The sequence below is a fragment of the Noviherbaspirillum galbum genome, assembly GCF_010974945.1.
GTDB lineage: Bacteria > Pseudomonadota > Gammaproteobacteria > Burkholderiales > Burkholderiaceae_D > Noviherbaspirillum > Noviherbaspirillum galbum.
On record NZ_JAAIVB010000080.1, the window covers coordinates 57672 to 99317 of the forward strand.

Here is a 41646-nt window from a genome sequence, read left to right on the forward strand (position 1 = left end):
CGCTTTTCGAGCAACTTCTGCTGCGCTTCGAGCATGCTCATCTCGTCGGGAAAGCTCAGGTCGCCGCCTCCCATCCTGATCGCCGGCTTGTCGGCGGCGGCGGCATCGAATGCGGCCAGCGCGCCAAGTAGCATGGGGAGCATGGTGAGCGTGGCCGCCATCACCTGGAATTTCATGGATCACCCTCCGCCTGCCAGCGGCATGCCCTGCATGCGGCCGATCTTCAGGCAGTGCAAACGTTCATCAATGCTGCAAAGAGTGACAGCAGCCTTGAGGGCGGAGGATAAATGTTAATCAGGCCTAATCTTTATGCTTGGACATCGTTGATCGAGGGCGGCAGCTTGACTGGCCGCGGCATCGACCGCGCCCTTTCGTCATCGCTATGCCAGCGGCAGGCGAACCGTGAAGGTGCTGCCGCGGTTCTCTCCCTCGCTGAACGCTTCCACCGTACCTCCATGCAGGCCGACGAGTTTCTGCACCAGCGACAGGCCGATTCCCAGTCCCCCTTGCGCATTAGCGGCATGGTCGCTGACCTGCTCGAACATTTCGAAGACGGTGGCCAGGGCAGAAGCCGGGATGCCTATGCCATCGTCGAGCACTTCCACGACGGCTTCCCCTTCCTCCTTGTACGCCCTGACATGAATATGCCCGCCCGGCGGCGTGTACTTGGCCGCGTTGCCAAGCAGGTTGGTGAACACCTGGAACATGCGCCCGGTATCGATTTCGACGTCCAGGGGCTCGGATGACAGGCTCAGCTTCAGTTCGTGTCCGGCCGGTTCCATGAACGCCTGCGCCGATTCGACCACGTTTTCCAGCACGTCCCTGAGATCGACCCGCTCGCGTTCCATGCGGACCTTCCCGCTGCTGACGCGGGAGACGTCGAGCAAATCCTCGATCAGCCTTTTCATTTGAAGAAGCTGCCGCTGCACGATTGCATGAACCCGCGCATTGGGCTGGCCGCTGGAAGCGGTCTGCGCGAGAAGCTCGAAGCCGGTCTGCAGGGGCATCAAGACATTCCTGAGTTCATGGGAGAGCGTCGCAAGGAATTCGCTTCTCTTTTTGTCGACCTCGGAAAGCTGGGTAGCGAAGGCGCGCAGGGCTTCTTCCTTTTGTTTCTGGTCGGTGATGTCCACCCCGACTGCCGCGATGGCGAACACGGCGCCGTCGACGTCCAGAATGGGAGACAGCACCAGTTCGATCAGCTTTTGCGTACCGTCGGCCAGAAAATACGCGACTTCGGCGCTGAAGCTGGCGCCATCGCGCGCCTTGGCAAATCCGTTTTGCAGGGTCGCGGCGGTGTCGGGCGACCGGGACCACCAGGCGCAATCCCAGAATGCCTGCCCGATGATTTGATCGTGAGAGTAGCCGCACAAGTCAATGCCTGCGGAATTCGATTCCAGGACAATCCCATCCTGCGACAGAACGCAGGAGAGATAGAAACCCTGCTCAAAAAACGCGCGGAACTTCGCATTCGCTTCCGCCAGGGCCAAGGCCTCGGCTTCGGCTAATTGAAGCGCGATCGCACGTTGCCGTTGCTGTTGCTTCTGGATGTAGAAAAGCACGCCGGCCGCCGTGAGCAGCAGGAAAGCGACGGCAATGACCAGCGCCCAGTTCACGGCGCGTTTCCATGTCGCGAGGATGAGATCCTCGCTCCTGCTGAAGACAACGACCAGCGGTTGGGCTTCAAGTACCCGGTAGCTCATGACACTGGGATAGTTCAAGGGCGGGCCGCTGATCCTGTGGACGCCCGTTGGCTTCATTGGTATGCGCGTCGAAAACAGCGGCAGGAATGCGAAGCTGCGGCCGATGTTCACATCGTCCGCCGGGTGACGCGCAATGAGACGGCCGTCCTTGTGGTACAAGGACATGACCTCCCCGGGCCGCAGGTTCAGCTTCTCGTAGAGCCGGGACAGAGAGTCCAGTTGCACTGCAGCCACCAGAACGCCCTTGAACTCGCCGCCCGAGGACGTGATCCTGCGGCTGGATGCCAGGAACCAGCCGGTGCCGGACCGGCTTTGCATCGCAGAGGACAGACCTTGTACCAGCTTCGGGTTCCGTATGTACTGGCTAAAGTACTCCCGGTCGGCCAGGGACACGTCAGGTGTCTTCGGATAATCGGTGTCATGCTGGATGATCCCGTTGGGACCGATAACGAAAAGCGCCCTGACGGCAGGGAGGTAGCGCAGATATCCGCGCATTAACTCCCGGACTTGCGGGTCATGCCGCGCGAAGTCGCCGTCGGCCAGATGGGCGGCAATGCCCTGCAAGGCAACATCGACGGTGCCAAAGGTGCGCGACATGTTTTCATCGAACACGGTGGCCAGCGTTGCCACCTCGTCCTGTGCCTGGTACAGGTCTTGGCGCCGTTCCCTGATCAAGGCGAAGCCGATGGCGAGAATGATCGTCAGCCAAAGCAGGCTGGCTGTAATAACCGCGGTTCTAGCTTGTGACGGTAGCACCGCTATCCAGCTTCTGAAGCCCACAGCGCCCTCGCCAAAGCGTGAAAGAAGAAAGCTGGTTATGTTACACGTCTTTCAGGCATGAATTTTCCATCGTTGTCAGTTTCGCGTTCCTGATCCCGCGCAGTAAATCTTCAAGGAATTTCTAGAAGGCAAGCCGCCGGCATTTCCCACGAAACGCTAGGGCGGACTTGTCCTGGCCGGCTTGCGCCATGCCGCGAGGTCGTCCCGGATGCGGCGGACCACGGCATGCCAGTCTTCCGATGGCGGCTGGCGATAGAGGCGCATCACGCCGGGATACCAGGGAGAGTCGTCGCGCCCGTGCAGCCAGCGCCAGTCGGTATTTCGCCAGGGCAGCATGACCCAGCAAGGCTTGCCGAGCGCGCCGGCGAGGTGGGCGATGGACGTGTCTACGCAGATGACCAGGTCGAGCTGCGACACGATGGCCGCGGTGTCGCCGAAATCGTCGATCAGCGGTCCCAGGTCGAGCAAGGGAAGCCTGGCGTCGAGTTCCACGCGTTCTTCCTTTTCCATGCCGCGCTGCAGGCTCACGTAGCTGACCCCCGGCACCGTCCAGAGCGGCGCGAGGACATCCAGGCCGGAGAGGGAACGGAAGGCGTCGTTGCCATGGCCGGCGTTGCCCTTCCAGACCAGGCCGACCCGGCATCCCTGCGGCAGGCGGTGGCGCCAGCGCTCCATCCGGGCCGACGTGGCGTGGAGGTAGGGGAGCGCGGCAGGGATCGCGCCGGCTCGCACCTGCAGGTGCAGCGCCAGGCTGGCGATGAAGCTCCAGCAGTCATGCCGCGCCAGATGTGCCATGGCTTCTTCGACGGTCTGCACGTGGTCGATGCCTGCCATCGACTGGAAAAGGGGAGCGAGCGGCGCCTTGCAGACCAGCGTGACGCGCCGGGCGCCGGCGGCCTTGAGCATCGGCACGAAGCGGGCGAACTGGATCTCGTCGCCGGCGCCCTGTTCCGGCCACACGAGGATGTCCTTGCCGGCGAGGCTCTCGCCGTTCCAGCGCGGGAAGGGAAAGGAAGGGGCGTCGGCGATCACCGTTTCCAGCGTCTTGTCGTACCGCGTCTCGGCCAATGCCCAGCCTTCCTCGAACCGGCCCAGTTTCAGCAGCAGCAGACCGAGGTTCCAGCGTGCTTCGGGCAGGTCGGGATGCGCCTCGATGACGGCGCGATACCGTTGTTCCGCCTCCGCGTGGCGATGCGTGTTGTGCAGGAAGGTGGCGTAGGCATTGGCGATCAGGGCATGGTCCGGGGCAAGTTCCAGCGCCTTCTGAAAGGCTGCCTCGGCTTCCTGCAGGCGCGGCCCATGCTGCAGCGCGAGGGCGAGCATGCGCTGCGCTTCGGCGGAACCGGGATCGCGCGCCGCCAGCGCGCGCAATCTGGTTGCCGCCTCGCCATGTCGCCTCGCGTTGTGGAGCAGCGAGCCGAGGTTGTAGAGCGCGGCGGTATCGTCCGGGTTGATGGCGAGCGCCCGTTCGAGGGCGGCTTCGGCCTCCGGAAGCTGCTGCCGAAGCCTGAGGATCGCGCCGAGGTTAGCGTGCAGTTCCGCGCTGCCGGGATCGCGCGCGAGCGCGCGTTCCAGCACGGACTGCGCTTCCTGCAGGCGCTTGCGGCGCGCATGCAGGCTGGCGAGATTGACCGCCGCTTCCGTCAGCGCCGGCTGGACGTCCAGCGCCTGTTGCAACGCCGCCAGCGCATCCTCTTCCCTGCCCTGGACGTCCCTCAGCATGCCGAGGGTGACCAGCGCCATGGCATGCCGCGGATTCAGCGCCAAGCTTTGCATGATGCTGCGATCGGCCGCGTCGAGTTCCTTCAGATGCAACAGGACCAGCGCGAGGTTCTGGTGCGCATCGGCGAAATCGGGCGCGATCCTGGTGGCTTCCTCGAACCGGTCCCGCGCCTCCTGCCAGCGCTGGCGCATGCGCAGGACCACGCCCAGGTTGTTGTGCGCCTGCGCGTACGCCGGCCTGATCGCCACCGCGTTGCGGTACCAGTGCTCGGCCTCGTCGAGGTTCTTCAGATCCTGCCACAGGGCGCCGAAGTTGAAGCTGGCTTCGGAATAGTCCGGCCGCCGGGCGAGGGCGTGGCGGAAGGCGGTTTCCGCCTGCGCCGGGCGGCCGGTCTTCTGGTAAAGGATGCCGAGGTTGTTGTGGATGAGCGCATGATCGGGGTCGACCTGCAAGGCCCGCGTCCAGTGGGCTTCCGCTTCGTCCAGCCGCCCGAGGGCGTGGGCGCAGGCGGCGGCCAGGTTGAGCGCCGCGACCGTGTCGCGCTGCGCCGGGGGCAATGCCGACAGGCGCCGCAGCGCGTCGGCATGGGCTCCTTGCTGGAACAGGGCGAACGCGGCATCGAGTGCGGGGCTTCCAGAGGCGGGCGTCGGCATGTCGGTTCCTGGGGGAAAGTCTCGTTTCCCATCCTAACACCGGCCTACCGGGGAAAAACGGCGCCCGCCGGAATATGGGCGCCGGGCGCCGCGGAGTGTTGGAAAACGAGCGCCGGACGGGGCGATGGCCTCAGGGCGCTACCACCACCTTCACCTGCGCTTCGCGGAGCACGGCCTGCAAGGCTTCCGGCGGCTTGGCGTCGGTAAACAGCAGGTCGACCTGCGAGAGATGCGCCATGCGCACCAGCGCCGGGCGGCCGAACTTGGCATGGTCCGCCACCAGCCACACCTGGCGCGACTGCTCGATGATGGCCTGCGCCACCTTCACCTCGCGCGCGTCGAAGTCGCGCAGCGTGCCGTCCTCCTCGATGCTCGAGATGCCGATGATGCCGATGTCCACCTTGAACTGGCGGATGAAGTCGATGGTCTGCTCGCCGACGATGCCCTTGTCGCGCCCGCGCACCACGCCGCCGGCAATGATCACCTCCGAGGCGGGATTGTCGGCCAGCGTGGCAGCAACGTTGAGGTTGTTGGTGACGACGCGCAGGCCCTGGTGGCGCACCAGGGCGCGCGCCACTTCCTCGGTGGTGGTGCCGATGTTGATGAGCAGCGAGCAGCCCGCGGGAACCTGCGCCGCCACCGCCTGGGCGATGCGCCGTTTGGCGTCGCTGTTCATCACCTGGCGCTGGCGGTAGTCGATGTTCTCGACCGACGACGGCAGGCCGACACCGCCGTGGTAACGCGCCAGCAGGCGCGCCTCTTCCATCATCTTGACGTCGCGCCGCACGGTCTGCGGCGTCACGTCGAGCTCCTGCGCCAGTTCCTCGACCGACATGGTGACCCGCTTGCGGACCACCTCGAGAAGCTGTCTTTGACGTGGATTAAGAGTCATGCAAGTTTCCCCAGAAGATCAGCCCAAACACTCTACACTTTCACCGAAACGAAAACAAACGAAAACATAAGCAGCATGTTACTGTTGGAATTTGTTCGTTTTTTGCGATATCCCATGAAATTGCGCATCTTACCCGGTTTTCTTAGGAGCAACGAAACCTTGTCCAGCGGTCATGCAGGCGGCGGCGAACGCCAACTCGAATGCGACCTCCTCATCGTGGGCGGCGGCATCAATGGCGCCGGCATCGCGCGGGACGCCGCCGGCCGGGGCCTGTCGGTCGTGCTCTGCGAGAAGGACGACCTTGCCTCGCATACCTCGTCGGCGTCCACCAAGCTGATCCATGGCGGCCTGCGCTACCTGGAATACTATGAATTCAACCTGGTGCGCAAGGCGCTGGTCGAGCGCGAGGTGCTGCTGCAGTCGGCGCCGCACATCATGTGGCCGCTGCGCTTCGTCATGCCGCATGACAAGGGCTTGCGCCCGTCCTGGATGATCCGCATCGGCCTGTTCCTGTACGACATCCTCGGCAAGCGCGAAATCCTGCCGGGGTCGCGCAGCGTCGACCTGCGCCAGCATCCCGCCGGCGAGCCGCTCAAGCCGGCCTATGCCGGACGGGGCTACATCTATTCCGACGGCTGGGTGGACGACGCCCGGCTGGTGGTGCTCAACGCCGTCGACGCGGCGGAGAAGGGCGCCCGCATCCTCACGCGCACCGCCTGCGAATCCCTGGAACGCCAGGGCGGCGGCTGGCTGGCGCGCCTGCGTTCGCCGTCCGGCCCGGTCACCGTGCGTGCCCGCGGCGTGGTCAATGCCGCCGGCCCGTGGACCGCGCATTTCCTGCAGCAGGCCGCGCAGCAGCCATCCACCAAGTCGCTGCGCCTCATCAAGGGCAGCCACATCGTCGTCAGGAAGCTGTTCGACCATCCTTACGCCTACATCTTCCAGCATCCCGACGGCCGCATCGTGTTCGCGATCCCGTACGAGCAGGACTTCACCCTGATCGGCACGACCGACATCGATTACCAGGGCGACGTCGACAAGGTGGCGATCGAGCAAAGCGAAATCGACTATCTCTGCACCCTCAGCAGCCGCTACTTCAAGAAAGACATTACCCCGGGCGACGTGGTCTGGACCTATTCCGGCGTGCGGCCGCTGGTCGAGGACGAAGCCGCCAGCGCCTCGGCGGTCACGCGCGACTACCGGCTGGAACTGGAAGGAAAGGACGAGAGCGAGGGCGCGCCCCTGCTGTCGGTCTTCGGCGGCAAGATCACGACCTTCCGCAAGCTGGCCGAGGAAGCGGTCGACATGATCGCGCCGCGGCTGGGCGTGTCGCAGGGCGCATGGACGGCCAAGGCCTGCCTGCCGGGCGGCGACCTGTACGGCGACCAGCCGAACGCCCGCGGCGTGACCGAATTCGACGCCTTCGCCGCCGGCCTGCGCGATCGTTATCCCTGGCTGTCCGCGCCGCTGGCGACACGCTACGCGCGCGCCTACGGCACCCGCGTGCACCGCCTGCTGGAAGGCAGGCAAGGCCTGGCCGGCATGGGAGAAGAGGTGGCGCCCGGATTGTTCGAAGCCGAGATCGATTACCTCGTGCGCGAGGAATGGGCCATGACCGCGCGCGACATCCTGTGGCGCCGGTCGAAACTCGGCCTGCACCTGCCGCCCGGCACCGAAGCAAGGCTCGACGCCTGGCTGCAGGAAAGAAGGAAAACGGAAGCCCTGGCACGCTGAACACACCCGAAAAAAAACGATGGAGGAAGACAAGTGCAGCTCGTTCTGGAGGACGTCAGCAGGAAGGCAGGGTCGGAAGATCACATCTATCCGCTCTCGCTGTCGCTCGCGCCTGGCGCCATCAATGTGCTGCTCGGCGCCACGCGCGCCGGCAAGACGTCGCTGATGCGCCTGATGGCGGGGCTCGACCGGCCGAGCGCCGGGCGCGTGCTGGTCGATGGCAAGGACGTCACCGGCGTGCCGGTGCGCGAACGCGACCTTGCGATGGTGTACCAGCAATTCATCAACTACCCGTCCTTCACCGTCTACGACAACATTGCGTCGCCGCTGCGCATCCAGCGGGTGCCCGAGGCCGACATCAAGAAGCGCGTGTACGACCTCGCCGAGCGCCTGCACATTACGCCTTACCTGCAGCGCCATCCGGCGGAACTGTCCGGCGGGCAGCAGCAGCGGACCGCCATGGCGCGCGCGCTGATCAAGGATGCCGGCCTGCTTCTGCTGGACGAGCCGCTGGTCAACCTCGACTACAAGCTGCGCGAGGAATTGCGCAACGAACTGACCGAACTGTTCGCCGAGGGCCGTACGACGGTGGTGTATGCCACCACCGAACCGCTTGAAGCCCTGCAGCTTGGCGGCAAGGTGGCGATCCTGCACGAGGGACGGCTGCTTCAGGACGGTCCCACGGTCGACGTGTTCCATGCGCCGGTGTCCATCGAGGCGGCGCGCACCTTCAGCGATCCGCCGATCAACCTGCTGCCGGCAACGATCGTCGGGGAAGGCGTCGCCGAACTCGCGGGCGGCCTGCGCGTGCGCCTGAGCGCCAGCCAGGCGCAGGCCATCGCCGGGGCGCGGCAGGTGGTGCTCGGGCTGCGCGCGCACGGCCTGCGCCTCGCGCCGCGCGACGCCAGCGACATGGTCATTGCCACGCAGCTCGATCTCGCGGAAATCAGCGGCTCGGAAACCTACCTGCATGCGCACCACGGCCAGATCGGCCTCGTGGCGCAGGTGCCCGGCGTGCACGACGTGGCGCTCGGCAGCGCCCTCGACTTCTACTGCGGCACGCGGGACATGCTGGTGTTCGCGCCGGATGGCAGGCTGATCCATGCGCCCGGACGTTCCGCCGCCCATGGCGGGGAGGGACACTGAACATGGCACGCATCGAATTCGTCGACCTGGCCCATGCCTACCGTCCCGATCCTTCCTCACCGGCCGACTATGCGCTGCGGCCCATGAGCATGCAATGGGACGACGGCGGCGCCTATGCCTTGCTCGGACCCTCGGGCTGCGGCAAGACCACCTTGCTGAACATCATTTCCGGCCTGGTGCGGCCCTCGCGCGGCAGCGTGCTCTTCGATGGCAAGGACGTCACCGGCCTCCCGCCCGAGCAGCGCAACATCGCGCAGGTGTTTCAGTTCCCGGTCATCTACGACACCATGACGGTGTTCGACAACCTCGCCTTCCCCCTGCGCAACCGGAACTGGAAGACCGCCGACATCAACAAACGGGTGCAGCAGGTGGCCGCCATGCTCGAACTCAGCGCCGACCTGAAGCACCGCGCCAGCGGACTGTCCGCCGATGCCAAGCAAAAGATCTCGCTCGGCCGCGGACTGGTGCGCCCCGACGTGGCCGCGGTGCTGTTCGACGAGCCGCTGACGGTGATCGATCCCCACCTCAAGTGGCTGCTGCGACGCAAGCTCAAGGAAATCCACCACGAACTCAAGCTGTCGCTGATCTATGTCACGCACGACCAGATCGAGGCGCTCACCTTCGCCGACAGGGTGGTGGTGATGACGCAGGGCGAAGTCGTGCAGTCCGGGTCGGCGCAGGAACTGTTCGAGGAGCCGGCGCATACCTTCGTCGGCTACTTCATCGGCAATCCCGGCATGAATCTCCTGCCGTGCAGGATCGGCGACGGCATGGCGATGATCGATGGCGGCGCCATTCCGCTCGACCCGCGGGCCGCCGCCGCGCTGGCGGGCGCCCAGGGCAGGGTGACGCTGGGCATCCGTCCCGAATTCGTCGAATGCAACGCCGCGCCCGGCGCCGGCGCCATCGCGGCGTCGGTGGTGGCGGTACGCGACCTCGGCACGCATTGCCTCGCGACATTCCAGGTCGGCGCGCAGACCGTCGCCGCCAAGCTGCGGCACATCGACGCCCGCACCGGCGACCAGGCATGGCTGCGGCTGCCGGCGGAGCGGACCCTGTATTACGTGGACGACAAGCGGGTGGCATGAGGACGCCGCGAACGCAAGCGGCAAGGCCGCAACCGAGGAAAGACAAGACATGAAGACGCAAAACAACAAGGCGTGGTTCCTGATCCTGCCGGTCATCCTGTGCGTGGCGTTTTCCGCCATCCTGCCGCTCATGACCATCGTGAACTACTCGGTCCAGGACATCCTCAGCCCGACGCAGAAGGTGTTCGTCGGCACCGAATGGTTCAGGCAGATCATGCGCGACACCGAGCTGCACGAGGCCCTCAGCCGGCAGATGGTGTTCTCGCTCTCGGTGCTGGCGATCGAAATTCCGCTCGGCATCCTGGTCGCCCTGTGCATGCCCGCGCAGGGATGGCGTGCCTCGCTGTCGCTCGTGCTGATCGCGTTGCCGCTGCTCATTCCCTGGAACGTGGTCGGGACCATCTGGCAGATCTTCGGCCGCGGCGACATCGGCCTGCTGGGCTATGCCATCAACAGCCTCGGCGTGCCGTACAACTACACCGGCAATTCAGTCGATGCCTGGCTCACGGTGCTGGTGATGGACGTCTGGCACTGGACGCCGCTGGTGGTGCTGCTTTGCTACGCCGGCCTGCGCGCGATCCCGGACGCGTACTACCAGGCGGCGCGCATCGACGGCGCCTCCCGCTGGGCGGTGTTCCGCTTCATCCAGTTGCCCAAGCTGCGCAACGTGCTGATGATCGCCGTGCTGCTGCGCTTCATGGACAGCTTCATGATCTACACCGAACCCTTCGTGCTGACGGGAGGCGGTCCGGGCAATGCCACCACCTTCCTCTCGCAATATCTCACCCAGAAGGCGGTCGGCCAGTTCGACCTCGGGCCGGCGGCGGCATTTTCCTTGATTTATTTCCTGATCATCCTGCTGTTCTGCTTCATCCTTTACAACTGGATGCAGCGGGTCGGCACGGGAGAAGCCAAATGATGAGCAAGCGACTGACCGTGCCGGTGCTGGTGCTTTACCTGGTGCTGGCGATGCTGCCGATCTACTGGATGCTGAACATGGCATTCAAGACCAACCAGGAGATCACCGGCGCGCTGACCCTGGTGCCCGCCAACCTCACCTTCGACAACTTCAAGACGATCTTCACCGATGAATCGTGGTACGGCGGCTACATCAACTCGCTGATCTACGTCGGCATCAACATGACGCTCTCGGTGCTGGTGGCGCTGCCGGCGGCATATGCCTTCTCGCGCTATTCCTTCGTCGGCGACAAGCACCTGTTCTTCTGGCTGCTGACCAACCGCATGACGCCGCCCGCCGTGTTCCTGCTGCCGTTCTTCCAGCTGTACTCCACCGTCGGCCTGATGGATACCCACATCGCGGTGGCCCTGGCGCACATGGTGTTCAACGTGCCGCTCGCGGTATGGATCCTGGAAGGCTTCATGTCCGGCATTCCGAAGGAGATCGACGAGACGGCCTACATCGACGGCTACAGCTTCCCGGCCTTCTTCATCAAGATCTTCCTGCCCATGATCAAGGCCGGCGTGGGCGTGACGGCTTTTTTCTGCTTCATGTTCAGCTGGGTGGAACTGCTGCTGGCGCGCACCCTGACCTCGGTGAACGCCAAGCCGATCGCGGCAACGATGACCCGCACGGTGTCGGCTGCCGGCATGGACTGGGGCGTGCTTGCCGCCGCCGGCGCCCTGACCATCGTGCCGGGCGCGCTGGTGATCTGGTTCGTGCGGCATTACATCGCCAAGGGTTTCGCCATGGGGAGGGTGTGAAATGGAAGGCAACCTGTTTTCGTGGATGGCGTGGACGCCGCCGGTCGCCATCTTCTTCACCGCCGTGGTGCTGATGCTGGTCGGCATGACGGTCTGGGAACTCCGTTCCCCGGCGGTCGAGCGCCGCGGCTTCCTGCCGATCCCCACGACGCGCGGCGACCGCCTGTTCATCGGCCTGCTGGCCGCGGCCTACGTCAACCTGATCTGGGCCGGCGTCACCGACCTCGATCAAACGATCGGCGCCGCGGTGGGATTCGTGGTGCTGCTCGTCGTGATGCGCTGGGGCTGAGGGCGGCAACGACGGGATGCAGGGCTCAAGGATTGACAACAACGCCTGGCGGGATTCTTCCCCACCGTCATGCGCCGATCAACGAGGGAAGGTGACAACAAAGGTGGAGATATGAAACTCAGATTGACAGTGTTTGCCGCCGCGGCCCTTCTGGCCTCCGGCGCTTCCCATGCCGACATGAAGGCCGCCGAAAAATGGGTGGGGTCGGAATTCACGCCTTCCAGCCTGTCGAAGCAACAGCAGCTCGATGAAATGAAATGGTTCATCGAGGCCGCCGACAAGCTCAAGAAGAAAGGCATCAACGAAATCAACGTGGTTTCCGAAACCATCGACACCCACGTCTACGAATCCAAGACGCTGGCCAAGGCGTTCGAAGAGATCACCGGCATCAAGGTCAAGCATGACATCATCCAGGAAGGCGACCTGGTGGAGAAGCTGCAGACCTCGATGCAGGCCGGCAAGAGCATCTATGACGGCTGGATCTCGGACTCCGACCTGATCGGCACCCATTACCGCTATGGCGTGATCCTGCCGCTGTCCGACTACATGAGCGGCGAGGGCAAGGAATACACCAACCCCGGGCTCGACCTGAAGGACTTCATCGGCACCAGCTTCACGACCGCGCCGGACGGCAAGCTGTACCAGCTTCCCGACCAGCAGTTCGCCAACCTCTACTGGTTCCGCGCCGACTGGTTCGCGCGCAAGGACCTGCAGGACAAGTTCAAGGCCAAGTACGGCTACGACCTCGGCGTGCCGCAGAACTGGTCGGCCTATGAAGACATCGCCGAATTCTTCACCAACGACGTCAAGGAAGTCGACGGCAAGAAAGTCTTCGGCCACATGGACTACGGCAAGAAGGACCCCTCCCTCGGATGGCGCTTCACCGATGCCTGGCTGTCGATGGCGGGCAGCGCCGACAAGGGCATTCCCAACGGCCTGCCGGTGGACGAGTGGGGCATCCGCGTCGCCAACGACAAGTGCACGCCGGTCGGCGCCTCGGTGTCGCGCGGCGGCGCGACCAACTCCCCTGCCGCCGTTTACGCGCTCACCAAGTATGTCGACTGGATGAAGAAGTACGCGCCGCCCGAAGCCACCGGCATGACCTTCTCCGAGGCCGGACCCGTTCCTGCCCAGGGCCAGGTCGCGCAGCAGGTGTTCTGGTACACCGCCTTCACCGCCGCCATGACCAAGAAGGGCCTGCCGGTGGTCAATGCCGACGGCACGCCGAAGTGGCGCATGGCGCCGTCGCCGCACGGCCCGTACTGGAAGGACGGTATGCAGAACGGCTACCAGGACGTGGGTTCCTGGACCTTCTTCAAGTCCACCCCGGCCGAGCGCCGCGCCGCCGCCTGGCTGTATGCGCAGTTCGTGACCTCCAAGACGGTGTCGCTGAAGAAGTCCATTACCGGGCTGACCTTCATCCGTGACTCCGACATCAAGCATGACTACTTCACCCAGCATGCCAACGAGTACGGCGGACTGATCGAGTTCTACCGCAGCCCGGCGCGCGTCGCCTGGACGCCTACCGGCAACAACGTGCCGGATTATCCGAAGCTCGCCCAGCTCTGGTGGAAGAACGTTGCCACCGCTGTCACCGGCGAAAAGACGCCGCAAGCCGCGATGGACAGCCTGGCCGACGAGATGGATCAGGTGATGGGCCGCCTGCAGCGCGCCGGCATGAAGAACTGCGCGCCCAAGCTCAATGAAAAGGGCGATCCGAACAAGTGGCTGTCGGACAAAGGCGCGCCCTGGAAGAAGCTGGCGAACGAGAAGCCGAAGGGCGAGACGATTGCGTATGAGAAGCTGCTGCAGGCGTGGAAGGAGGGCAGGGTGAAATAACCCGCGCAGCGCATTTCACGCCCTCCCTTTCAAGGGGAGGGCGGGGGTGGGGATGGGTTTCGGTCGCAAGCAAAGAACAGCATTAACATCGCCAGCAAACCAAGAAAAGCGTTCGAATCGTCAGCGAAGCCAAGACTGCCCTTTGCTCGCACCGGAAACCCATCCCCACCCTGACCCTCCCCTTGAAGGGGAGGGGAGGAATTGGCGCCCTTGACGGGGAGGGAGTTAGACGGAGCTTCGCTTGCAGTAAATCGCATTAGAATCACCACAACCATAACAACGCCCGGGAGACTCCAGTGACCGCCAAATACATCCTCGCCTTCGACCAGGGCACCACCAGTTCGCGCGCCATCCTGTTCGACCGCGCGGGACGCATCCATGGCATCTCCCAGCGCGAGTTCCGGCAGATATTCCCCGCGCCCGGCTGGGTGGCCCACGATGCGACCGAAATCTGGCAGAGCCAGCTCGCGGTGGCGCAGCAGGTGCTGAAGGAACACGGCGTGTCCGCCGGAGACATCGCCGCGATCGGCATTACCAACCAGCGCGAGACCACGGTGGTGTGGGACAAGGCCACCGGCGAACCGATCGCCGATGCCATCGTCTGGCAGGATCACCGCACCGCCGATCTCTGCGACGCCTTGCGCGCGGCGGGCAAGTCCGACTTGTTCCGCGAGCGCACCGGGCTGGTGATCGATTCCTATTTTTCCGGGACCAAGATCCGCTGGCTGCTCGACAACGTGCCGGGTGCGCGGGCGCGCGCCGAGCGCGGCGAGCTCGCCTTCGGCACCGTCGATTCCTGGCTCATCTACAAGCTGTGCGGCGCGCATGTCACCGACGTCAGCAACGCCTCGCGCACCATGGTGTTCAACATCCATACCCTGCAATGGGACGACGAACTCCTGCGGACGCTCGACATCCCGGCCAGCATGCTGCCCGAGGTGGTGCCGAGCAGCGGCGTCGTCGGCCAGGCGCGCGCCGAATTCTTCGGCCAGCCCATCCCGATCGCCGGGATCGCCGGCGACCAGCAGGCCGCCACCTTCGGCCAGGCCTGCCACCAGAGCGGCATGGCGAAGAACACCTATGGCACCGGCTGCTTCATGCTGATGCATACCGGCCAGCAGGCGATGACGTCGCAGAACAACCTGCTCACCACCATCGGCTGGAACCTCGCGCCGGGCGCCACGCCGGACTACATGCTGGAAGGCAGCGTCTTCAATGCGGGCGCGGCGGTGCAGTGGCTGCGCGACGGGCTCGGCCTGATCCAGAGTTCGGCGGAGGTTGAGGCGCTGGCCTCGCTGGTGCCGGATACCGGCGGCGTATTCTTCGTGCCCGCCTTCGCCGGACTCGGCGCGCCCTATTGGGACGCTTACGCGCGCGGCACGATCGTCGGCATCAGCCGTGGCACGACCAAGGCCCACATCGCCCGCGCCACGCTGGAGGGCATCGCCTACCAGAATGCGGACGTGCTCGACGCCATGCAGCGCGACGCCGGCATCGGCCTGCGCGAACTGCGCGTCGATGGCGGGGCCGCGCGCAACGACCTGCTGATGCAATTCCAGTCGGACGTGCTGGGCGTGCCGGTGGTCCGGCCGGTGGTGACGGAAACGACTGCCTTGGGGGCGGCTTATCTCGCCGGCCTCGCGGTCGGCTTCTGGGCTTCGCGCGAAGAAATCGCCGCGCAGTGGCAGGTGGAAAAGCGCTTCGAGCCGACGATGCCGGAGGCAAGGCGTCAGGAACGTCTGGCTGTCTGGCGCAAGGCGGTGGAGCGGTCGCAGCGCTGGGCGGAGTGATGATGGAATGCGATGCCGCGCCGGTGCGATGCGCCGGCGCGGCAGGGTTGCGTCTCCGCCTTAGCGCGTGGCGCGCTTGCGGCGGCTGAGGCTCAGGCCGGCAAGGCCGATGCCGAGCAGGGCCACGCCAGCCGGTTCAGGCACCGTGCCGCCACGGCGCAGATCCCAGTTCGCGATCAAGGCCAGGTCGTTGGCATTGAGGCCGGTGAGCACCGAGTTGCCGGATCCCAGGGTATCGTAGCGGGTCACCGCGGCGAGCGCGTCGGCGGCGGTCGGCGCGAGGTCATTGAAGAACATCAGCGCAATGGACTGGCCGGCCGCCAGGGTCACGCGGAAATCGGCGCGCACGCCCTCGTTGCCAGCGCTGCTGTAAGTGGTCGTGCCGTACACCGAGGTCGGCGCCAGCACTGCCCCCTTGCCAAACAAAACCCAGATGTTCGCGGGATCGCTCGATGCGTCGTCGGTGACCAGCCAGCGGTCGTTCGTGCCGAACGTCGTGTCGCCGCTGCTCGAGCCGGCCACGTATGTCGCGCCGTCCGATCCCGCGTTGCCCTGCCAGGTGATGGTGTTCGTGAGCGTGGCGTTGCCATTGTTGGTGAACTTGGCAAAGTTGCGGATCGCGCGCGAGGCCGGGTCGATGAAATATTCCAGGGTGGTGCTGAAGCCGCTCAGCGTCACCGCGTTGCCGGTGTAGGTGCGGCCGTTGAGGCTGGCGCCGGCCGGGTTGTAGGCACTGCCATTGACTTGAAGGATGCCCGCGATGTCGAAGGCGTCGCCCTGGCCGGTGCTGCCGATGCCCGCGTCGGCGTATCCTAGGCCGACGCCCGTTTGCCCGATGCAGGCATATGACGAATCCTGTCCGTTGATGTTGGTGCAGGAGGCAGTGGAGATATTGGCTGCCTGCGCCGCGCATGCCATTGTGCCGATCGTTGCCGTGGCGAGCAGCGTGCGAACCAGGCCCGGTATTGCAATCTTCATAGAGTGATCTCGTTGTTATCGTTGAATGGGGTTAGTCCGTGGCGGCGGAAGCGTCCCGGATCAAGCGCGCAATGCGGAAGGCATTTCCCGCCAGGGCCACGATTGTTACTAAGCAATTGCTATGCCTCCCGGAAATTTCTTTTAGAGAACAAAGGGTTGTCTCTCCGCACGGCAAAATTTCTCACTGGAATGTCAAGATTTCCGACATGACATTCCTCAGCGGAAATTGCATGGCTGCCATAGAGCAAGTCGTTGCCGTCGCCGTCGCAAGGCTCCAACAGGCTTACATCTCTTCACAAGTGACCAACGGGTTAGTTGTTATACTTTGGGAATGCTCAAACAACGTACAGTCAAACAAGTCGTGAATACCATCGGTGTCGGCCTGCATTCCGGCACCAAGGTCGAGATGACGCTCCGTCCCGCCGCACCGGATACCGGCATCGTGTTCCGCCGCGTGGACGTGACGCCCCCGGTGGACCTGCCCGCATCGGCGATGGGCGTCGGCGACACCCGGCTGGCCTCCACCCTGCAGAAGGACGGCGTCAAGGTATCGACGGTGGAGCACCTCATGTCCGCATGCGCCGGCCTGGGCATCGACAACCTGTACGTCGACTTGACCGCGGAAGAGATCCCCATCATGGATGGCTCGGCCGCCACCTTCGTCTTCCTGCTGCAGCAAGCCGGCCTGCAGGAGCAGAACGCCCCCAAGAAGTTCATCCGCGTGATCAAGCCGGTCGAGGTCCGCGAAGGCGAGGGCGCCCAGGAGAAATGGGCGAGGCTCGAGCCTTACAACGGCTTCAAGCTCAAGTTCTTCATCGAATTCAATCATCCCGCGGTCGATGCGACCGGGCAGATCGCCGAAGTCGACTTCGAGCAGGAGTCCTACATCAAAGAGATCGCACGCGCCCGCACATTCGGCTTCATGCATGAAGTGGAAACCCTGCGCGGCATCGGCCTGATCCGCGGCGGCTCGCTCGAGAACGCGATCGTGATGGACGAGTACCGCATCCTCAACCCCGACGGCCTGCGCTACGACAACGAGTTCGTGCGGCACAAGATCCTCGATGCCGTGGGCGACCTCTACCTCGCCGGGCATTCCCTGCTTGCCAGCTATAGCGCCCACAAGTCGGGCCACGGCCTCAACAACAAGCTGCTGCGCGCCCTGTTCGCGCGCGAGGATGCCTACGAGATCGTCACATTCGAGTCGGCCGAGGTCGCGCCGCGCGCCTACGGCTCCCTGGAGTGGGCTTACAACTGATCAGCGCCGGCGGTGCCGCTGGAGCAAGGCCTCGAGCGCCGACTTCAACTGCTTGTTCTGGGCGCTGTCCTCGAGGGAATTCCGCAGTTCCGCGAGGGCGGAAATGGCCTGCGGCGGCAGGGCAAGCCGCTTCTCCGGCCGCGGTTTCTCGGTCAGTTTGCGAACTTGCACTTTGATCTTGATTGCGTTAACCTGCCAGCCCCGTTGCAACAATGACTCCTGCAGCTTCGGCAACTGCTGCTTGGCTTTCGCGGCCATGGCGGCGTTCGGCGCGGACAGCGTGAGCTGGCCGGCATCGAACTGCATGACGGAACACAAATCAAACAGCGCGGGGAGAGTGGCGGCGCAGTCCTTTTGCAGGGCGGCAAGCCGGGCGGCGGCCGGCAGGAGGGCAGCCATCTTGTCATGGTTCCGCAGGAAATCGGCGACGCCGCGCGTAGCCTGAGCGGAACCCGAGGATCGGCCGACGGGAGACTTGAAAAGAAATGAGGACGGGCGCTTCATGCCCGAACCTTATCACAGCAGCCCCGCCGGACGCATGGGAGGAGTCGAGATGCAAATCATCGTGTTGCACCCGCGATTCAAGGCCAGGTCGCTGACGCTGACGCACTGGCACCTGGCCGCGGCGGCGGTCTGCTTCATCGTGGCGGTGCTCGCCGTCGCAGCCCTGCTGTACTACCTTACCTTCCGCCATGCCGCGGACAAGCTACCCATCGTGCGCGACATGGTCGCTTCCGCCTCCGCTTCCGAGGCTGCCAGCCAGGAAGACGTTACCCGCAAGGACCGCTACGTCAAGGAAAACCTCGCCGCCATGGCAACCAAGCTCGGCGAGATGCAGGCGCAGCTCATGCGGCTCGACGCGCTCGGCGAGCGGGTCCAGGGACTGGCGGGCGTCAAGCCGCAGGAATTCAACTTCCGCGAGCTGCCGGGGCGCGGCGGCGCGCTGCCCTCCGGCACCGCGCAGCAGTCCCCTGTCTCCATGAGCGAATTCCAGGAACTGATCGACGCCATGGCAAGGGACGTGGAGCACCGCGCCGACTACATGAGCATGGTCGAGTCCAACCTGATGGGCCTGAAGGTGAGGTCGCGGATGCTGCCGACCATCGCCCCGGTCAACGTCGGCTACAACGCCTCGGGCTTCGGCTGGCGCTTCGACCCGTTCACCGGCCGCAACACCTTCCACGAGGGCATCGACTTCGCCGCCGGCGCCGGCACGCACATCGTTGCCGCGGCCGGCGGCGTGGTCATCGCCGCGGAATACCATCACCAGTATGGCAACATGCTCGAGATCGACCATGGCAACGACATCGTGACCCGCTACGCGCATGCCTCGCGGCTGCATGCCAAGGTCGGCGACATCGTCCGGCGCGGCCAGCACGTGGCCGACATCGGGTCCACCGGACGCTCCACCGGCGCCCACCTGCACTTCGAGGTGCTGGTCAAGCGGGTGCCGCAGAATCCGCACAAGTTCCTGACCGCCGGCGCCGATCCCGCCCTAGCCAGCCGGCTGGCGGCGAATTGACGCCTTGCATTTCCGGCATGCATCCCAAACTAGGCCGGGGAGCCCGCGCTGGACGCGGCGGGACTCTGTTCCCGATCAAACAATTTCCGCAAGGGACGCCAGGGTCAAGCAGCTCGCGATGGGCTGCGTGATAAAATCGGGAGTTTAGTTCGTTTCATCCGAATTCCGGCCTGCGCGACGTCGCGACGCCATTACCAGAACCGCTCATGTCATTACTGACCAAGATTTTCGGCAGCCGCAACCAGCGGCTGATCAAGGAATACCAGAAGACCGTCCGGGCCATCAACGCGCTCGAACCGGCCATGGAAAAGCTCTCCGACGCCGAGCTCCAGGCGAAGACGCCGGAATTCAAGGACCGCGTGGCCAAGGGCGCGTCGCTCGACGACATCCTGGTCGAAGCCTTCGCGGTCTGCCGCGAAGCTTCCCGGCGCGTGCTCAAGATGCGGCACTTCGACGTCCAGCTCATCGGCGGCATGGTCCTCCACTACGGCAAGATCGCCGAGATGGGCACCGGCGAGGGCAAGACGCTGATGGCGACCCTGGCGGCCTACCTCAATGCCTTGTCCGGCAAGGGCGTGCACGTGGTGACGGTCAACGACTACCTGGCCCAGCGTGACGCCGAATGGATGGGCCGCCTCTACGGCTGGCTCGGCCTGACCACCGGCATCAACCTGTCCCAGATGGACCACGGCCTCAAGCAGCAGGCCTATGCCGCCGACATCACCTACGGCACCAACAACGAATTCGGCTTCGACTACCTGCGCGACAACATGGTCTACGAGCTGGGCGACCGGGTGCAGCGCAGCCTCAACTTCGCCGTGGTCGACGAGGTGGACTCCATCCTCATCGACGAAGCCCGCACCCCGCTGATCATTTCCGGGCAGGCCGAAGACCACACCGACATGTACGTCAAGATCAACCAGTTGCCGCCCATGCTGACCCTGCAGGTCGGCGAGGAAACGCCGGACGGCAAGGGCAAGATCGAAGTCCCCGGCGACTACACCAAGGACGAGAAGTCCCACCAGGTGCTGCTGACCGAGGCCGGCCACGAGAAGGCCGAGCAGATCCTCACCAGCATGGGCCTGCTGCCGGAAGGCGCGTCGCTCTACGATCCGGCCAACATCACCCTCATCCACCACCTTTATGCTGCCTTGCGCGCCCACGCGCTGTATTACAGGGACCAGCACTACGTGGTGCAGAACAATGAAGTCATCATCGTCGACGAGTTCACCGGCCGCCTCATGACGGGCCGCCGCTGGTCCGACGGCCTGCACCAGGCGGTGGAAGCCAAGGAAGGCGTCAAGATCCAGAACGAGAACCAGACCCTGGCCTCGATCACCTTCCAGAACTATTTCCGCATGTACGGCAAGCTCGCCGGCATGACCGGCACCGCCGATACCGAAGCCTACGAATTCCAGGAAATCTACGGCCTTGAAACCGTGGTCATCCCGCCGAACCGTCCGAGCCAGCGCAAGGACATGCAGGACCAGGTGTACAAGAGCGCGGAAGAGAAGTACAACGCCATGCTCAACGACATCAAGGCCTGCTACGAGCGCGGCCAGCCGGTGCTCGTGGGTACGACCTCGATCGAGAATTCCGAGCTGCTGTCGCGCATCCTGACCGGCAACGACCTGCCGCACAACGTGCTCAACGCGAAGCAGCACGCCCGCGAAGCGGAAATCGTGGCCCAGGCCGGACGCCCGAAGATGATCACCATCGCCACCAACATGGCGGGCCGCGGCACCGACATCGTCCTCGGCGGCAACGTCGAGAAGCAGATCCAGTTCATCGAAGCCGACCCCGAGCTGTCGCCGGAAGACAAGGCCGCCCAGGCAAAGACGCTGCGGGACGAATGGCAGTCGCTGCACGACCACGTGGTCACCGCCGGCGGACTGCACATCGTCGGCACCGAGCGCCACGAATCGCGCCGCATCGACAACCAGCTGCGCGGCCGTTCCGGACGCCAGGGCGACCCGGGCTCCTCGCGCTTCTACCTCTCGCTCGACGATCCGCTGCTGCGCATCTTCGCCGGCGACCGCGTGCGCGCCATCATGGACCGCCTGAAGATGCCCGAGGGCGAGCCCATCGAGGCCGGCATCGTGTCGCGCTCCATCGAATCCGCGCAGCGCAAGGTCGAGGCCCGCAACTTCGACATCCGCAAGCAGTTGCTCGAATACGACGACGTCGCCAACGACCAGCGCAAGGTGATCTACCAGCAGCGCAACGAGCTTCTCGAATCGGGCGACATCGCCGGCATGGTGGCCAACCTGCGCAGCGGCCTGTTCACCGACGTCTTCCGCACCTTCGTGCCCGAGGAATCGGTCGAGGAGCAGTGGGACATCAAGGCGCTCGAAGCCACGCTGTCCGGCGAATGGCAGCTCGATGTGCCGCTGTCCGCGATGCTCGAGGCCGAGCCCAACCTCACCGACGAAGAATTGCTGGAACGCGTGCTCAAGGCCGCCGACGATTCCTACAACGCCAAGGTGGACGTCATCGGCCGCGACGGCTTCGCCGGCTTCGAGCGCAGCGTCATGCTGCAGAGCATCGACACCCACTGGCGCGAGCACCTCGCCGCGCTGGATCACCTGCGCCAGGGCATCCACCTGCGCGGCTATGCGCAGAAGAATCCGAAGCAGGAGTACAAGCGCGAAGCCTTCGAGCTGTTCGGCCAGATGCTGGACCTGATCAAGAACGAAGTGGTGCGCGTCATCATGACGGTGCGCATCCAGTCGCGCGAGGAAATCGACGCCGCCGAGGAGCGCCTGGCGCAGGCCCCGCTCGAAAACCTGCACTTCCAGCATGCCGACTTCGATCCGAACGCCGCGCCGGAAGAATTGCTGGCGCCGGTCGACACCGGCGACGGCGAGGCGGGCGCGATGGTCGCCGAGGTGCCGAAGGTCGGCCGCAACGACCCCTGCCCCTGCGGCAGCGGCAAGAAGTACAAGCAGTGCCACGGCAGGCTGGCGTAAGCCCGTCCCGCCGGTCCTGATCACATCCTCCCGCCGCGGTGTTCCCGCGACGGGAGGATGTGTCATTCAGGCGTATCGAAGTTTTCATCTTCTTTCATTCATCTTCCGTTTTCCGCCATGGCCGTCAATCTTCCGCTCCCCGTCGCTGCAAACCTGAAACCCGTCGCCGGCATCGAACTCGGCCATGCCGAGGCGGGCGTGCGCAAGGCCAACCGCAAGGACCTGCTGGTCATGAAGCTGGCGCCGACCGCGTCGGTGGCCGGCGTGTTCACCACCAACCGCTTCTGCGCCGCGCCGGTCCAGGTCTGCAAGGCGCACCTGGAAGGCCTGAGCCTGTCCGACCGGACGGACGGCGGCATCCGCGCGCTGGTCATCAATACCGGCAACGCCAATGCCGGCACGGGCGAAGCCGGCCTCGCCGCCGCCAATGCCACCTGCGCCGCGCTGGCCGCCTTGCTCCGGTGCGAGCCGTCGCAGATCCTGCCGTTCTCGACCGGCGTGATCCTCGAGCCGCTGCCGGTGGAACGCATCAAGGCGGGCATGCCCCAGGCCATCGGCAACCTTAAGGCCGACAACTGGTACAACGCTGCCGAAGCCATCATGACCACCGACACGCAGCCCAAGGCCGAGTCGCGCACCGTCGCCATCAACGGCGTCACGATCACGCTCACCGGCATCAGCAAGGGCGCCGGCATGATCAAGCCCAACATGGCCACCATGCTCGGCTTCCTCGCCATGGATGCGAAGGTTGCCCAGCCGGTCCTCGAGCACATGGTGAAGCAGGCGGCCGACAAGTCCTTCAACTGCATCACCATCGACGGCGACACCTCCACCAACGATTCCTTCATGCTGATCGCCACCGGCGCCTCGGCGCTGGAAGTCAATGACATCGATTCGCCGGAATACGCCGCCCTGGCCGATGCCGTCATCGGCCTCTCGCAGGAACTCGCGCAGATGATCATCCGGGACGGCGAGGGCGCGACCAAGTTCATGACCATCACCGTCGAGGAAGGTCGCAACGCCGACGAGTGCCGCCAGATCGCCTATGCCATCGGCCATTCGCCCCTGGTCAAGACCGCCTTCTACGCCTCCGACCCCAACCTCGGCCGCATCCTTGCCGCCATCGGCTACGCCGGCGTGGACGACCTCGACGTCAGCAAACTCAACCTCTATCTCGACGACGTCTGGGTGGCGAAGAACGGCGGCCGCAATCCCGACTACAAGGAAGAGGACGGCCAGCGAGTGATGAAGCAGAGCGAAATCACCATCCGCGTCAGGCTCGCGCGCGGCGATGCCGCCGCCACCATCTGGACCTGCGACCTGTCGCATGAGTACGTCAGCATCAACGCCGATTACCGTTCGTAAAACCACCGTTCGCAAAGCCAAGCCGCACCATGACCCAGCTTGACCAATTCCTCACGCGCGCCGAGGCGCTGCTCAACCGCCTCGACCGGCTGCTTCCGCCCGGCGGCGAGATTCCCGACTTCGGCGCCAGCCATGCCTTCCGCTGGCGCAAGCACCGCGGCAACCTGCAGGCCGGCGGCACGCTGCAGGCGGTGCGCCACGTGGCGAAGATTTCCCTTTCCGACCTGCACAACATCGCTCGCCAGAAAGAACAGATCGAGCAGAACACCCGCCAGTTCGTCGATGGCCGTCCCGCGAACAACGTGCTGCTGACCGGCGCGCGCGGCACCGGCAAGTCCTCGCTCATCAAGGCCTGCCTGAACGAATTCGCGGACCGGGGCCTGCGCCTGATCGAGGTGGACAAGGATGACCTCGGCGACCTGCCCGACATCGTCGACCTCGTCGCCGGCCGCCCGGAACGCTTCGTGATCTTCTGCGACGACCTGTCCTTCGAGGAAGGCGAGAGCGGCTACAAGGCGCTCAAGGTCGCGCTCGACGGCAGCGTCTCGGCCCAGTCGGACAACGTACTCATCTATGCCACGTCCAACCGCCGCCACCTGATGCCGGAGCGCATGTCGGACAACGCCACCTACGTGCACACCGAGGACGGCGACCTGCATCCCGGCGAGACCGTGGAAGAAAAGATTTCCCTGTCCGAACGCTTCGGCCTCTGGGTATCGTTCTATCCTTTCAAGCAGGACGACTACCTCGACATCGTGGCCCACTGGCTGCGTCATTTCGGCTGCGGCGATTCCCATATCGAAGAGGCCCGCGGCGATGCCCTGCGCTGGGCGCTGCAGCGCGGCTCCCGCTCCGGCCGGGTGGCCTGGCAATTCGCGCGCGACTACGCCGGCAAGGTCGGCAACCGGTGAGCGAATCGGCCAAGCCGGTCGACGTCGCGGTCGGCATCCTCATGAAGTCCAATGGCGACGTGCTGCTCGGCCAGCGGCCGGACGGCAAGCCCTATGCCGGCTATTGGGAATTCCCAGGCGGCAAGGTCGAGCCCGGCGAATCCATCCTGGATGCGCTCAAGCGCGAATTCCTCGAAGAACTCGGGATCGTCGTGCTGGGCGCCGAACCGTGGTGCTGCGTCGAGCATGTCTATCCGCACGCCCACGTCAGGCTCTACTTCTACATCAGCCGTGCCTGGGAGGGCGAACCGCAATCCCTGGAAGGCCAGGCCTTCGCCTGGCAGGGCAGTCTCGGCGTGGGGCCGCTGCTGCCGGCGACCATCCCCCTCATCGAATGGCTCGACAGGCTGCGCTACGCCGATTGACGGCAGTCGTTTGTATTGATTTCATTACGGCGTATTGAAATCAATACAAATCGCAAACCTTTGATTACGCTGGAAAAACGCCAAAATATCAGATCTTTCTGTTCTTTCGTATCGTTTTCAATACAGTCGTCGTAAGGGCAGGCCTACGCTAAGTCCCTGATTTTTCTGAAGATCGCCGGGTGGCACGCGAGTTGCTGAACTCGCCATGTCGCCGCCGGGCAAGCTGTTCCCATCGGCATCAGCAAACCTTACAGAAAAAGAGGACCACCGTGAAAATCATCGTCCTGGGAAGCGGCGTCATCGGTACTGCATCCGCGTATTACCTGGCGCAGGCCGGACACGAAGTGACCGTGATCGACCGCCAGCCCGCCGCCGCTATGGAAACCAGCTTCGCCAACGCCGGCGAAGTGTCTCCCGGCTACTCCGCTCCCTGGGCGGCGCCAGGCATCCCGCTCAAGGCCCTGAAATGGCTGATGATGCGCCACAGTCCGCTCGTCATCCGCCCGAGCGCCGATCCCGCGATGTGGCGCTGGGTCTTCCAGATGCTGATGAACTGCACCTCCGCACGCTACGAAACCAACAAAGGACGCATGGTCCGCCTCGCCGAATACAGCCGCGATTGCCTCGCCGCGCTGCGCGACGACACCGGCATCCGCTACGACGAACGTACCCAGGGCACCCTGCAGCTGTTCCGCACCCAGCAGCAGCTCGACGCCGCCGCCGCCGACATCGCGGTGCTCCAGCAGTACGGCGTGCCCTACGAGGTGCTCGATCCGCAGGGCTGCATCGGCGTGGAACCCGCACTGGCCGCGGTCCGCAGCAAGTTCGTCGGCGCCCTGCGCCTGCCCGGCGACGAAACCGGCGACTGCTTCAAGTTCACCCAGCGGCTCGCGGCGCTGGCCGAGCAGGCCGGCGTGCACTTCCGCTACGGCGTGCCGATCCAGCGCCTGCTGGCCGACGGCAAGCGCATCACCGGCGTGCAGACCGCCGAGGGCGAGCTCCGGGCGGACGGCTACGTGCTGGCGCTGGGCAGCTATTCGCCGCTGATGCTGCGCGATCTCGGCATCCGCATCCCGGTCTATCCGATCAAGGGCTACTCCATCACGGTTCCCATCGAGGATGCCCGCTTCGCGCCCGAATCCACCATCATGGATGAAACCTACAAGGTGGCCATCACCCGCCTCGGCGACCGCATCCGGGTCGGCGGCACGGCGGAAATCGCCGGCTACGACCTCGCGCTGCATCGTTCCCGGCGCGAAACCCTGGAACACTCCGTGGTCGACCTCTTCCCGCGCGGCGGCGACGTCGGCAAGGCGGAATTCTGGTGCGGCCTGCGACCGATGACGCCGGACGGGACCCCGGTCGTCGGCCCCACGCCCTACCGCAACCTGTTCCTCAACACCGGCCACGGCACGCTCGGCTGGACCATGGCCTGCGGCTCCGGCCGCCTGCTGGCCGACCTCGTGACGGGAAAGCGTCCCGAGATCGACACCGAAGGCTTGTTCATGGACCGCTACGGCCGCGCCAATCCGCCGATCTTCCAGCCCCGCGAAGTGCGTGCATGAACGGCGCCGCCATGGCGGAGGCGCCGGCGCGGGACAGTATCGCGGAATTCCTGTTCGGCGACCCGGTCCTGCACCGGCGCTTTGCCATGGCCATCGACATCCTGGCCAGACTGATGTCACTGTCGCCGCCCGGCGCGACCGCCGGCGAGCTTGCCGCCGCTCTCGGCCAGCCGACGCGCGCCGTGCAGGCTTTGCTCGGCGGACTCGCCCGCGCCGGCCTCGTGGCCAGGAGCCCGCAGTGCGCCGACCGTTGGCTCTGTCCCGGCACGATCGGGGTGGCGACGCTGGCCGACGTGTTCCGCTGCGTGGCGGAATCTCCGCCGCCCCGCCAGCGCCGCGCCGCCTCCAAGCCTGACGTTCCCAAGCCTGACGCCGGCAGGCCGCCACCCGACCGGGCCGATGCCCGGCACGGCGTGGACATCCTGCTAATGCAGGCCACCATGGCCGTGAACCAGGTCGTGCTGCAGCACTTGCAAGCCTTCGATCTCGGACGATTGCGCGCGGTCGGCGGCTCGTCGGCGCGGCAAACCTTCCAGGCCCGCAGCCTGCATTCCCGCGCGCACCGGTAAGCCTGCGCGCGGCGCTTGTCCGCGCCCGCGCCGCGCGGTAAAGTCGGCGGACTCCCGCCCATTCTCGCCCCATTCCCATGCGGATCGATGTCCAGTTCGCCGACCGAGTCGGCATCGCCCACGAAATCCTCGCCGTCCTGGCGCGCCGCCACTTCAACGTGATCAATGTGGAGGTCGACTCGTCGGACGTCTTCATCGACGTGCCCGATCTCGACGCCGCCCTGCTGCCCGCCTTGCGCGAGGACTTTCTGCAGGTCGCCGGCGTCAAGGACGTGGTGCCGGTCGACGTCCTGCCCGGCGCGCGCCGCCGCCTCCACCTCGACACCCTGATGACCGTGATGGCCGACCCCGTCATGGCGGTGGACGCCGGCGGCACCATCGTGGTCGCCAATTCCGCCGCCGCCGCGGTCGCCCACTTGCGGGAGCAGGAACTCAACGGCATGTCGCTGGCCGCGCTGTTCGGCGAAGAGAGCCTGCAGCGCGAACTGCTCGAGCACGGCTTCCGCGTGCCGGCGCGCGAAGTCCGCCTGCACGGCCAGCCCTTCCTGCTGGACGTGACGCCCGTGTCCGAACCCGTCGAATCCAGCCTCGGCCATACCGTCGGCGGCGTCATCACGTTGCACGCGCCGCGCCGCCTCGGCGGCCAGATCCACGCCCTGCAGAACGTCGGCGGGCTCGACCTGCTCATCGGCGATTCCGAACCGATGCGCGCCCTCAAGGCACGCGCCGCCCGGGTCGCGACGGTGGATGCGCCGCTGCTCATCGTCGGCGAGACCGGCACCGGCAAGGAACTCGTGGCGCAAGCCTGCCACGCCGCCAGCCCGCGCGGCAACTCGCCTTTCCTTGCCCTCAACTGCGCCGCGCTTCCCGAGAGCCTCGCCGAAAGCGAACTCTTCGGCTACATGTCCGGCGCGTTCACCGGCGCGCAGCGCGGCGGCAAGCCGGGACTCATCGAAATGGCGGAAGGCGGCACCGTCTTCCTCGACGAAATCGGCGAGATGTCGCTCTACCTGCAAGCCAAGCTGCTGCGCTTCCTCAACGACGGCAAGTTCCGCCGCATCGGCAGCGACCGCGAGGTCAAGGTCAACGTGCGCATCATCAGCGCCACCCATCGCAATCTCGGCAAGATGGTCAGCGAAGGCAGCTTCCGCGAAGACCTGTTCTATCGCCTCAACGTCCTTCACCTCGACGTACCGGCCCTGCGCGAACGCCCCGACGACATCCTGCCCCTGGCGCGCCATTTCATCGAGCGCGCCTGCACCCAGGCGCAGAAGCCGGTGTGCCGCCTCAGCGCCGACGCCTGCGCGGCGCTGGTCAGCCATCACTGGCCGGGCAACGTGCGGCAACTGCAGAACGTGATCTTCCGCGCGACCACGATGACCGACAAGCGGGTGCTGGACGCGGCAGATCTCGACCTGGCCGAGGACCGGCGGCTCGGCCTCGCCGGCGACAGCGTCGGCGAGGCGCATGACCTCGACGGCGCGGTGGCGGCGTTCGAAAAGGCGCTGCTGGAGCGCTTGTACGCGAGTTATCCGTCGAGCCGGAAGCTGGCGGCAAGGCTGGGGGCGTCGCATTCGAAGATTGCGGGGAAGCTGAAACGGTATGGGATTTCGGGGGGGAAGTAGGGGAGGGGACATGATGGCGGCAGTCACGAATGCCAATTCCGGTCCCTCACACTTCCTCCACCCCAATCTCCCGCAACGCCTGAGCAACCGCCTCCCTGTTCCGTCCAAGCTCCTCCGCAAGCTCTACTTGCGAACCGGCGCCGTCCCGCCCAGCCATCATGTCGTCTTCCAGCGCGGCCGCAGCCTGCGCCAGCGCGAGCGCGCCAACGTTCGCCGCCATCCCCCGCACGCTATGCGCCACATACCAGATCATTTCCGTGTCCCGTTTCGCCGCCGCTGCCTGCAATTTCGTCGTTGCGTCTTCCAGTCCGGGAAGCAGCATTTCCAGCACGCGGTGGTAAAGCGCGACGTCGCCGGCCAGCCGTTCCAGCGCGCCGGCGGTGTCGAAGCCTAGCACCGCAACGGGAAGCAGTCCGGTCGCCTCCGTGGGCGGCGCGATGCCATTCCCGTCCGCCGCCGGAACGAGCCACCGCGCCAGCGTCGCGTAGAAATCCTGCGGATGAATCGGCTTGGCGATGTGGTCCTGCATGCCGCTGCGCAGGCATGCTTCCTTTTCCTCCGCCGTCGCATGGGCGGTCATGGCGAGGATGGGTAAGGCGTCGAAGCGGGAATCGGCCCGGAGCAGGCGCGCCGCGTCGTGCCCGCCCATCTCCGGCATCTGGATGTCCATCAGGACCAGGTCGACCTCCCCGGGACCATGCGCGCGCAGCCAGGCGAGGGCAAGGGCGCCATTGCCGGCGACGTCCACGCGCAGGCCAGCCGCCTGCAGCATCTCGCGGGCGATCTGCTGGTTGACCTCGTTGTCTTCCACCAGCAGCACGCGCCGGCCACCCAGACGAGGCACGATGACGCTGGCGGGCGGGGCGGCCAGCGGGCGTCCCTGGGACAACGCGTCGACGAAGGCGTCGTGCAGCGTGGATTGATCGACCGGCTTGTACAGCACGCCGGCGATGTGGGCATCGGCTTGCTGCATGACGTCGTCGCGGCCGAAGGCGGTGACGATGATGACCTTCGGCGGCGCGGCCAGCTTGGACTCGGCGATCGCCGACGCGAGCTCGAGGCCGTTCATCCCCGGCATGCCGAAGTCGGCCAGCACCAGCTCGTAGGGCAATGCCGCGTCGGCATCGATCACCGCGGCCAGGGCTTCGTCGGCGCTGGCGACGACGTCGGCGCGCAGGCCGAGATCGTGGACGAGCTGGGCAAGAAGTTCACGCGCGGCCGGCTGGTCGTCGACCACCAGCACGCGGCAGGCCTTCAGCCGTTCCGGCAAGGCGTGCGCCGGCATGCCGGCGCCGCTGCCCCGTCCGAGGCGCAGCACGAAGCCGAAGACCGATCCCGCACCCGGCGCGCTTTCCACGCGGATCGTGCCGCCCATCATTTCCACCAGCCGCTTGCTGATGGCGAGGCCGAGGCCCGTGCCGCCATACTTGCGGGTCGTGGAATCGTCGGCCTGGGTGAAGGCGTCGAACAGGCGCGCCTGCTGGTCCGGGCTCATGCCGATGCCGGTGTCGCGCACCGCGAAGCGCAGCGCCACCGCGTCGCCATCCCGCTCCGCCAAGCGGCAGGTCAGCTCGACCTCACCCTGCTCCGTGAACTTGATGGCATTGCTCATCAGGTTGATCAGCACCTGCCCCAGGCGCAGCGGATCGCCGCGCAGCTGCACGGGAACGTCGTCATCGATGGCAAAGTGATAGCGCAGCCCTTTTTCCCTGGCCTTGTAACCGGTGACCGCATTCACGTTGGACAGCACGTCGTGCAGGGAAAACTCGGTGGTTTCGACATTCAGCTTGCCGGCCTCGATCTTGGAAAAGTCGAGGATGTCATTGATGATGCCGAGCAGCGAGATCGCGGCGCGATGGATCTTTTCGACGTAGTCGCGCTGCTTGCTGTCGAGCCCGGTGCGCAGCGCGAGGTATGCCATGCCGATCACCGCGTTCATCGGCGTGCGGATCTCGTGGCTCATGTTGGCGAGGAAGGCGGACTTCAGGCGCGACGCGTCCTCGGCGATTTCCTTGGCGGACTGCAAGGCCTTCTCGTGGTCGCGCAGCTCGGCATTCGCGCGCGACAGCTCGGCGGTGCGTTCATGCACGCGCCGCTCGAGTTCGCGCTCCGAGCGCTTGAGGTTGTCCACCAGCTGCTGCTGCGCCGCTTCCTTCTCGCGGCGGACGTGATGGAAGCGGTCCGCCAGGGCCAGGGAGAACAGCAGCATTTCCATCGCCGAGCCGAACTGCAGGCCATTGACGGTGATGAAGTTGGTCGGGACCAGGCCGAAGCTGCGTAGCGCGGTGAGCACGCCGGTCAGCACGAGGAAGCTGAAGGCGAGCAGGAAGAAGCGGGCGCTGTGCTGGCCGCGCCGCAGGCATGCCACGCCGATCACCGAGACCAGCAGCATGTTGAGCGCGTCGATCGCGATCGCGACATGGATCATCGCGCCGAAGGCCAGCCACAAGCCGATCACCTGCAGCACGTTCAGGCCGATGAAGCCGAGCAGTACCCGGTCGAGCAAGGGGACGAGCCGCGGCGTCTCCAGCAGCCGGCGCTGGAACAGCAGGAGCATGATGCCGTTGAGGGCAAAGCTCACCATGCCGGAGATGTTGGCCCAGCGCGGCGAGTCGGGCCAGAGGTACTGGAAGGCGATGCCGCTGAAGGTCAGCAGGCTCAGGCCGCTGGTCAGGGTAAACAGCACGTAGTAAAAGTACGAGCGGTCGCGCAGCGAGAGAAACAGCAGCAGGTTGTACAGGCTCAGGGCCAGCACCATGCCGAAGTAGAGCATCTGGCCGATGTAGGCCTTCTGGCTTTCGTGGAAGAAGGTGTCGGGTTCCCAGAGCGTGGCCGGCACGTCCACGGAGCTTTCGGACTGCACCTTCAGGTAGACCGTCCGCTCCTCCCCGGCTTCGAGCTGGACCGGGAACACGAAATTCCGGTGCTGGATGGGCCGTTCGGCGAAGGGGCGGGAATCGCCCGCGCTCAGCTTTTCGTAGCCATCCTCGGTCGGGTTGTAGAACTCCACCACGTCGAGCTGGGGATAGGACACCTCCAGCCAGCGCTGGAGATTGCTCTTGCCGGTGTTGCGCAGGGTGAGGCGCAGCCAGACCGGATTGGACTGCATGCCGAAATTGACGGAATCCGGATGGCGCGCATCGGGTCCGGCGGCCGGGTGGAAGCGCGCGCTGGCGTCGGGCTGCGTCAGGCGCGCGATGTCCCAGGAAGCAGGAACGTTTTCCAGCACGTCCCAGTAAGGCGTCAGGTTGACCGGCTGGCGGTCGTCCGGACGGATCTCCAGCGTGCCCGCATGCGCGGAAATCCAGGCGGGCAGGCAGAGCGCGAAGACGAACAGCAGCAGGAAGGGCGGCAGTCGAAGACGCGTCGGGCGCGGTGGTCGGTGATGGGCAGGCATTGTGTCGGGCGGGCGCTCGGGCACCGCGGGAAGGGACGGACAATGCTAGCAGATCGCCGCTGCAATAGAGGCAAACGTTGCCGCCGCGCCACCAGGGACGGCCCCGCGCGGCGCGGCGGCATCCGGCGGTTCAGCGATATACCTGCTGGCCGTTGTGCCGCTTCCAGGCGTCCTCGAAATGCGCGGCGTCTTCCTGCGAGCGTGCCTTGATGCCCATCAGGATACCGCCTTCCTTCAAGCCATTCTCGTAGCGCTTGACCCGTTCCTCCAGGATGCCGTAGCCGATCAGCGCCCCGAGCAGGCCGCCGGTGGCCGCGCCTGCGCCTGCCCCCGCTGCAGCTGCTGCGAGCGGGCCGGCGATCACCAGTCCCAGGCCGGGCAAGGCGATGCTGCTGCCGGCCGCCGCGATCGCCGCCAGCGCCGCCCCGAGCGTGCCGCCGAGGGCACCGCCGATGCCGGCGCCTTCCGCCGCCTTGGTGCCCAGTTCCGTCCTGCTTTCGGAGTCGTCGGGAAAATGCCGCTGGCGGGTCTCGTCGGACATCACCAGATTCAGGTCGTTGGTGTCGTAGCCGCGATCCGACACGGACTGGTAGGCGCGTTCGGCGCTTTCCCTGTCGTAGAACAATCCGGTCACGATGCCGGTGCGCTGGTACTCTTGCATGGGGTCCATGGCACTCTCCTTGGTTGCGGGGGAAGGGCGAAGTCATCGGGGCAACCGCAGCAACGATTGCCATGATGGCAAGCCCTGGTCATGTACAGAGGAGCTGGCGGATTCCAAAGTTCCTGCGGCGGGAAAGTTGCATAAAAGAAATGGCGTGCTATGCTGGCTTCATGGGGCCGTCGCGTCCCAACCCTCGTTTGGCAAAGCCTTCTTGCCGGAGATGCATGCACCATGAGCAGCAGTCTCAAATTCAACAGCGCCCACCGGCTTCCGCTCGGCATGGAATTCTGCCTGACGCGGCAAGCCGTGCTCGACCGGAACCACGCGCTGGCCGGACATCACCTGAGCTTCCATGCAGACCGGTCGGCGCACTCCCCGGGAGCGATCCTGTTGGCGGCGCTGGACCCCACCCTGGTCCGCATGCTCTCTGCCGGAACGACCTATCTCGACGTCGACGCAGAGACGGTGCTGGCGGCGATCCCATCCTCGATTCCGCGGGACCACGTGATCTACAACCTCCTGCCCGGGACCATCCCGACGCCGGAACTGATGACGCGCATGCAGGACCTTGCCTTGCAAGGCATGCGCTTCGCGGTCGACATCAGGCGCGACGGACCGGAGCTGCATGCCCTGCTGCCCCATGTCCATGCCGTCAGGCTGGACGTTGCCTGCATGGAGCCGGCGGAAGCGGGCAGGCTCTGCCAGCTCGCCAGGCGCCAGGGCAGGCAGGCGGTCGCGCGCAGCGTGGATACCATGGCGCTGTTCGAGCAATGCCTTGCGCTCGGGTTCGACGCCTTGCAGGGCAGCTATTTCGCTGAGCCGCACTTCCCGAAGGGCAAGACCCTGCAGCCGACGCAGCTCGCCATCGCCAGCCTGATGTCGCTGATCGCTTCCGATGCCGACGACGCCGACATCGAGCATGCCATCAAGTCGGACATTGCCTTGAGCCTGAACCTTCTGCGGCTGGTGAACACCGCGGCGGTGAGCTCCCACCGCATCGGCTCGCTGCGGCAGGCGCTCATGATCCTCGGGCGCTCCCAGCTGCAGCGATGGCTGCAGATCCTGCTTTACAGCGAAGCCGGCCAGCTCGGGCCGGTGGTCGTGCCGCTGCTGGCCATGGCGGCCGCGCGCGGGAGGCTGATGGAATTGCTGGCGCAGACCGCCTGTCCCGGCAACCGCAGCGTGGCCGACACCGCGTTCACCGTCGGCATCATGTCGCTCATGGAAACCCTGTTCAGCCTGCCGATGAACGAAATCGTGGCGCAGCTGCCGGTACTGGAGGAAGTCAGCGAAGCCCTGCTCGAGCGCGCCGGCATGTTCGGCCGCATGCTGCGCCTGGTGGAAGCGCTGGAGCGGCAGGAAGGGAAGGATGGAATGTCGGGCATCGCTCCGCTGCTCAAGGAATTCCGTGTCGCCCACAGCGACCTGTACGCGCTCCAGCTCGCGGCCTTCGAGTGGAGCGACCGCATCTGCAATGTCGCCGCCTGAGTTCCCGCGGCTGAACTTGGCGCGCGCCCGCGCGTCATACGGGAAACGAGCAGGAGTTTCCCATGCAGAAAAAAGATGCCATGGAGCCGCAGCCGGGCAGTCTCGAAGATCTCAACGTGACGCGTCCGGATATGCCGCCTACGCCGAAAGGAAAGCCCGGCGATGCCGGCAACGATTTGCCGCATGACCAGGACCCCGAGCGTCCCGGCCTCGAAAACCGCAACATCACCAGGCCCTCGCCGCCGGACTGATCCGCGCTGCCGTCAAGGGCGTCATTTCCTCGAGAGGAAGGCGTTGCCCTCGATGGTGAAGCGCAAGGGGGCATCGGCCCATTCCTTCGCGTAGGCCACGCCGATGCGCGGGCGGGCGGCGATGGTGAAGCCGCCGTCCCCCGTCCCCGTCTCTTCTACCCACAGCGAGCGCCCGCTCGCGGCGCACATGTCGGCCCCGTCCAGCCGGCGGTCGATGCCCATGGCCCGGCAGAGCAGCCCCGGCCCCCTGGTGTTTCCCTCCACGCCGGCCACGGGTTCCAGCGCCCGCAGCAGGACCGCGCAGCCGCGGCCCTCGGGTTCCGTCACCACGTTCATGCAGTGATGCATGCCATAGATCAGGTACACGTAGGCATGCCCGGGCGGTCCGTACATGACGCGGGTGCGCGGCGTGATGCCCTTCGACGAATGCGAGGCGAGGTCATGCGCGCCGACGTAGGCTTCGGTTTCGACGATGCGGCCCCGGCGCTCTATGCCGCCATCGAGGTGCACGAGCTCCATGCCCAGCAGCGCGCGCGCCACCTCCTCGGTGTCGCGGGCATAGAAGTCGCGGGGCAGGATGGCGAGGCGCTTTGCCATGATCCGTCACCAGGTATCGATGAAGGGCCGCTTCTTGCCTTCGCGATTCGCGGGCGATGGCGGCATCGACTTCAATCCGCGCATGATCCAGTGGCGCGTCTGCTCCGGGTCGATGACGTCGTCGATCTCCAGGAAGGAAGCCATGTTGATCGCCTTGCCGTGGGCATAGGACTGGGCCACCATCTGCTCGAAGGACTTCTGGCGTTCGGCCGGGTCGGCGATCGCCTCGAGTTCCTTGCGGTAACCGAGGCGCACCGCGCCCTCCAGGCCCATCGCGCCGAATTCCCCGCTCGGCCACGACACGGTGAACACCGGCGCATGGAAGCTGCCGCCGGCCATCGCCTGCGCGCCCAGGCCGTAGCCCTTGCGCAGCACCACCGTGAAGAAGGGCACTTCGATGCTGCCGGCGGTGACGAACATGCGCGACACATGCCTGACCATCGCCGTCCTTTCCGCGTCGGGTCCGACCATGAAGCCGGGCGTATCGCACAACGACACGATGGGCAGGTCGAAGGCATCGCAGAGCTGCAGGAAGCGCGCCGCCTTGTCCGCCGCCGGCGCGTCGATCGCGCCGCCGAGGTGCATGGGATTGTTGGCAATCAAACCCATCGGGCGGCCTTCGATGCGCACCAGCGCGGTCACGATGCCGGTGCCGAAATCGCGCCGCAGCTCCAGCACCGAACCGGTGTCCGCGAGCTGCGCGATGACCGTGCGGATGTCGTAGGACCGCAAGCGGTTCTCCGGCACCAGCTGACGCAGCAGCCGCTGGTCGGCGCATTCCCAGGCAGGCAGCGGGCCCTGGAAGTAGGAGAGATATTTCTTCGCCGCCGCCACGGCCTCGGCTTCATCCTTGACCACGATGTCGATCACGCCATTGGGCGCCTGCATCGCCACCGGCCCGACCTCTTCCGGCGCGAACACGCCCAGCCCGCCGCCTTCGATCATCGCCGGGCCGCCCATGCCTATCGTGGCGTTCTCGGTGGCGATGATCACGTCCGAACAGCCAAGCAGGGCAGCGTTGCCGGCGAAGCAGCGGCCGGACACGATGCCGACGCGCGGCACCAGACCCGACAGCCGGGCGTATGCCAGGAAGGACATCACGTCCAGCCCGGCCACCAGCAGCGCATCCGTGTCGCCCGGCCGGCCGCCGCCGCCTTCGGCGAACAGCACGATCGGCAGGCGCCAGGCCTCGGCGAGCTGGAACATGCGGTCGGTCTTGCGGTGGTTCATCATGCCTTGCGTGCCGGCGAAGACGGTGTAGTCGTAGGCCAGCACCATGCAGCGCGCCTTGTCCTCGCCATGCAGCTTGCTGTTCACCGCGCCGATGCCGGCGACGAGCCCGTCGGCGGGGCTGCTGCGGATGAGTTCGTCCATCGGCCGCCGCCGCCTCTGCGCCGCCACCGCCAGCGCGCCGTATTCGATGAAGCTGCCGTCGTCGCAGAGATCGTCGACATTTTCGCGCGCGGTGCGCTGTCCTGTCTTGCGGCGCTTCGCCACCGCGTCGGGACGCGCCGCGTCCAGCCCGATCCCGTGGCGCATGCGGACTTCCGCGAGGTCGGGGCGGATGTGGTCGGGGTCGGCAACCTCATGTTCATGGGCATGGGCGGCGTCGATGTCGGCCGGTTCGATGAACAGCAGCGCCTGGTCCTGCTGCACCACCTCGCCGGGCGCGCACGCCACGAGCCGCACGATACCGCCGGCGCCGGCCTTGACCACGTGCTGCATCTTCATCGCCTCGAGGATCGCGACCGTCTGTCCGGCATGCACCTCGTCGCCCAGGCCCACTTCGAGGGACACTACCGATCCCTGCATCGGCGCGCCCACCGGCTCGCTTCCCGCCGGTCCCTGCACCGTGGCGCGCGAGGACGCCGCCGCGGAAGGCGCGGCTTCCACGTAGAGCTTGCGATGCGCGCCGCCGAGCGGTTCGAGCAGCGCGTCGATGTGTTCTTCCACGTAGCGCGTGTGCACCCGGTTCGCCACCACGTTCGGCTGGCGCACGAGGTTCTGCAGGAAGGCGAGGTTGTTCTCCACGCCGTCGATGCGAAATTCGCAGAGCGCGCGGTAGGCCCGCGTCAGCACGTCGGGGTAATGCTGCGACGGCGTGGACACGATCAGCTTGGCAAGCAGGGAATCGAAATGCGGATTGGTCGCATAGCCGGCATAGCCATACGCATCCACCCGGATGCCCGGCCCGCTCGGCGGCTCGAAGGCGGCGATCATGCCCCCGGCCGGCAGCGCGCTGCCGTCAGGCTGCATGGTTTCCATGTTGATGCGCAATTGGATCGCGTAGCCGCGCGGCGCCGGAATCTCGCGTTGCGTCAGCCCGAGGTCGATCAGCGACATGCCGCCGGCGATCTCCAGCTGCGCCTTCACCAGGTCCAGGCCGGTTATCTCCTCGGTGACCGTGTGCTCCACCTGCAGGCGCGGATTCGCTTCGATGAACATGAAGGCCTGCGACTCGTCGCGGGCATCGCTGTCCACCAGAAATTCCATCGTTCCCAGGCCGCGATACCCGACCGCCTTTGCCAGCGTCACCGACCCGTCCAGGATGCGGTCGCGCAAGCCATGCGGCAAGGTCGGGCTCGGCGCGACCTCCACCACCTTCTGGTTGCGGCGCTGCAGGGTGCATTCCCGTTCCCAGGCATGGCTGACGCTATCGCCGTCGCCGATGACCTGCACCTCGACATGCCTTGCCTGCGACACCAGGCGCTCGCCATAGACCATGCCGTTGCCGAACGCGGCCATCGCCTCGGCGCTGCAGCGCGCATAGGCCTCGTCGATTTCCCCGGCGTTCCGAATCACCTGCATGCCTCGTCCGCCGCCCCCCGCGATGGCCTTGATCATCATGCCCGTGCCGGCCGGCAGCGCGGCGAAGAAGGCGTGCAATTCCTCGCGCGTCGCCGGGCCGGTGCCTTCGATCACCGGGATGCCTTGCTCCCGCGCGAGGCGGATTGCCGCGCTCTTGTCGCCGAACAGCTCCAGCGTTTCCGGCGAAGGGCCTACGAATACCAGGCCGGCTTCCTCGCAGCGCCTCGCGAACTCGGCGTTTTCGCTCAGGAAACCATAGCCGGGGTGGACGGCGTCGCAACCGGTTGCCTTGGCGGCATCGATCACCTGGCCGATGTTCAGGTACGCGGCCGCGCCGCGGCCATGCAAGGCGTAGGTCTCGTCGGTCTTGCGTGTGTGCAGGGAGAGGGCGTCGTCTTCGGAATGGATGGAGACGGTGCGGATGTCGAGTTCGGCTGCGGCGCGGGCGACGCGGATGGCGATTTCGCCGCGGTTGGCGATGAGGAGGGAAGTAATTGGCATGCGGGCGGAGGGTTGTGGTGGTGGTAGTAGGATACCGGTTTATGGCGGGGCTGGCGGATGACTCTGTCGTCCGCCTCACCCTCTGTCATTCCCGGCAAGCCCCCTAGGCGGGCCCTACGAAACGAACCAAAGAAAAGCGACCTCTGCCGCCCTGCCTTTCGGCGACGTCAGAATGGACATCGCAGGCTCGCCTTCGGCATCGTGTGACGGCGAATGCGACGCTACGACTGCGACCACCGCTAAGACCACCACAATCGCGCCCTGACTACCGAGCTCCCTCCCTTTTAAATGCACCCTCCGTCGCCCCCTCCCTTTCAAGGGGAGGGTTGGGGTGGGGATGGGTTTCCGGTGCGAGCAAAGGACAGCGTTGGCATGACCAGCCAAATAAATGCTGTTCTCTACATGCGGCCGAAACCCATCCCCACCCTAGCCCTCCCCTTGAAAGGGAGGGGACAGGGCGGATGGTGCTTGAAAGGCAGTAGGTATTGGCACGATAGCGGATTCCTGCTCCCCGTCGTCGGGACAGCCTCGAGCCATGCCGATGCGGCAGGAGGTCGAATCACCATCTGCCTTTAAAGCAATTACTACCGTGGAGAACGGCATCCCCTCAACCCATCGAACAAGGCCACCCGAAGTGACTCCCAAATGGGTGTTGAAGCAGCTTTCTTTGGGTCCTTTCTTTGTCTGCTGACAAAGAAAGGACCTGGGCCGCCGGGACCAGCCCCGGCAACTCCCCACGGAGTGGGACCCGCAACCGCTTCACCGGAGAGAAAACGAAAACCGGATCCTAGCCTGCGCGGAAACGACGGAGCGTGGCACGAACGACACCCCCTACGCCAACCCCTCCGCATAAGCCTCCAGATGCTGGTCCGTCCCCCCGAACTGCATCTCGATCGCCATCGCCCGCTTGAAGTAATGCGACACATCAAGCTCATCCGTCACCCCCATGCCGCCGTGCAGCTGCACCGCCTGCTGCCCGACGAACTTGCAGGCCTGCCCCACGACCACCTTCGCCGCGGACAGCGCGCGCGACCGTGCCTGCGCATCCTCATCGTTGCATCGCACGGCCGCGAGATAACTCATCGACCGCGCCTGCTCGATATGCAGCACCATGTCCGCCATGCGATGCTGCAAGGCCTGGAACTTGCCGATCGGCTGGCCGAACTGCTTGCGGTTGCGCGCGTATTCCACGGTGGCCGCGAGCAGCTTGTCGAGCACGCCGACCGCTTCGGCGCAGACCGCCGCGAGGCCCGCATCCAGGACTTGTTCCAGCGCGGCGTCGGCGCCGGGCGTGCCGAGGATGGCGCTGGCCGGCACATAGACCTGCTGGAGGTTCACTTCGCCTGCATTGACGCCGTCGACCGTCTTGAAGGGAACGATGCGCATGCCGGTGGCTTCCTTCGGCACCAGGAACACGGCGAGAGGATCGCCGTCGATGGCGAGGCGGGCCGTCACCAGCAAGCCGTCGGCGGAAGGCGCGTGCGCCACCACGCTCTTGCGGCCGGTGATGACGTAGCCGTTGCCGACGGGCCAGGCACGGGTTTCCACGTTCAGCCGATCCCAGCGGGTGGCGGGTTCGTCATGCGCCAGCACGGCAATCGTTTCGCCGCCGGCCAGCGCGGGCAGCAGTTCGGCGCGCTGCGCATCGTTGCCGAGCAGGGCGATGGCCTTGGTGGCCAGCACCGCGCTGGCCAGGTAAGGCTCGAGCAGCAAGCCTTCGCCGACGGCATTCATCGCCAGCATGGTATCGATCGGCGAGCCGCCCAGGCCGCCGTCGGCCTCGGGCACGTTGAGCGCCAGCAAGCCGATGTCTGCCAGTCCTTGCCAGACTTCACGGCTGTAGCCGTCGGCCGATTCCTTGATGCGGCGGCGCGTCTCGAAGCCGTAATCCTTGCCCACGAAGCGGCGGGCGGTGTCGAGCAGCATCTGCTGTTCTTCGGTAAAGCTAAAGTCCATGGCGTCCTCTCTTACAGGCCGAGAATCATCTGCGAGATGATGTTCTTCTGGATTTCGTTGGAGCCGCCGTAAATCGACAGCTTGCGCATGTTGAGGTAATGGGCGGCCAGCGGCACGGCGTAGAACGGTCCGACCGGGTCGCCCTGGTAGCCGGCGGCCATGGCTTCGCGGCGCAGCTGCAGACCGTAGGGACCGGCGACCTGCACCAGCAGTTCGGTGATCGCCTGCTGGATCTCGGTGCCCTTGATCTTGAGGATGGAAGCCTCGGGGCCGGGCGCGCGGCGTTCCGCCTCGGCGGAGAGCACGCGCAGGTTGGTGATTTCCAGTGCCGTCAGGTCGATCTCTACCTGCGCGATGCGCGAGGCGAACATCGGATCCTTGATCAGCGGCTTGCCGCGCTTGGTCTCGAGCGCGGCGAGGCGCTTGAGGCGGGCGAGCTCGCGCTTGGCGATGCCGATGCCGGCGATGTTGGTGCGCTCGTGGCCGAGCAGGAACTTGGCGTAGGTCCAGCCGGCGTTCTCTTCGCCGACCAGGTTCTCCACCGGCACCTTGACGTTCTCGAACCAGACCTCGTTGACCTCGTGCGCGCCGTCCATGGTAATGATGGGCCGCACGGTGATGCCGGGGGTCTTCATGTCGATCAGCAGGAAGGAGATGCCGCGCTGCGGCTTCACTTCGCTATCGGTGCGCACCAGGCAGAAGATCCAGTCTGCGTACTGGCCTTGCGTTGTCCAGGTCTTCTGGCCGTTGACGACGTAATGGTCGCCCTCGCGCACCGCGCGGGTCTTGAGCGAGGCGAGGTCGGAACCGGAGCCGGGCTCGGAATAGCCCTGGCACCACCATTCGTCGGCCGACAGGATCTTCGGCAGGAAGCGATGCTGCTGGGCAGGCGAGCCGAACTGCATGATGACCGGCGCGACCATCTTCAGGCCGAAGGGAATCGCGCGCGGTGCGCCGGCCGCGGCGCATTCCTCGTCGAAGATGTACTGGCGCACCGGGTCCCAGCCCGTGCCGCCGAACTCCGGTTTCCAGGCAGAGCCGCCCCAGCCTTTCTCATGCAGGATCTTTTGCCAGCGGATGTAATCCGTGCTTTCCAGGATGAGGCCGTTGATCACCTTGTGCTGGATGTCGGCAGGCAGCGCGTGCGCGACGAAATCGCGGACTTCGTCGCGGAAGGCGATTTCTTCGGGTGTGAAATTGAGGTCCATGTCAGGGTCGCTTGAAAAGCCCCGCCGCCTGACGAGGCAGCGGGGCGAGTGTGAATGCGGCTATGGTGTCGAAGACAATCAGAACGCGGCGATGCCGGTCTGCTCGCGGCCGAGGATGAGGGCGTGGATGTCATGCGTGCCCTCGTAGGTGTTGACCACCTCCAGGTTCACCATGTGCCGGATCACGCCATACTCGTCCGAGATGCCGTTCCCGCCCAGCATGTCCCGCGCCAGCCGCGCTACCTCCAGCGCCT

At 65.6% G+C, this 41646-nt stretch carries 32 protein-coding genes (1 of these 32 cut by a window edge); 19 read left to right on the plus strand and 13 right to left on the minus strand.

What is annotated here, in order from left to right; translation table 11 throughout:
* From G3574_RS25945 to G3574_RS25960, 4 genes are all read right to left on the minus strand, one after another.
* Positions 1-176, minus strand: partial view of a hypothetical protein gene (locus tag G3574_RS25945; protein WP_163968467.1) — the 5' portion only. Its footprint begins 457 nt before the window's first position; only the first 176 of its 633 coding nucleotides appear in the window; its start codon is at positions 174-176; the stop codon falls past the left edge of the window.
* Positions 177-380: 204 nt separating this feature from the next.
* Entirely contained in the window at positions 381-2459 is a 2079-nt protein-coding gene (locus tag G3574_RS28885; RefSeq protein ID WP_163968468.1) for an ATP-binding protein, read from the minus strand.
* 180 nt (positions 2460-2639) lie between these two features.
* Positions 2640-4859: a tetratricopeptide repeat protein gene (locus G3574_RS25955; protein ID WP_163968469.1), complete on the minus strand. Its 2220-nt coding sequence runs from the start codon at positions 4857-4859 to the stop codon at positions 2640-2642.
* Positions 4860-4989: 130 nt separating this feature from the next.
* Complete coding sequence (locus G3574_RS25960) at positions 4990-5751, minus strand: DeoR/GlpR family DNA-binding transcription regulator (RefSeq protein ID WP_163968470.1); 762 nt, start codon at positions 5749-5751, stop codon at positions 4990-4992.
* A 114-nt stretch (positions 5752-5865) separates the two neighbouring features.
* Here G3574_RS25960 and glpD point away from each other — a divergent pair, with 114 nt between their 5' ends.
* The 8 genes from glpD to glpK all read left to right on the plus strand — a co-directional run bounded on the left by glpD (position 5866) and on the right by glpK (position 15359).
* Entirely contained in the window at positions 5866-7485 is a 1620-nt protein-coding gene (glpD, locus tag G3574_RS25965) for a glycerol-3-phosphate dehydrogenase (RefSeq protein ID WP_163968471.1), read from the plus strand.
* A gap of 33 nt (positions 7486-7518) precedes the next feature.
* Positions 7519-8631 carry an ABC transporter ATP-binding protein gene (locus G3574_RS25970; protein ID WP_163968472.1) on the plus strand — a complete coding sequence of 371 codons (1113 nt, stop codon included), beginning with the start codon at positions 7519-7521 and terminating at the stop codon, positions 8629-8631.
* A gap of 2 nt (positions 8632-8633) precedes the next feature.
* Positions 8634-9719, plus strand: coding sequence for an ABC transporter ATP-binding protein (locus G3574_RS25975; RefSeq protein WP_163968473.1), 1086 nt, complete (start codon positions 8634-8636; stop codon positions 9717-9719).
* A gap of 49 nt (positions 9720-9768) precedes the next feature.
* A complete protein-coding gene (locus G3574_RS25980) occupies positions 9769-10638 on the plus strand; it encodes a carbohydrate ABC transporter permease (RefSeq protein ID WP_163968474.1) in 870 nt (289 codons plus the stop codon).
* On the plus strand, positions 10635-11441 hold the full coding sequence (locus G3574_RS25985; RefSeq protein WP_407941706.1) for a carbohydrate ABC transporter permease: 807 nt from the start codon (positions 10635-10637) through the stop codon (positions 11439-11441). The genes G3574_RS25980 and G3574_RS25985 overlap by 4 nt, the downstream gene beginning before the upstream one ends.
* A gap of 1 nt (position 11442) precedes the next feature.
* Complete coding sequence (locus G3574_RS25990) at positions 11443-11730, plus strand: DUF2160 domain-containing protein (protein ID WP_235953625.1); 288 nt, start codon at positions 11443-11445, stop codon at positions 11728-11730.
* Between the two features lie 111 nt (positions 11731-11841).
* A complete protein-coding gene (locus G3574_RS25995; protein WP_163968475.1) occupies positions 11842-13569 on the plus strand; it encodes an ABC transporter substrate-binding protein in 1728 nt (575 codons plus the stop codon).
* Between the two features lie 296 nt (positions 13570-13865).
* Positions 13866-15359 (plus strand): glycerol kinase GlpK, encoded by a 1494-nt coding sequence (gene glpK, locus G3574_RS26000; RefSeq protein ID WP_163968476.1) that lies wholly within the window; start codon positions 13866-13868, stop codon positions 15357-15359.
* Between the two features lie 60 nt (positions 15360-15419).
* On the opposite strand, the gene G3574_RS28180 is transcribed toward glpK, so the two are convergent.
* Complete coding sequence (locus G3574_RS28180; protein ID WP_205609931.1) at positions 15420-16337, minus strand: PEP-CTERM sorting domain-containing protein; 918 nt, start codon at positions 16335-16337, stop codon at positions 15420-15422.
* A gap of 331 nt (positions 16338-16668) precedes the next feature.
* Between G3574_RS28180 and lpxC the strand changes: the two genes are divergently transcribed.
* Positions 16669-17595 (plus strand): UDP-3-O-acyl-N-acetylglucosamine deacetylase, encoded by a 927-nt coding sequence (gene lpxC, locus G3574_RS26010; RefSeq protein WP_163968477.1) that lies wholly within the window; start codon positions 16669-16671, stop codon positions 17593-17595.
* Here lpxC and G3574_RS26015 read toward each other — a convergent pair whose 3' ends face one another.
* Entirely contained in the window at positions 17596-17994 is a 399-nt protein-coding gene (locus tag G3574_RS26015) for a DciA family protein (RefSeq protein WP_235953626.1), read from the minus strand.
* Between the two features lie 154 nt (positions 17995-18148).
* Between G3574_RS26015 and G3574_RS26020 the strand changes: the two genes are divergently transcribed.
* The 8 genes from G3574_RS26020 (at position 18149) to G3574_RS26055 (ending at position 28525) form a co-directional block, all read left to right on the plus strand.
* On the plus strand, positions 18149-19117 hold the full coding sequence (locus G3574_RS26020; RefSeq protein WP_163968479.1) for a M23 family metallopeptidase: 969 nt from the start codon (positions 18149-18151) through the stop codon (positions 19115-19117).
* 206 nt (positions 19118-19323) lie between these two features.
* Complete coding sequence (secA, locus tag G3574_RS26025; protein ID WP_163968480.1) at positions 19324-22086, plus strand: preprotein translocase subunit SecA; 2763 nt, start codon at positions 19324-19326, stop codon at positions 22084-22086.
* 117 nt (positions 22087-22203) lie between these two features.
* The gene (argJ, locus tag G3574_RS26030) at positions 22204-23451 is read left to right on the plus strand and encodes a bifunctional glutamate N-acetyltransferase/amino-acid acetyltransferase ArgJ (RefSeq protein ID WP_163968481.1); all 1248 of its coding nucleotides are present in this window, start codon (positions 22204-22206) and stop codon (positions 23449-23451) included.
* A 29-nt stretch (positions 23452-23480) separates the two neighbouring features.
* Entirely contained in the window at positions 23481-24362 is an 882-nt protein-coding gene (locus tag G3574_RS26035; RefSeq protein ID WP_163968482.1) for an ATP-binding protein, read from the plus strand.
* Positions 24359-24766, plus strand: a complete 408-nt coding sequence (gene mutT, locus G3574_RS26040) for an 8-oxo-dGTP diphosphatase MutT (RefSeq protein WP_163968483.1) — start codon at positions 24359-24361, stop codon at positions 24764-24766. The genes G3574_RS26035 and mutT overlap by 4 nt, the downstream gene beginning before the upstream one ends.
* A 179-nt stretch (positions 24767-24945) precedes the next feature.
* The gene (locus G3574_RS26045) at positions 24946-26331 is read left to right on the plus strand and encodes a D-amino acid dehydrogenase (protein ID WP_328804860.1); all 1386 of its coding nucleotides are present in this window, start codon (positions 24946-24948) and stop codon (positions 26329-26331) included.
* The gene (locus G3574_RS26050; RefSeq protein ID WP_163968485.1) at positions 26328-26900 is read left to right on the plus strand and encodes a MarR family transcriptional regulator; all 573 of its coding nucleotides are present in this window, start codon (positions 26328-26330) and stop codon (positions 26898-26900) included. Before G3574_RS26045 ends, G3574_RS26050 begins: the two co-directional genes overlap by 4 nt.
* A gap of 77 nt (positions 26901-26977) precedes the next feature.
* Positions 26978-28525: a sigma-54-dependent transcriptional regulator gene (locus G3574_RS26055; RefSeq protein ID WP_163968486.1), complete on the plus strand. Its 1548-nt coding sequence runs from the start codon at positions 26978-26980 to the stop codon at positions 28523-28525.
* A 46-nt stretch (positions 28526-28571) separates the two neighbouring features.
* Here G3574_RS26055 and G3574_RS26060 read toward each other — a convergent pair whose 3' ends face one another.
* On the minus strand, positions 28572-31922 hold the full coding sequence (locus G3574_RS26060; protein WP_163968487.1) for a hybrid sensor histidine kinase/response regulator: 3351 nt from the start codon (positions 31920-31922) through the stop codon (positions 28572-28574).
* A 130-nt stretch (positions 31923-32052) separates the two neighbouring features.
* Positions 32053-32592 carry a hypothetical protein gene (locus tag G3574_RS26065; protein WP_235953627.1) on the minus strand — a complete coding sequence of 180 codons (540 nt, stop codon included), beginning with the start codon at positions 32590-32592 and terminating at the stop codon, positions 32053-32055.
* Between the two features lie 222 nt (positions 32593-32814).
* Here G3574_RS26065 and G3574_RS26070 point away from each other — a divergent pair, with 222 nt between their 5' ends.
* A complete protein-coding gene (locus G3574_RS26070; RefSeq protein WP_163968488.1) occupies positions 32815-34071 on the plus strand; it encodes an EAL and HDOD domain-containing protein in 1257 nt (418 codons plus the stop codon).
* Positions 34072-34133: 62 nt separating this feature from the next.
* Positions 34134-34322, plus strand: coding sequence for a hypothetical protein (locus G3574_RS26075; protein ID WP_163968489.1), 189 nt, complete (start codon positions 34134-34136; stop codon positions 34320-34322).
* Positions 34323-34343: 21 nt separating this feature from the next.
* On the opposite strand, the gene G3574_RS26080 is transcribed toward G3574_RS26075, so the two are convergent.
* From G3574_RS26080 to G3574_RS26100, 5 genes are all read right to left on the minus strand, one after another.
* Entirely contained in the window at positions 34344-34919 is a 576-nt protein-coding gene (locus G3574_RS26080) for a DNA-3-methyladenine glycosylase (protein ID WP_163968490.1), read from the minus strand.
* A gap of 6 nt (positions 34920-34925) precedes the next feature.
* The gene (locus tag G3574_RS26085) at positions 34926-38228 is read right to left on the minus strand and encodes a carboxyl transferase domain-containing protein (protein WP_163968491.1); all 3303 of its coding nucleotides are present in this window, start codon (positions 38226-38228) and stop codon (positions 34926-34928) included.
* Between the two features lie 831 nt (positions 38229-39059).
* A complete protein-coding gene (locus G3574_RS26090; protein WP_163968492.1) occupies positions 39060-40184 on the minus strand; it encodes an acyl-CoA dehydrogenase family protein in 1125 nt (374 codons plus the stop codon).
* Between the two features lie 11 nt (positions 40185-40195).
* Entirely contained in the window at positions 40196-41392 is a 1197-nt protein-coding gene (locus G3574_RS26095) for an acyl-CoA dehydrogenase family protein (RefSeq protein WP_163968493.1), read from the minus strand.
* A gap of 78 nt (positions 41393-41470) precedes the next feature.
* The coding region (locus G3574_RS26100; protein WP_268958910.1) for an acyl-CoA dehydrogenase family protein at positions 41471-41646 on the minus strand (176 nt) is incomplete at its 5' end.

Coding starts and splice junctions, on each gene's coding strand:
- G3574_RS25955 (WP_163968469.1), bottom strand. CDS start 4,859: ATGCCGACGCCCGCCTCTGGAAGCCCCGCACTCGATGCCGCGTTCGCC.
- G3574_RS25960 (WP_163968470.1), bottom strand. CDS start 5,751: ATGACTCTTAATCCACGTCAAAGACAGCTTCTCGAGGTGGTCCGCAAG.
- glpD (WP_163968471.1), top strand. CDS start 5,866: ATGAAATTGCGCATCTTACCCGGTTTTCTTAGGAGCAACGAAACCTTG.
- G3574_RS25975 (WP_163968473.1), top strand. CDS start 8,634: ATGGCACGCATCGAATTCGTCGACCTGGCCCATGCCTACCGTCCCGAT.
- G3574_RS25980 (WP_163968474.1), top strand. CDS start 9,769: ATGAAGACGCAAAACAACAAGGCGTGGTTCCTGATCCTGCCGGTCATC.
- G3574_RS25985 (WP_407941706.1), top strand. CDS start 10,635: ATGATGAGCAAGCGACTGACCGTGCCGGTGCTGGTGCTTTACCTGGTG.
- G3574_RS25990 (WP_235953625.1), top strand. CDS start 11,443: ATGGAAGGCAACCTGTTTTCGTGGATGGCGTGGACGCCGCCGGTCGCC.
- G3574_RS25995 (WP_163968475.1), top strand. CDS start 11,842: ATGAAACTCAGATTGACAGTGTTTGCCGCCGCGGCCCTTCTGGCCTCC.
- G3574_RS28180 (WP_205609931.1), bottom strand. CDS start 16,337: ATGAAGATTGCAATACCGGGCCTGGTTCGCACGCTGCTCGCCACGGCA.
- lpxC (WP_163968477.1), top strand. CDS start 16,669: ATGCTCAAACAACGTACAGTCAAACAAGTCGTGAATACCATCGGTGTC.
- G3574_RS26015 (WP_235953626.1), bottom strand. CDS start 17,994: ATGGCTGCCCTCCTGCCGGCCGCCGCCCGGCTTGCCGCCCTGCAAAAG.
- G3574_RS26020 (WP_163968479.1), top strand. CDS start 18,149: ATGCAAATCATCGTGTTGCACCCGCGATTCAAGGCCAGGTCGCTGACG.
- secA (WP_163968480.1), top strand. CDS start 19,324: ATGTCATTACTGACCAAGATTTTCGGCAGCCGCAACCAGCGGCTGATC.
- argJ (WP_163968481.1), top strand. CDS start 22,204: ATGGCCGTCAATCTTCCGCTCCCCGTCGCTGCAAACCTGAAACCCGTC.
- G3574_RS26035 (WP_163968482.1), top strand. CDS start 23,481: ATGACCCAGCTTGACCAATTCCTCACGCGCGCCGAGGCGCTGCTCAAC.
- G3574_RS26050 (WP_163968485.1), top strand. CDS start 26,328: ATGAACGGCGCCGCCATGGCGGAGGCGCCGGCGCGGGACAGTATCGCG.
- G3574_RS26055 (WP_163968486.1), top strand. CDS start 26,978: ATGCGGATCGATGTCCAGTTCGCCGACCGAGTCGGCATCGCCCACGAA.
- G3574_RS26060 (WP_163968487.1), bottom strand. CDS start 31,922: ATGCCTGCCCATCACCGACCACCGCGCCCGACGCGTCTTCGACTGCCG.
- G3574_RS26065 (WP_235953627.1), bottom strand. CDS start 32,592: ATGGACCCCATGCAAGAGTACCAGCGCACCGGCATCGTGACCGGATTG.
- G3574_RS26070 (WP_163968488.1), top strand. CDS start 32,815: ATGAGCAGCAGTCTCAAATTCAACAGCGCCCACCGGCTTCCGCTCGGC.
- G3574_RS26075 (WP_163968489.1), top strand. CDS start 34,134: ATGCAGAAAAAAGATGCCATGGAGCCGCAGCCGGGCAGTCTCGAAGAT.
- G3574_RS26080 (WP_163968490.1), bottom strand. CDS start 34,919: ATGGCAAAGCGCCTCGCCATCCTGCCCCGCGACTTCTATGCCCGCGAC.
- G3574_RS26085 (WP_163968491.1), bottom strand. CDS start 38,228: ATGCCAATTACTTCCCTCCTCATCGCCAACCGCGGCGAAATCGCCATC.
- G3574_RS26090 (WP_163968492.1), bottom strand. CDS start 40,184: ATGGACTTTAGCTTTACCGAAGAACAGCAGATGCTGCTCGACACCGCC.
- G3574_RS26095 (WP_163968493.1), bottom strand. CDS start 41,392: ATGGACCTCAATTTCACACCCGAAGAAATCGCCTTCCGCGACGAAGTC.